We start from the raw sequence: 57,671 nt of genomic DNA, 5'->3' as shown, positions 1-57,671 counted from the left end.
CACTTCAAAAGAAACAGTGCCCCATAATCTCCATCCCAATTTAGCGGAATTTATTCGTGCCCATTTAGAATCGGGTAAAAGCGATGAATTAGATGATGAAGAAGATTATTATGATGAATTTAATGGCTATGATTCTTCTCAATCTTCAATGGTTGAAGAGCCAGTCACAACTCCTATAATGGACGTGCGTGATCATGATCATACTTCGAACTCAGGAAGGAGTCTGACGGGTTGATCAATTTACAAAACCCCTGTAAGTACAATATTTGCGCTAATTAACTCTATATTAATCAATGTGTTTAATTCAAATCTGCTATTTTCGAATTTGTTACATTTGTTTGAGCATTTATGTTTCACATTTTGCAATTTGATTGCTACAATCCGCAGCGATTTATAACCTTGGAGTATTAGTAATGACATTTAAAGAGATTATGAAAAAAGTGTTTTCTGCGCCAGCTGACGCGTTTGAATTCATCAACAGAGCATTGTTCGGTTACAGTCAAACTGGAATCAATAAAGTCTCAGGAAATAAAGAAACAGTAAACAAACCAGGTTTGATCACTTTAATTTTAGGTCTGACAAACTGGTTATTGACAGGTATTTCAAATTTTGTGTCTAATCACAAGCAAGCAATTGCTACTGCTTTCTGGGCTTCATTGGCTGTTGCAGGTGCTGCTGCTTTAACCGTTGCTCTATGGCCTGCTGCTTTAGCCGCTGTTACTGGATTCACCGTATTTGGTGTATCAATCGCTGCAGTTGTAGGTACTGGATTTGTTGCCCAAGTTGCTGCTACAGCGGGTGTTGCTGCTGCTTTAACCAGTGCTGCAGTTTATGTAGGTGATGCTATCGTTACTGGCGTGAAAGCAATTATCGGTTGTTTCTGCAAGCCAAAAGAGTCAAAAGGCGGTAAGGGTAAAGATACACGTGTTGAGCAACAGGATGACGAATATGAGACAAATGAGAGATCTACCAATACAGGATCACCACGCAAACTCTCAGCGTTAGGGTCACAGAGTGAGCTAGACACAAGATACTCTAAACCTTTTTCTTATACTCCTCCTACTCAGACAGCTCCATTATTTCAACAAGCTCAACCAAAAACTGGATCAAAACAACCAGTTGTTACTGAAGAGCAAATACATTCTTTGACAAGCTCAAACTAATTAGTCCTTTTTGTCCAAAACGCGGCTTAAGCCGCGTTTTTTATTCCCCCCAGCGTTTCACTAACTCATTTTCCAACGAAAACAAATCGAGCACTCTTCCAACGGTGTCATTGACGATGTCATCAATGCTTTGTGGTTTATTATAAAAAGCAGGGACTGGCGGGCAAATAATGCCACCCATTTGCGTGATGGTGACCATATTATTAAGATGGTTAAGATGAAGAGGGGTTTCTCGTGGAAGTAAAACCAATCGTCGGCGTTCTTTGAGCACCACATCTGCAGCTCGAGATACTAAAGAACTACTGATTCCATGCGCAATTTCACCTAATGTTTTCATGGAACAAGGCGCTATGATCATGCCCATGGTTTTAAAAGAACCGCTTGCGATGGATGCGGTTAAATCAGAGCATCGATGATACACATCGGCCAATGCTTTAAGCTCAGTCAAACTCAGATCAGTTTCGTAGGCACGGGTCAATTGTCCCGCTTTGCTAACCACCAAATGGGTTTCAATAGGCATCTTGCGTAAGGCTTCCAGAAGCCGAATTCCATAAATGATTCCAGATGAGCCACTTATTCCTATAATGATTCGTTGTTTGTTTGTCATATGCTATAGTCACTTAAGTTATAAAACGCAGGCATTTGCCTTGTCTTTGCGTTATAATCGCGCAATTTAGATCTCAATGAGTATTTTACAGCTATGACTACAGAACGCAAAATGTTGGTGACCAGTGCACTGCCCTATGCCAATGGGCATTTGCATTTAGGGCATTTGGTGGAGCACATTCAAACCGACGTCTGGGTACGTACCCACAAAATGTTAGGTGTTGAATGCATTAGTGTTTGCGGAGATGACGCGCATGGTACGCCAATCATGCTTAAAGCCGAACAATTGGGCATTACTCCAGAAGCACTCACTGCAGAGATAAAATTAAGTCACGAGAGTGACTTCAACGCATTTGCCATTGATTACGACAGTTATCACACCACCCACTCTCCTGAAAATGAAGCATTGGCTGGCTGTATTTATGAAAAGCTACAAGCCAATGGTGATATTGTTAAAAAAACAATTCGTCAGTTGTATGATCCAGAAAAGAACATGTTTTTACCAGACAGGTACGTAAAAGGAACTTGTCCAAAATGCCGTACTCCTGATCAATATGGAGATAATTGTGAATCTTGTGGCGCTACTTATTCGCCAGCGGAATTAATTGATCCGGTCTCAGTCATTTCGGGGGCTAAGCCAGTAGAAAAAGAATCTGAACATTATTTTTTTGATTTACCGCGATATGAAGACCTATTAAAGAAGTGGACCACGAATGGGCATTTGCAAACAGAGGTGACCAACAAGTTAAACGAATGGTTTGCTGCCGGATTAAAACAATGGGATATTTCCCGAGACGCACCCTATTTTGGGTTTCCAATCCCAGGATTAAAAGACAAGTATTTTTACGTATGGCTTGATGCTCCCATAGGGTACATGGCGAGCTTTAAAAAATACTGTGCTGACAAAGGCCTCTCCTTTGATGAGTTTTGGGACAAAGACTCTAAAACGGAGCTTTATCACTTTGTGGGCAAGGACATTGTGTATTTTCATGCGCTCTTTTGGCCAGCCATGTTGGCTGCCAGTGGGCATAGAACTCCAACTGCAGTCTATACCCACGGCTTTTTAACCGTAGAAGGCCAAAAAATGTCTAAATCGCGTGGTACCTTTATTGAAGCGCGTACCTATTTAGCTCATTTACATCCTGAATATCTACGTTATTACTTTGCTGCTAAATTAAATGGGCGAGTGGATGATTTGGATTTGAATTTTGAAGACTTTACCAATCGAGTGAATGCTGACTTAGTGGGGAAAGTGGTAAACATCGCCAGTCGTTGTGCAGGATTTATTAACAAGCGTTTTGACAATCGCTTGAGTCGAACTTTAAGCGAACCAAAGCTGTATGAGGAACTGCTTGCAGTTCGAGAATCAGTGATTGAGTCTTTTGTTTCGCGAGATTATGCTCGCGCAATTCGGCAAATCATGGAGTGTGCGGATAAAGTCAATCAATACATTGATGCCAATAAGCCATGGGTCTTGGCTAAAGACGACTCTCGTCTTGATGAGGTTCATGCCATTTGCACCATGGGGATTAATTTATTTCGTGTGTTGATGACTTATTTGAAGCCTGTATTACCGATGATGACAGCCTCAGTGGAGCGATTTTTAAATTGTCAGCCTTTAACCTGGTCAAGCATTGATAAGCCATTAGTGAATCATCAAATAGAAGCGTTTCAACCTCTCATGGTTCGAGTTGAAAAAGAAAAAATTGACGCAATGTTGGCTGCAAGCAAGGAGTCTTTAGTCAAAACACCAACGACAAGCAACCCTATTGAGCAACAAGAGGACTATATAAGCATTGATGATTTTGCCAAAGTGGATTTGCGAATTGCTAAAATCGTCAAAGCTGAACCAGTAGAAGGGGCAGATAAGCTATTGCGACTGACCTTGGATATAGGTGAGAAGCAAAAGCAAGTGTTTGCTGGAATCAAAAGTGCTTATGCTCCAGAAGACCTTGTAGGACGCCTAACCGTGATGGTAGCCAATTTGGCTCCAAGGACAATGCGCTTTGGAGTGTCTGAGGGAATGGTATTAGCTGCCGGTGATGGAAAAGGCCTATTTTTATTACAACCCGATGAAGGAGCATTGCCTGGCATGAAGGTGAAATAATGGCCTCAGTCAAAGACATTGATGCTTTATTACCGCAGACTCAATGTAAAGAATGTGGATTTCCAGGTTGTTTGCCTTATGCAGAAGCGTTAGCTCAGGGCACGGCTGCAATTAACAAGTGTCCTCCGGGTGGTGTTGAGACCGTCAAGGCTTTGGGGGAGCTTTTAAACATTGATTCAACCCCTTACCTTAGCGAAGCGATAGTCAATACGCGCGCCCCTTCAGTAGCCAGAATAATCGAGGAAGACTGTATCGGATGCACTAAATGCATCAAAGCTTGTCCGGTGGATGCCATTGTTGGTAGTGCGAAGTTGATGCATTCTGTTATTGCGCACGAGTGCACGGGATGTGGACTTTGTGTAGAACCCTGTCCTGTGGATTGCATTGAGATGGTGTCATTACCCTCCACTGAGTACGACAAGGATTTAGCTCGACAACGTTATAAAGCCAAGCAAATTCGCCTTTTGCGTGATGAGCATGAGCAACAACAATTGTATCGAGAAAAAAGCAAGCTTGTTGCAAGCGCTCAAGATAAAGAAGCAAAGCAGCGATACATTTTGCAAGCGTTAGAACGTGCCAAAGCGAAAAGAAAGACATGAAGAAACAAACGTATCAAGAATTATTCCAACGCTTTAAAGCACAAAACCCTCATCCAACCACAGAGTTAATCTACAGTACTCCTTTTGAACTATTGATTGCTGTGATGTTGTCTGCCCAAGCAACGGACGTCAGTGTCAACAAAGCCACTGACAAATTGTTTAAGGTAGCCAACACGGCCCAAGGAATTTTGGATTTAGGCATCGACGCTTTAAAGACTTACATCAAATCCATTGGTTTATACAATAGCAAGGCCCAAAACGTTATCAAGACCTGCGAAATCTTACTGAATCAATATCATGGAGAAGTACCTGAGCAGCGAGAAGCACTGGAAGCTCTTCCAGGGGTAGGGAGAAAAACCGCTAATGTTGTTTTAAATACAGCCTTTGGCCAACCAACCATGGCAGTCGACACGCATATTTTTAGAGTGTCTAATCGAATAGGACTTGCAAAAGGTAAAACACCATTGGAGGTTGAAAAGGGCTTATTAAAGAATATTCCTCCTGACTATTTACAAGATGCACATCATTGGTTGATTTTGCATGGTCGTTATGTTTGTACAGCTCGCAATCCACATTGTTCTGGTTGTTTAATTAGGGATCTTTGTGAGTTTGACAAAAAGAATTTATAAATCCTAAGTTGATCCCCTAGTAATTCCATATATTTACCCATACAATAAAATTCCGCTGTTGCAATGGAGAGCATAATGGGCTGGTTTTCATCGGAATCAATATCAAGTGGATTAAGTTCAGTCGGTTCGGGCTTGTATGGAGGAGCACAGTGGTTATGGAATAATGCCTCCCCTTTAAAGATAGTCTCTGGCGTATTCAACTACACTGCCAATACAGCGTTTACCATGGTAGAGCAAGTTTTAGCCTTGCGTAAAGCGATTCCTACCTTAGTCAATAATCCCCAAGCAAAAAAAATAGTCAATGGCATGGCCTATGTTGCAGTCCATGATATTTTGCCAATAGTCGCCTTAAATTATGCCAATAACTCGACCCAACAGTATTTTCGCAATGGCTATAATGAAGATGGCGCTTGGTATGCGCCTTATATGCCCTACATGTCGGCTCTCGGCTTGTTGTACTATGCCTACCTTGCTTACAATAAGGCTGAAGGAAAACGTTCAACACCAATGGAAGCTGCGCTGACTACCTTGCCGTTGATCCCCTTGGTGTATATGAATAGCAACAGCCAGCAACTTGTAGGCAATGGATATAATCAAGACATGTCTTGGTATGCCCCCTATTCGCTATTCTTGTCTGGTCTTACTGCAGTAAATTATTTAGTGCAATCCTATACTTGGCGAGAAGGTGCTCAAGCCACTGTAAGAGTTGCTATCCTTGATACAATGGGCCCTGGTGCGTTTAATTCGAATAAAACAAAATTGCCTAAATCGATTTGCGATGACATGGATTGTAATTTTAAACGCAAAATCAAAGGATGGGGGAGAGAACCTTTTATTTTGATCGGTAATGATTTCTTAACCTTCGGCATCAGCAAAATTCCTTACGTTGGAGGTGTGGCTTCAAAAGTGCTCAGTGTTTATTTTAATGGACGCTATATTCTTAGGGTTACTACGCCAGAACTGTGTGAGCGTCATAAGTTTCTAAGCATGCCCCAAGAAACGGGACTTTCTCTTGGTTTAACGTATTATTTGACCACGGAATTGATGGATAAAGTGCTAGAAGCCACTGTTGGTATGCCTCCCTATTTGTATTACAGAGCGTTAAAGCATTTTTTATTGCTCATGCACATTAATGTAGCTGCACACATGACCTTTCAGCAAATAGATCCCAAAGACGCTACGCTCACTATCGATCCACTGACTGTTTACGAGCGTGTCAATCGATTTTTGGTGGATGTTGTCTTTGATGGGATGATGAAGCGAATTCCAATTGACTTTAAACCAGATCCCAATGCTCCCCCCTTAATTCCTTTATCGCCTGCACTTCAGTTTGGAACTATGTTGTTAAATAGTGATGTAGAGCGAGAAAGAAAGACGGCTCCAGGATTTTTTACAAAAGCCAAAGAAAAAGCACTTGTACTTGTTTTACCCTCGATGATGAGGAGTGCCGATGGGTTTACGACAGATCCCATCGTTGTCATGTATTGGCCATCCATCAGCAAAGTGGCTGTTAACGTCGTCAATTTTGTGGATAAATACGGTCACGATAGACGGGTTAAAACATTAGCCTGGGCTCCTAAGACTACAGCAGAAGTGATCAATCTTAAATTTGGAATTCCAAAAAAGATAACTCGATTTATATTAATGCTAAGTCATGAGCAGGACTTTTGGAATCTGATGGTGGCTATAAAATTATGGTTTCTAAGACATAGTGGCATTAAATCCGAAGTAAAAATTGAGCCTTTAGATGATTTGGGTATACATGGAGAGCGCTCTTTAGTTCCTCTTCCTTCGGGGGATGCTGCTAAAAAACCGGTTATACCAGCTGAACAGTTGCAACTCATCAAAGGACAAGATTCTGTTCTGCCTATTGAGGCAGTGACACAATTGACTCCATTTAAAGGCAGTAAGGTGAGTATCGACCCTGACATGTTATTGGTGGAACCTGTTCCTACAGGAAGTACCAAACAAGAATTATCACTTTTCCCGATTGATCCTCATCTCATGTCTACCAAGGCAGAGCCCGAATCGAAAAATGAGATGCCAATAAAAAGGAAAGTTGGGATTATAGTGCTTAATCCAGACATGTTTTTTTATCAGAAAAAATCAACGGGTCCTATTATCGAGGAAATAACCACTAATTCCACGTCTGAGAGCCAAGTGGTCGATGTGAATAAAATGAATTAGAGGAGCCAAGGGACGGACCCCACTGGGGTCCGTCCCTTGGTTTTTCCGTCCTATGTCTTTTCCTTTAAATAGGACATTTAACCAAAGGACGGGTGCTTCGCCGAATGGCGCTGCCTTAAGCGGTGTCATTAGGTTCTTCTATACGGCCCGCATAGGTCCGCTTGCTGACGCGCGCGGCTCGGTTTCTTCTTTGCTGTCTGAATCAAATGCTAGTCACAGCAGGGAGTGAGTCGGTCCGCTTGCTTACGCGCGCGGCTCGGTTTCTTCTTTGCTGTCTGAATCAAATGCTAGTCACAGCAGGGAGTGAGTCGGTCCGCTTGCTGACGCGCGGCTCGGTTCCTTCTTTGCTGTTTGAATCAAATGCTAGTCACAGCAGGGAGTGAGTCGGTCCGCTTGCTGACGCGCGCGGCTCGGTTTCTTCTTTGCTGTCTGAAACAAATCGTAGTCATAGCAGGGAGTGAGTCGGTCCGCTTGCTGACGCGCGGCTCGGTTTCTTCTTTGCTGTCTGAATCAAATGCTAGTCATAGCAGGGAGTGAGTCAGTCCGCTTGCTGACGCGCGCGGCTCGGTTTCTTCTTTGCTGTCTGAATCAAATCCTAGTCACAGCAGGGAGTGAACAGAGCCGCGCGCGTCAGCAAGCGGATACGGAACTATCCGCTTTCACGAATGACGCTGCTTAAGGCAGTGCCATTAGGCGAAGCGCGGGACCCACGCTTACTGACCATCGGAGAAGAGATGAGTTGGGGCACTATATTATGAGTCGATTCCTCAGGGTCCGTCCTCTTGTTTTTAGAACAGTTTTTTACGTTTAAAAAAGATCAACACAACCCATGCCACCAAAAGCATGATTATCAGAACGCCTGGGTAGCTGTATTTCCAATCCAGTTCGGGCATGTATTTAAAGTTCATCCCATATAGGCTTGCTATAAAACTCAGAGGAATAAATATACTTGCAAACAATGAAAGGATTTTCATGGATTCATTCATGCGGTTATTGATGGTGGAGAGGTAAATCTCCAGCATACTTCCCGACATTTCTCGATGGACGTCAATGGATTCAACCAGTCTAATACAGTGGTCGTGTAAATCACGATAGTACAACATGTATTTCTTATTAATTAAGCCTCTATCATCTGTAAGCAATAAGTGCACAATATCTCTAAGTGGTGGAATCGTTTTTCTTAAGATTAGAGTTCTACGCTTAATCGTGTAAAGAGTTTCTAATTTGATGATTTCAGGTTTTGTAATGAGTTGATTTTCCAATGTTTCTAAGAGATTTGCTGTGGCTTCGACAAAATTAAAATAATCATCAACGATGTAATCCATGAGGAGGTAGGTGAGATAGTCAATCCCATGCTCTCTGATCAATGAACGTTCACCTTCCAATCTTTTGTAGATTGATGAAAGATCATACTCTGATGATTCTCGTACAGTGATGAGTAATTGATGTTTAATGATCAGGCTGAGCTGCTCAGAACTGTAAACAGCATTTTCTGTGGTTGATTTGAGTAATTTGAAAACGATAAAAAAATAGTCATCAAAAAAATCCAATTTAGGTCGTTGTTTTGTATTTAATAAATCTTCAATAATAAGGGGATGAATTTGCATTTGTGTACAGATGGTCGTGATGGTGTTTGCATCAGCTAGGCCAGAGATGTCTATCCATATGTGTTTCTGTTCAGCAATGGCATTATGTAGCTGTTCAAAGTTAAAGGTGTCCACCGTCATGTAACTGGCTTTGTCATAAATGTGGATTTTGATTTTAGTTGGTTGGGGTGGGTGCTCCCCTACATAAATGGCTGTTCCTGGTAATAATCCTGTTTTAGCGGAAACGTTTTTTTTATGAAGAATCATGGAGTAAGCTCGTCGTTCAATGGTCATTAGATTGAATTATAAATTATCATTTCTCGTTCGTTACGTCGACTAATACCAATTTAGCAGTTCTGTTTAACCGATCCCTGAGTTGCGGCTCGGACATCTACATAACCATGGGGACGGACCCCAAGTGGGGTCAGTTCCCAAATTCAGCCGTGGTAACCGAGCCGCGACCATCAGGGAGCGGATAAAGAACCATAACCATGGGGACGGCCCCCAAGCGGGAACCATCCCCAAATTCACTGATCCCAAATTCAGCTGTGTTAACCGAGTAGCGACCGTCAGGGCTGAGGAGTCGACTCATTTTTAAAAAAGGGGCATTTATACCAAAGGTCGGGTGTTTCGCCTAATGGCGCTGCCTTAAGCGGTGTGATTAGGTTCATCTATATTGCTCCCATCGGTCCGCTTGCTGACGCGCGCGGCTCGGTTCCTTCTTTGCTGTTTGAATCAAATGCTAGTCACAGCAGGGAGTGAGTCGGTCCGCTTGCTGACGTGCGCGGCTCGGTTTCTTCTTTGCTGTCTGAACCAACTCCCAGTCACAGCAGGGAGTGAACTGAGCCGCGCGCGTCAGCAAGCGGATACGGAACTATCCACTTTCACGAATGACGCTGCTAAGGCAGCGCCATTCGGCGAAGCGCCAGACCATCGCTTACTGACCCTCAGAGAAGAGATTCGTTGGGGCACTATAATAGGAGTCGATTCCTCAGCCGTTAGGGAGCGGATAAAGTACTTCACACAATCTTGCCTTAATAAAAGAACAAATGGTATATTTGTGCGCTTATTATTCTGAATGTATGCAGAGAAAAAGAAATGAAGGAAACCACTTGTACATGAAGCAAATCATATCCTCCAGGCAATCCCAAGGATTCTTGCCGCTTGCAGTAAGTATGATGACTTGCTTAATTGTATTAATTAATGTTTCTTTCAAAATTATCTCTTTGGGGGGCATGGTCTTTGCCGCAAATAGTTTAATAGGCCCTCTTATCGCTAGTTTATTTTTAGTTGCTTTGAATACATGCACATTTAAAGAACAACGCCACTTACTTAACCTCTGTTTAATTACTTTGTATCTGTTTTGTGTAGGAGTGTATGTACTGGTCAATTTACCTGCTTCTGAATACATGCATGACAGTCCTGTGTACCAGATTATTTTTGAGGAGATTCCGAAGAAATTTTTTGCAACTACACTCTCCTTTGCGTTGAGTTTCTACTTGCCTCATTTGTTATTTTTTTCTAAAACCAATAGTGAACGATGTACTCCCAAAAACTCTTTATTATTATTTTTATTAGGAGGGTTGAGTTTTTTCTGCGTGGATTTTTATTTTCTGTTTTCTGGGCCACACGCGCATAGTTTTAAGCAGGTCTTTATTGACTCCTTGATGATTGCATCATTGCTTGTGTTATTGATCGGTGTCATTTATTTGGCTTTTTTTCTTGAGTTCAATCAATTTTTTAAAAACAGTTCATTATCTGACCAGTCGGAGGGGTTTTTTCCGACGTATCAGTATTTTCTGTGTATTGCAGTAGCAGTCATGTTGATCAGTTTAGCTTGTGAATATCGTATCGTTTCGATCAATAAAGACCATATATTATCAGCCAGTTGCATTTTCTTTCCCATACCCATCATCATCAGCTCAATCATTGGTGAGTATTGGGGGTATCGTCCGAATATTAAATTGGCATTGACGATGGTTGTTGCACAATTAACGTTTGACCTGTTCTTGATGGGATTAGTCACGTTGCCATCACCACCGTTTTTTAATTTGAATCCCTTCTATTCATACATCATGCCTAGAAGACTAACTGCTGGGGGTCTAACTCTATTTATTACTTTTTTCAGCAATGCTTGGTTGATACAGTACCTCAAGGATCCCAAATGGGGAATAAATAGACCTCTGCGGTTGTTAATCGCTAATGTCTGTGCTAACTCATTGTTGTGTTTAGTCGATTACAGTTTGCTTTACGGGGGAATATACCCCTATGAACAAATCTTTAACTTAGTCATGAATGTTTGGCAGTACAAGTTGATCATGACAATTGTCTTGCTGCCCTTTGTCTTATGGGTATGTAAGTCTTTGGAAAGAAAAGAGGCTTTGATCTGGCAAAGTGAGTAGCTAAGATTGGGGTTACGTTTTTATGGGGACTTTATGGGGATATGGGGACGGACCCCAGTGGGGTCCGTCCCCGTTTGATGACCCCGTTTGATGGTGCCCAGTTGGGCGTTCAACCACCTCACTTTTTCTTCTCAGGCCTTTTCCAACCATACACTGTTTTCTGTCTTGACTCAGTTAATGTCAATTCATCAGGCGGTACATTTTTGCGGATGGTGCTCCCAGCCCCTATCGTTGCATTTGCTCCAATCACAACAGGGGCTATGAGTTGCGTATCCGAACCAATGAAAGCACCGTCTTCAATAATGGTTTCATACTTATTCACTCCATCGTAATTACATGTGATGGTTCCCGCCCCAACATTGACTCCCTTGCCTAATTTCACATCCCCTAAATAGCTTAAATGACTCGCTTTTGTTCCTTCATCAAAAATGGCTTTTTTAGTTTCTACGAAGTTGCCTATTTTGCAATGGGACGCCAATTGAGTGCCTGTTCGCAGTCGGGCAAATGGGCCTATATGACAGTCATCAGCAATGGTACATCCTTCCAATACGCTGTTCGCAAGAATTTCGGTGTCCTTTCCTAAAGTGACATTCGTTAACACACAATTGGGGCCTATGCAGCATCCATCGCCAATAACAACGGTGCCTATAAATAGACAATTGATGTCAATAAACACGTCTTTGCCACAACTCAAAGTCCCTCGAACATCAATGCGTGAGGCATCAGCTATCATGACTCCCTCTTCAAGCAATTGATTCGCTAGCCTCTTTTGCCAAATTCTCTCCAGCTCTTGCAGTTGCAGGCGATTATTAACTCCTTGGATTTCAAAATTCTCTTTGCAGGTGACTGAGTCGATGCAACCATTCTCTTTCCCAGCAAGGGAAATAATTTCAGTTAAATAATATTCTTTTTGAGCATTGTTATTCGACAAAGATGGAAGCCACCGCTTTAAATCAGAAGCATTAGCGCAGCAAATACCGGAGTAAATTTCCTTAATTTTCTTTTCTTGCTCACTTGCATCCTTTTCTTCTACAATGTTATAAATTTTATCGTGGTTGTTTCTGACAATGCGACCTAAACCAGTTGGGTTTGCTAGCTCAGCAACCAGTAGTGATAATGCAGAATGATGTGAATTTTGTGACTGATGAACTTGAATTAGGGACTGGAGTGTTTCTGCCTGAATTAATGGAACATCAGCATACAAAATAAGGACTAGTGCATCTTCGGGAATATTAGGCAACGCTTGCAGGACGGCATGGCCAGTTCCAAGCTGCTGAGCTTGGTGTACCCAGTGCACAGGTAAGTCAGGGAGTGATGATCTTAATAAATCGCCACCATGACCATAAATAACATGGATTGCATTAGGACTCAGTTTTAAAGCAGTCTCCACTACATGTGCCAACATGGGCTTTCCAGCTAGAGTGTGAAGCACTTTAGGTGTATTGGAGTACATTCTTTTACCTTGTCCTGCAGCTAAAATAATAATTTGTAAATTCATGAGATTTATGTTTTCCTTAGTTAAATAAAATACAAAGGTACTGAATTAAACAGTTTGCATCAAAGCTATTTATGTAGTAAATATCCCAATGATAATTAAGTTGCAGTTAAAGGAGTAGTGCAATGACAATATTTCTTACGGTTTTAAAGTTACTCATCAAGGATCAGCTCAAAAATCTAATCGACGTCCAAGAGGGAAAAATGGTTTCCGTGGTTCCTTTTTTTAATTACACCCCCTATAACAAGGACTTATCAAAAGATCAAAAGGAAGCAATTGGTGCTCTCCAAGATAAAATTATTCGCTTTGATGGAACGGGGAATGATAAGGCGGATTTACAATTAGTTCTTAAAATGATTGATGAATCTCGTAAACAAATTCAAAAGCTACGGGAAGCCCATAAAGAATCAAGAGATGGTGGAGAAACCGTTACTGGTTACAATAATTTAAGAAATCATTGCATTGCGTTTTACGACAAACTAAAAGACATCAATAACTTGAAGTCTGAAAAGAAACCGTTGATAGCAAAAGACATTGAAATTTCTGATGAGGCTCAACCTATAGAAGAAATGGAGAAATCCACCGACTTCCAATTCATGGATAGACCATTCAAATATACCCCAGAAAACATTGTTTATTATCATGCTGCTATCTATTACGGGGATGAGATATTTAATCCACAAAATATTGGAAGTAAAGATCTTAGAGTTCAAAAGGAATTGGCATTATTGGAACGGATAATTCAGTTAAGTGAGTGGATAAAGCCAACTTACAATTTGGCCGAGCAAAGAACACGTGTGCTTAAGGTCCTTAAAGATTTGGGAGGGGATAACCTACGAATTACACAAGGTCCTACAGGAAAGGGTGTCTCTCCTTCAATAAGTTTGTTAGGTGGCTTAGCCAATGTATCTGTGGAAAAACTGTTCTCACCCGGTGAAGGAAGATTCGGTCAAGAATTTAATCAAGCTGTTAGGGCGGTAAATAACATGACCTCCGAGCAATTTGGCAAACTCAATACAGATTCGGAAAAGGAATTGTTAGTCAAGCAAGAGGGAAAGTCTCAACCTAAAGCAACACCAAAATCGCAAGACAAGGTAGAACCGAAAACCAAAGCCTTCAGTTTATTTGCTAAATCTCCTCCTAAACCTAAACCGCTTACAAAAGCTGTAGAGGATGAGGAAGAAATTGCTGTTGAGGAAGAGGAGGTACTTACTAAGCGTCCCAAAGCTAAAGTACCACCTAAACCTCATTTAAAAGCTCAGGAACCAGAAGAAGAAAAAGATGCAGAAGAGGTACTTGCGAAGCAGGATGTTGGAGAAGGCAATAAATCCGACGCTGAGAACGAAGAAGAACAGCAAATCGAGAATGAAGAGGAAAGAGGTCTCGAGCATTCAATGTAACATAAGTTAAAATTTATCGAGGGGACGGACCCCACAGAGGGCCGCTCTCCTGCTTACACATTATTCGCTTAATTCCCCACACATGTTGGTTTCAATTAACGCTTTAATTTTTGGAATATCCAAGTTTTTACTCAATAAATACAATAACTTACAATGGGCTGCTTCAGGGGTCATGTCGTGTCCACTGATTAGCCCTGCTTGTTTTAAAGTATGGCCTGTTGCGTATTGGTTCATCTCAACAAAACCTTGATGGCACTGAGTGCAATTGATGATGACAATTCCTCTATCACAGGCATCTTTCAATAAATGCAAAAAGCGTTGATCGTTATTTTGTGCATTTCCTGCACCATAGGTTTCTAAAATAAGTCCACGGATAGGCTGATTTAAAATATAAGCCAACACATCACTGGCAAATCCAGGAAACAATCGAAAATTTGCAATGAAATGAGGAGTAATGGTTTGTAAGTGGAATGAGTTTTTTGGGGGTGGAAGTAAAAGCTGATCGTGCAAATGAATCTCTATCCCAATGTCCGCTAATGATGGGTAATTGGGTGAATCAAAAGCGTCAAAACGTTGAGCACTGATTTTTTGGGTACGATTACCTCTAAAAAGCTGTTGATTAAAATAAACACAAACTTCATGAATAGGTTTATGTGCACAAAGCCACAAGGAGGTGATCACATTATCCATGGCGTCATTCCGAATTTCAGATAATGGAATTTGTGATCCGGTTACAATAACGGGCTTCGCTAAATTTTCCAACATAAAAGATAGGGCTGAAGCAGTATAAGCCATGGTATCGGTTCCGTGCAGAATCACAAATCCATCATAGGCGCTGTATTCTTGGGCGATGTCCTTTGCGATGCGATTCCACTCATGAACCGTCATGTTTGAAGAATCTAAGAGCGGCTGATATTCCTTAATGGTGTATCTAGGCATGTCTTTATGTTTTAAAGCAGGTATTTCAGCCAATGCCTTATTGACAAACCCAGGAGAAGGTTCATAGCCATGGTTGGTTTTAACGCTGCTGATGGTTCCACCTGTGTTGAGTATTAAAATGTGTTTTTTCATGGGGTTTGATTGAGAGCACATTGTTAGCAATGGTTTGATTATAGCTAAAAGTAAAGTGGTAATGCGAGATGGTTGATGGAAGTCATGTGCTTGAACCATTATCCGCTCCCTGACGGCTGAGGAATCTACTCCTATTATAGTGCCCCAACGAATCTCTTCTCTGAGGGTCAGTAAGCGTTGGTCCGGCGCTTCGTCGAATGGCGCTGCCATAGCAGCGTCATTCGTGAAAGCGGATAGTTCCGTATCCGCTTGCTGACGCGCGCGGCTCGGTTCACTCCCTGCTGTGACTAGGATTTGATTCCTCAGCCCTGACGGTCTCGTATCGGTTTTGCATAGTGCTAACCGAGCCGCGACTGTGAGGGATCGGATTATTTGATTTTACCCCAATTTATGTGCAAAAAATCAGCGCATCATGATTTTAAATTTGCCAATAAATGCCCAATATAAACAGCTCCAGGCCTTCTCGAAATTATATTTTCAGATTTAATTGTAAGGACTTATACTTTGTGAAAAAATTAGTGTATTAACGGTATATTCTAAGCAGTGACATCATGGTGATTGATCGCGCCGGTTATCGATTGAATGTAGGCATAGTCCTAGTCAACGATTCCGATAGAGTGTTTTTGGGAAGACGAAGTGGGCATGACGCTTGGCAATTCCCACAGGGAGGGTTGGCTCCCGGAGAAAGTTCTTTAGATGCTATGTTTAGGGAGTTGCATGAGGAAGTAGGTTTAGAGAGAGGGGATGTTAGTGTTTTAGGTTCTACGAAAAGATGGTTGAAATATCGATTACCAAAACAATATTTACGTCATGGTAGTGAACCCCTTGTGATTGGACAAAAACAAAAGTGGTATTTGTTAAGGCTTGTGTCCAATGAGCAAAAGGTGAGATTGGATCTCAGTGACTCCCCTGAATTTGACAGTTGGCGTTGGGTTGAGTTTCATGAACCCGAACAACAAGTGATTTTTTTTAAGAGACAAGTGTATACTCAGGCATTAAAGGAATTGGAGCCTTTATTGAAGAAAACACGACGAACGCCCTATGGTATGAAACGAAAGAGAGGTAATCATAAAGGATAGATGCTAAAGGTACTTAAACGTATTGTTCAAGATGTCACCAGTGCAAGTGATCTTAAAGAAGCGCTTGGCGTGTTGGTGCAACGCATACATAAAGCCATAAGTGCCGAGGCCGTATCCGTTTACCTTATCGATAATAAAACCGCCGAATATGTTCTGATAGCGACTGAGGGTTTAAATAAAAAAGCTGAGTTTCGAGTACGAGTTGCTCTTGATAGCGGTTTAATTGGTTTAATCGGCAGAAGAGAGGAGCCAATTAACATAGAAGATGCTCCTGCCCACCCAGATTTTTATCGAAATACATTAATTGGTGAAGAACATCTGAAAGCATTTTTAGGTGTGCCAATTATTCAGCATCGTAAGCTTTATGGAGTGTTAGTTGTTCAACAGCTTGAGCAAAGATGTTTTGATGATGCTGAAGAATCCTTTTTAATCACCTTGGCTGCCCAATTAGGCGGCATTATAGCGCATGCTGAAGCAACGGGTGAGTTAACGGAGTTAACACAACCGCGACAACTGGGTGAAATTAAAGCCAAAACCAAAACCGAGGCATTACATACTGCTTTATCAGGTGTTGGCAGTGTTCCAGGAATAGGTATTGGTACGGCTATGGTGGTTTATCCACCTGCCGATATTGATGCGGTTCCACGTACTCTTATAGAAGATTTAGATGAGGAAATAGGTGCTTTCTACGAGGCTTTAGACACTGCTCGTGATGATATGCGACGTTTAAGTAAACGCATGAGAGAGACAGTTGCAGAAGACGAACATGCTTTATTTGATGTGTATTTAAAGATTCTAGATAAAGATAGTTTGGGGGCAGAAGTAGAGGAAGTCATTCGCGAAGAACAAATCAGTGCGCAAGCTGCTTTGGCCACTGTGATCAAAAAACATGTTCAGCAATTTGAAAGCATGGAAGATGAATATCTTAGTGAACGGGCTAGTGATTTTCGTGATTTAGGTCGTAGGGTGTTGGCTGAGTTACAACGATCACAAAAAGAGGAAATTGTTTATCCAAAGCGTACAATTTTAATTGGAGAGGAAGTCACTGCAGCATCACTCGCTGAAGTACCAGAGGGGCAACTGGCTGGAGTTGTCTCAGCCAATGGATCGAATAACTCTCACGTTGCTATTTTAGCTCGAGCGCTGGGTGTTCCAACTGTGATGGGTTTGCGTGGCTTAAAAGTAGAAAGCGTCGACAAACGAGCTTTGATCGTTGATGGCTATTATGGCCACGTACACGTGTCCCCTTCTCGCTCTTTATTGGCTGAATTTAAGCAATTTAGCGCAACAAGAACAAGATTTGAATCAAAGCTTAATTAGCTTAAGGGACAAGCCAGCAGAAACCCTGGATAATTATCGTGTTTCCTTGCAGGTTAATACTGGTTTGGCGATGGATGCAGGGATGTCTATGAGTGTTGGCGCTGAAGGTGTTGGGCTTTATCGTTCAGAAGTTCCTTTTATGAGCCGTGATCGATTCCCCTCTGAGGATGAGCAAACCATTATTTATCGACAAACGCTTAAAGCATTTGCTCCTCATTTAGTGACTATGCGCACCCTCGATGTGGGTGGAGACAAGGTATTGCCATACTTCCCTGTCGAAGAGGAAAACCCCTACTTAGGCTGGAGGGGCATTCGTGTAACCCTTGATCATCCTGATGTGTTTCTGATGCAGGTTCGCGCAATGATGCGCGCAAGTGAAGAGTTGGATAACCTGCGTATTATGTTGCCTATGGTCACCACTCTCAGTGAGGTAGAAGAAGCAACCTATTTGATTGAACAGGCCTATGAAGAATTGCTTGAAGAAGGCTGTGAGATAGAAAAACCAAAAATTGGCATCATGATAGAAGTGCCTGCTGCGGCCTATTTAGCACGAGAAATGGCTAAGCGAGTTGATTTTATTTCAGTAGGGAGCAACGATTTAACCCAATATTTACTTGCTGTTGATAGAAATAATGCACGGGTAGCGAATTTGTATGACCCACTGCATCCTGCCATGCTGAGGGTGTTGCTTAAAGTAGTGGAAGGAGGGCATGCAGCTGGTGTTGAGGTGAGTATATGCGGGGAAATGGCAAGTGATCCTTTGGCGGTGATTTTATTAATCGCGATGGGTTTTGATACGTTAAGTATGAACTCGGCAAGTTTACCAAGAGTTAAATGGGTCATACGTAATTTTGCCATAGCCAATGCGCGTAAAATTTTGGCTGAAGTTCTTGAGTTTGAGCATCCTGCTGAAATTCGCTTTCATCTGCAAAAGGCATTAGAAGAAGAAGGACTGGGTGGATTGATTAGGGCAGGTAAACCCTAATGACAATGATTATTTTCCAAAGCCTTATCGCTTATATGTTGATTGGTTTATTTGCTGGAGTTATGTCTGGCTCGCTAGGAATTGGCGGAGGAATCATCGTTGTTCCAGGTCTAGTCACTGTTTTTCAGCAGTTTAACATCATCCCAGAAGACTCCATTATGCACGTTGCTGCCGGTTGCTCCTTAGCTGCGATGATATTAAGTGCCATGGCTTCGTTGCGTGCACACATCAAAGTCGATGACATTCTATGGGCTGTTTTCAAACGTTTATGGCCTGGGATTTTAATCGGAACAATTTTAGGTTCGATTCTAGCCTCCTTTATAGATACGGAATGGTTGGAAATCATTTTTGGATTGTTTTTAATTTGTATCGCGATTAAATTGTTTATTGATGTTCATGCTACTCACGATGAAAGATTTCCCCGTACTTGGGTTAATCATTTCATCTGTTCAAGTATTGGTGGTTTATCTGGACTATTAGGGGTCGGTGGTGGCGTCATGATCATACCCTATTTAACGTATTGTGGTGTTGCTGTACGAAAAATATCAGCAGTTTCTAGTTTATGTGTTTTGGTAGTAGGTTTTATTGGATCCACGATGTTCATGTTGACTGGAGCCTATGAAATGAAGCACATCCCATACAGCACAGGGTTTATCTATTGGCCTGCTGTATTAGGGGTTGCAATACCCAGCAGTCTTATAGCGCCTTATGGTGCAAAATTAAATTACATCCTGCCTATTAAATACCTGCGATATGGATTTATAGTGGTATTAATAGTTACAGCAACGCACATGCTTTTATAAAAGGAATTGAATCATTTATGTTTACTTATCCCAATATTAACCCTATAGCATTCTCTTTAGGCCCCTTAAAGGTTCATTGGTATGGATTAATGTATTTAATTGGCTTTATTAGCGCTTGGTTGCTTGGTAACTGGAGAGCAAAGCATTATCAATTAGATTGGAATCCTGAGCAGATAAGCGATGTTGTATTTTATGGTGCTCTAGGAATCATATTGGGTGGGCGCATTGGATACATGCTATTTTATGATTTTCAGGGGGTCATTCATAATCCGCTTTCCTTATTTAAAATTTGGGAAGGAGGTATGTCCTTTCATGGTGGGTTAATTGGGGTTGCCATTGCAGTATGGATCTTTTGTCGAAAATATGGCAAAACTTATTTGCAAGTCGGTGATTTTATAGCGCCACTGGTTCCCGTGGGATTGGGTGCGGGGCGAATTGGGAACTTCATCAATGGAGAGTTATGGGGGCGTGTTACGGATGTTCCTTGGGGCATGGTGTATCCACAGGTGGATGATCAAGTCCGTCACCCTTCTCAACTTTATGAGTTTGGTCTTGAGGGGGTTTGCCTCTTCGTGTTGCTATGGTGTTATGCTTCGAAGCCAAGAGCAACTGGACGAGTTAGCGCACTTTTCTTGATGGGTTATGCGATTTGTCGATTAATAGCAGAGTGTTTCAGGCAACCTGATCAGCAAATGGGTTATCTTGCCTTTGGCTGGTTAACTATGGGGCAGGTTTTATCTATTCCAATGTTGCTGATTGGTCTTTGGTTATGGTGGGCTAAGAAATGAGAACGTATCTACAATTATTAGAGCATATTTTAAATCATGGGGTTCAGAAAACGGATAGAACCGGAACAGGGACTTTGTCTGTTTTTGGTTATCAAATGCGTTTTGACTTGAACAAAGGATTTCCCTTAGTAACAACTAAAAAACTTCATATGCGAAGTATCGTTCATGAATTATTATGGTTTTTACGTGGAGACACGAACATTGCTTATTTACAGGAGCATGGTGTAACGATTTGGGATGAATGGGCTGACAGTAAAGGAGACTTAGGACCTGTTTATGGCAAGCAATGGAGAAGTTGGCCAACGGCTGATGGGCGCACCATTGATCAACTGAGCGAAATAGTACAACAAATCAAAATGAACCCGGATTCTAGACGATTAATCGTCAATGCTTGGAATGTAGGCGAACTCGATAAAATGGCATTAATGCCCTGTCATGCTATGTTTCAATTCTATGTGGCAAATAATAAACTCTCATGCCAGCTTTATCAGCGCTCTGCTGATGTGTTTCTAGGAGTTCCTTTTAACATCGCTTCCTATTCGTTGTTAACGCAAATGGTTGCGCAACAATGTAACTTGGATGTCGGTGAATTTATTTGGACTGGTGGCGATTGTCATTTGTATTTAAACCATCTTGAGCAAGCACAAACGCAGCTAACTAGGGAGCCGTTCCCATTACCATCATTGCATATTCATCGAAAGCCAGCTAGTTTATTTGACTATGAATACGATGATTTTGAATTTGTAAACTATCAGTGCCATCCAGCGATTAAGGCCCCGATAGCTGTTTAACGACGTACCCTAGAGAAAACAGGACTTACGCAAACCATGAGGTCAAGGTTTCGCGTAACTCCTGGAAAAATAACAATAAAATGAGGGGTAATCATGGCTACTTTTACTGTCTTTGCTTTTGGTACTGGAGAGCATAGTGCTCGCACACAGAACATCATTTCACAATTTTCCCAAGCCTGTACAAGCCCTCATGCCATAGTAGAGGGGCCTGATTTACTTGGTCGCCAAGTCAAGCCCAATGTAAAAAATGCAACCCGCGATGTCATTAATTGGTTGATGCAACAAGACTCTATTGAGAACAACATCAATTTAACAGGGTTTAGCCGTGGCTCAGTAACCTGTATTCAAATTGCAAACCGATTAAAGCGATACGAGAGCTTTTTAGAGCGCAGGCAGGATCAGTTAACTCCTGATGGCGAAAAATTATTAAGGCAGTTAAAAGCCCTAAATCTACATCTGTTTGCCATGGATCCAGTCGCTGGGATGAGTGACAAAGGCGATATGCATGCTCGAGTTATTCCAAACAATGTCAAAAGTTATGTGGCGGTGTTACAAACGGATGAAATGCGTCGAGATTTTAAACCACAAGATCTTACACGTGCAATTATTCGATCACCCGAAATAACGCAAGTATCTATGTTACCCCTGTATGGTAATCATTCAGACACAACAAAAATAAAAAATGCAAACATGCAAAGTGGGGCAACACTAGCTTGGTATTCCTTGTATCAATTTCTGACGGAACATGGCACTACCCTTCGAGGCAATAGAGTTCCGCAAATGGTGGCGAATCATGTTCAGGGTGAGCGATTGGATTTAGCAAACAATCCAAATGCTAAACAGTTGTTGCAATTGTATTCTCTTCATCATTTAGAGAGAGAGCATTATTTAAAATCTGGGCTCAAAATGAAGTTGCATGATGGAATGCCTACAGCAAGGATACAGCGTACTCTTAATCAACATGCAAAATATTACGTCAAGAACTCCTATTTTTTTGTTAATCAAATGGAACGTGAACTGTTTAAGCTTGCTTATCCAAAAGCGTTTAACTATCTCTTTGAAAAAAACCATTTTGATTCTCGTTTTCGTGATGCCAGCGCCTCCTCTCAACAGGAGGTCATCAATGAATTAACGGTTTTAAAACAAGAGGACCCAATTTTGTTTAGGCGCTTAGGAGCAAGAGGCGTTCTTGATACCCATGAAGGAATTAGAGTAGGAATGCCGCGCGGTCATCATTACCTAGAGCCTTGTATGAGTATGCAACAACTATTTCCTGACTTAGTCCCTGAGGCTGTAAAAGATCAAGCTCCGCAAATGAATCGGTTGGCTCTGCTGGAAATGGAAGTGTATCGACTCAGTTTTAGATATCAACGTGATAAATCCGAATTAAATTTCTATGGAGAGCGCGATAAAATTGGTCGAGCCAAAGACATACGTCAGGAGGTAAATACGCTTGTAAATAATCAAGATTTAGACAGAAATACTAAATATCAAATGATCTTGGATAAAATGGAGTTGCACTATAGGGAATTGGTGCAGGCTGATAGTAATTCAGAGTTAAAACCGATGCTGCAGAGATTTTTAGCCAATCATGGACGTACTTATCGTATTCATGAACCTGCATTTCCCCGAGTGTTGCTTGCGAGTTTTGTAGATATCAGTTTGAGTTTAATCAAAGAGGCAGTTGGGTTTGCGGGTAACTTAGGTTATGTTGGTGGTGGAGTCCTTTATTTTGTAGGAACAGCGCTGCAAGATTTTGGACGTCGAACCAACGAGTTATTAGGAAATTTAGGGTATAACCCCTTCAAATACATCGTTTCAGCGATTGCTTATGTGTTTGAGGGGGTTGGTTACGCAATAAAAAACAGTTTTGGTTTAAAGCCGTTAACTCAAGCTTTAACGAGTGGAATTCAGTACATTAAAGAAGCGATAGTGCGCGCCATTCGACAAGATGTGGTGGAGCCAATCGATGAGATTCGAGTTAGGTTACCTGACCTTGCTCAACCTTTATTAGAAAATGAGCACGGGATAAATCCTGCCAGGGACTTCAAAGAACGATTGCACCATCAACAAGAAGAATTTCAACATCATCAACCAGTGGTTGGTATTGAGACTATAGAGGATAGGGAATCTGAAGCGCCCCCTTCTACTCTCTAAACATCATGAGTACAAGTCATCAAGAGGAGAGTCAAGAGGGAGAGTCAAGGGGACGGACCCCACTGGGGTCCGTCCCCGTACTCAGGTCACAGGTCCCCGTACTCCGCTCTTCCTCTGTTGACCCCTAAAAAAGCCGTCTAATGACCTCAGGTAACGGCACTGATTTGTTCAAGGTATAATCTACCCAGACAATTTTGCTCATTCCTTGTGCCATCAGTAGTTCACCTTGATATAAATCATGATCCATGATCATGCTTGAATTTCCAAGGCTATGTAAAGAGCTGTTCACTTTTACCGTTGCTGGATAGACTACTGGTTTTAAAAAAGTACAGGCTACATGAATAACAACGGGGCCGGTATTTTCAGTCATTGTGATGTTCATTTGCCGTAACCAATCAATTCGTGCTTCTTGAAAATAATCAAAATAACGGGCGTTATTGACATGACCTAAAGCATCCATGTCACCCCAAACAATGTCAAAGGTCTTTTGATGAACCAATTTTCTGTTTTCAGTCATGATAAGTCCATTGGATCGACATCCACATTCCAGCGAATGCCATTACTTATGTTATTCATTGTTAACCACTCTCGAACTTGCGTCAATGAGCTTTTAAGCGCTTTTCTGGAGGGTGATTTAATTAACAGCTGCATGCGATGTTGATTTGCTTTGCGTGGCATGGGTGCCGGTGCGGGTCCCATGATAGTTAATGGGTGCATTTGAATTTGATCTTTAGTGGTCTTTAAAAACCCCATCACGTTATTGCTGTTTTTGCCTTGGGCACGAATTACAGCTAAATAATGGTAAGGCGGAAGCTCTGCCTGTGCTCGTGTTGTCAGGAGCTCATGTGCAAATTCTTCATAGCCCTTTTGTACCAGACTGTTTAAAAGAGGATGTCCGGGTAGATGAGTTTGAATGAGAACTTCCCCTGGATGTTCTGCTCTTCCTGCACGACCGGATACTTGAATTAATAATTGCCCAAGATGCTCAATTGCCCTGAAATCCTGATTGTACAAACCTGCATCCGCATCGACAACAACAACCAGAGTAAGGCGGGGAAAATGGTGCCCTTTCGCAAGCATTTGTGTTCCAACAATGAGTTGGGCTTCACCTTTGTGTATTTTATCCAGGTGCGAATGGAGAGCATTCTTTTTTCGAACTTCGTCGCGGTCAATTCGCAGAATATTGGTTTCTGGAAAGCACTTTGATAAATAATCATAAATTCTTTGGGTACCACTTCCTATTGGGATTATCTCATGGCTTTTACACCGTAAGCACTGTGATGGCACCTTTTGAGTTAATCCACAGTGATGGCAAATCATTTGTCCTATTTGTCTGTGTAAAGTCAAGTGGCTATCACAGGCTTTACAATCAGCCATCCACCCACATTGATGACACAGTAATACCGGTGCAAATCCGCGTCGGTTGATAAACACCAACACCTGGTTCTGTCCCTCTAAATGCTCTTTAATCGTTTTTAGTGTGGTAGCTGCCAACCCTTCATGCATCGTTTGTGCGCGTATATCGATCAGTTGATAGTGTAAAGGATTTTTTGAAATCGCTTTTTGCGATAAACGTAATAATGTATGTTTTTTTTGTTGGCAATTATATAAACTCTCTAAGCTCGGCGTTGCTGAGCCTAAAATAATAGGAATATTCGTTAAATGGGCTCGCATTAATGCTGTGTCACGAGCGGAATATCTCACTCCTTCCATTTGCTTAAACGAGCTGTCATGCTCTTCATCAATAATGATTAATCCCAAACGAGGCATGGGCGTAAAGATTGCCGATCGAGTACCAATGACTATTTTTACATGATTTTCATTTGCAAGTTGCCAAGCAATCTGTCTTTCCGTTTCGTTTAAATTAGAGTGGAGTACAGCCATGGGTTGGTTAAATCGCTCTGTGAATCGAGAAAGCAGTTGTGGAGTTAAGCCGATTTCAGGCACTAAAACGAGAACTTGCTTCTCCTCCGCAAGTAATTTGGCAATAACCTGCAGATACACTTCTGTTTTACCACTTCCCGTGACGCCTTGGAGTAAAAAGCTATGATACTGTTGGAGATGTTGTCCGATCGTTTCAACAGCTTGTGCTTGTTCCGTGTTCAGTGAAAGAGGGGTTGAGGTCGTTTTTGTTGATGGTGTAGGTAACTGTAACTCTTGGGATACCGTGATAAGTTCTGCGTTTAAGAGAGCGTTTAATTGGGCGGTACTAAATCCCTCTTGTAAGATTGTTTGTTTAGTGACCGGATTATTTTGCCTCGAGAACCATTCAAGAATTTCCTGTTGTTTTCTCGCTCTTGGGGATAATCTTGATTTGGCTTCTTCATAAGGGATTAACAATTGGAAGCAGTCCATTAAAGGTAGAGTCGCTGGCAACCCTTGTCGATATTTTTGAGGCAATATTAAAGGGACAACTTCCGATAATGGGGATTGATAGTAAGCGCCTAACCAAATGGCTAGGTCGAGTTGGTCTCTACTTAGTAATGGGGTATTGTCTATAATCGCGTGAATGGATTTTAATTTGGCGGTCGTTTCTGCATTGTCAGTGCGCTGAAGCACTACTCCTAAGCGGATTTGATTTTTAAATGGGACCCAAACTCTTGCTCCAATGCAAGGGTTTAACTCATCTGAACTGTATTCAAAATAATCTCTGGAGGTGTTGGGAACGCAGATTTGATAAACACCACTCATTTGGATTTTTGCCATTCATGGCTTGCTGATTGACCTGGTGCTGAAAATACTTTGACTACGACTCGTTCAATTCGGTGTCTTTCAAGCTCTACTTCATCCTTAATCAACTCATTCACAAACCAGCGAGATAATTCTTCTACTGTAATATTAGTGACTGGCAAAATGGTTACATCCTCTTTAAGAAAAGGCATTTTCTTCTTGTTAAAGGTGAAGTAGTAATACTCTTTATCTTCATCGTACTCTAAAAAAGGTGAGAATTCTGGCATTAGAAACGTTTGATTTAAATAGCGACACAGTTTGTGGATACGTTCTTTGTAATACCGATAGTCGAATGTCATGCCATTTTCTTCTACCCATGTGCTTAGGGCGAGATAGACTGTGTACATATGGCCGTGCAAAGGCTCTCTTTCTGTGGCAGAGAAAATTGTAGTGTGCCCTGCAGAAAATTTCATTGTTTCTTTTTGCAATTCAACGGTAGTTAGGTATTTGCTCATTGTTATAAATTCACTCGTTTATCATTTAAAAGAAAGCCTTGCAAATCCATATCCAGATGTTTACTCAGTGCAATGACTTTAAATAACTCTCCCATTTCACTAGGCTGTGTGAGTTGTTTTATGGCATGGTTGGCTTGCAATAATTCCTTTTGATCTTCAATTTGATTGATAAAGCTTAGCAAACCATTGGCCAGTAAAAAAGAGGCTTGGTTGGTATAGCCTGCAACATGAAACCCAGCATCATGAGCTGCTTCAGCCACATGGGTAAAATCCACGTGGGCAGTGATGTCTTCTTCTCCTGGATGCAGTAAGGGATTTGTATGGGCTTGATGTTGGTAATGACACATCAAGGTGCCCTGATTTCTATCGGGATGATAATATTCATGCCTTGGAAACCCGTAGTCGATGATAAACATAGCTCCTTTATCCAGTATCTGACTGCAATTGGCTATCCAGTCATCCAGAAATAGATTCACCTCACTAAGATAGGGTGGGGGAACGCCGCAAAGGTTATTGCTGATATAGCTGAGTAAGCGTTGGTTATTGGAGGGGTTAAAAATTTCCTTCAGTTCGTTTGATTCATTAAGGGTTATATAACTCTCAAGAATCCCCTCATCGCTTTGTAAAAAGCGATGGACGGGCATGGCATCTAATACCTCGTTGGCAAAAATGATTCCTTGAAAAGGATTTTCAGGCCAGTGTTCAAGCCAGTGAACCCTCATAGCCAGATGAGGAATTTGCTCTTGAATGCGCTCCTGCTGCCTATGGCGCAAATTAGAGCTGACTTCTATGATGAAATAACTTATTGGTAGGCAGTTTAGTTGCTCAAGTTGCTTCAAAACATCAACACAAAGAGCGCCACTACCTGCACCGAATTCTAATACACAAGGCGATTGGAGTGTTGATAAGATTTGCTGGAATTGATTCGCGATGGTTTTCCCAAACAAAGGACTCAGCTCTGGGGCAGTGATAAAATCTCCGTGCTTTCCCAATTTTTGTAAAGCAGAGCTATAATACCCTTCATTTGGTGCATACAAGGCCATTTGCATAAACTCAACAAAAGGGATTTCCTTTTGGGTGTTTAAATGGCTTTTCAATGTTTGTATTAAACTCATAATTGCATAAACTGATTAAAAAATGGGGAACATACCTTGAATCGAGTCAACACACAAGCAAAAGTCGCTTTAGTCACAGGGGGCGCGAGGCGAATTGGAGCTGCGATATGCAAAAAGCTACATGCTGCGGGGTATCGTATTGCAGTCCATTGCAACACTTCTTTAAAAGAGGGGCAGGCGTTAGTTAATGAGCTCAATGAAATTCGCCAAAATAGCGCGATGGTTTTGGCCATGGATTTATTAAAAAGCAATGCCGCCGAATCCATTGCTAACCAAGTGGAGGCATGGTCAGCACGTATGGATTTGTTAGTAAATAATGCCTCTGTATTTAAGAAAGATGTGGGCTTTGACCAAGCAGGCGCGTTATGGGAAGAACTATTTAGGGTGAATGTACGAACACCATATCTTTTAAGTTTAGCTAGCCAAAAATTATTGGCAGCTCATCAAGGAGTAATTATTAACCTCACGGATATTCACTCAGAAAGACCATTAAAGGGGTATTCATTGTATTGTCAAACTAAAGCTGCATTAGACATGCTAACCAAATCTTTAGCCAGAGAGTTTGCTCCAGATATTCGGATCAACGCGGTTGCACCAGGAGCCATTCTTTGGCCTGAGAATGAGAATTCATTGAGCCTTGATATTCAGAACAAGATTATTGAACAAACCCCATTAAAGCGTCATGGTCATCCAGATTTCATCGCACAAGCCGTACTTGCGCTAGCAGAAAATCAATTTATAACCGGCCAGATCTTGAAGGTGGACGGAGGACGACATTTAGCGAGTTGAGTTTCCTTATTTACAGTTTGCAGTCAATCAAATCTATTCTACAGAACATTCTATTTGTTTACTCAGAGCTTACGAAAAACGCCCAATCTCTTCGTTAAAAAGTAGTTTTAATTCGGTCATTGGGTGTATCTAAACGCCTTCATTAAAAACACTTCTTGTCTTGGGGGTTTTCGTAAGGCCTGTACTTATCACTCATTGGTGAGCAAAAATGAGGCACGAAGAGCAAATATTAATAATTCCTTAATTTTTTATTGGTACAATGTACCTGCCTGGAAATTGATTCAAAGAAGTCTTTTATAAAAACACCACGAGCTTTATTATGTATATGAAATTGAAATGTTTGTTTTTTAAAAAAGCATCTGTAAAAACAATGACCTCAGGTCCCTACGATAAATTTAAATTGTTAACCAACGTCAAAGTACCCGAAAAAGAAGTGGTGTGGCACCGAATACATGGAGAAGATCCAGAATCTGTCTCAAAAAATGGCTTTAAAGGTAGAAAACATCTTCCTGTCAATAATTTGAAGAGCTATGTAGCCCTTAATACTCCATTCGGAGGATTTGGTGGAACAGTATCAGCTGATGATGCTTATGAGTTTTTCAAGAAGGGCGCGAATAATAAAAAAAATTATTGCTACTCCTCCATAAATCCTAATCCGAAGGTAAGCATCCCTGCATTTATTAGAGAAAATTCAGACGACATTACAGAGTCCTCAACAACGTCAAAAATGAATGAGATGGAGGTAATGGCTCTGGGAGACGTTGGTTCTGAGTTTATTTTGTATGCCACCGGCGAAGAGGACTTGCAACACTTTTTTAAAGGCATAGAAGTTGAGAATTTAATGAGTCGCTATAACCCTAAATTGCCGGCCACTTATAAAAAGAGCGATGTAGAATCACCGGCATCAGTACTATTGCACTTAGTCACAAAGGGTTGTACAGACATTATTACTGAAGGCATAAAGAAAAATTTGTTTTCTGTGAATGAAATGGTTGAGCTTGCAAAGCAACCTAAGTATTCAGATTTATCGAACTATTTAAAACAAGCCTACGCTGAATTAGGTATAGAACCTGAGACAATCGAATTTAAAGAGACAATTCTTGAGCCAACCTAGCGTAATCAAGGTTTTCCCTTTATTCGGAAGCAGCCCTAAAAAACCGATGTTAAAGCCCTTCTAAAAAGCGATTTATTTCTTGAAGTGAAGAGAGTTGATATGCGTTTTGCAACTGCTGTTCACTGAGTAAATGCCTAAAATAATAACGAATTAACGATCGACTTTGTAAGACTGCCTTATGTTCATTTTCAAGTTGAGCAAGGCCATCAAGATGTTTGATGAACAATTGTGTTCTTTGTACCTCTGTAATCAAAAGGCTTTGTTGTTGTAGTAATTCTTTATATATCCATGCCTTACCAGTTCCTGCTCTAGAAATCATAAATGCATCACAGTGGCTGGTATGAATTGCTTTGTTAAGGCTAGCTATGTCTTTAATGTCTCCATTTGCAATAACGGGGATTTGAATCGAACTCTTGATTGCAGCAATTTGTTGCAAGTCGCAAGCAATAGCATAGTCATCAATCCACCGTCTGCCATGAACAATAAGTGCATCAGCACCGGCTTCCTCGATTTGTTTGGCAATGATGAAATCGTGCTCATTATTTTGAATGCGAATTTTAACGGTTAAAGGAATATGAATGGCTGAGCGAACCTTGGAAACAATAAGTGCTAATTGCTGAATGTTATCGAGCAATGCACTTCCTGCGCCTTTTTTGCGGATCTTTGCTTTTGGGCAACCACAATTGATATCAATTAAGTTGGCCCCGAGAGATTCTAGTTTTAATGCCGCTTCACTGAGCATAAGGGGATCATTCCCAGAGATCTGATAGGCAAGATTCTGTTCTTTGGATGAACGATAAAGATAGCGGGAGTTGAGCGTGTGTCTATGAAGTACATCATTCGCAGAGCACATTTCTGAAACACAATAGGCTGGGGGTGAAAATTCGTAAAACAATTCGCGAAAGGGTGCGCAACTATAGCCTGCTAGAGGGCCTTGTATTAGCCGATTTGGGAGTGTTAGAGAGCCAATTTGTAATGGGCTGTTAATAAAATTGTGCATCAATACAATTAAAGGATATAATTAGTCTTTATTTTAACATGATCAGGATTTACGCAAAACCCTCGGGCAGAGGCATCAGGGTTTCGCTTAATCATTAATGACTTAGTTTAAAGCACCCAAATATTGGAGACTCAGTAGGTATGGATAAGCGTTATTTATCTCCTTTGGAATTACTCAGTATAGCCACTCAACATGCGTATACAGCGGATTACATGCTTCAGCAAATCGGCAATGGTGTATTTCGAGGGGGAGAGGAAGTTGACGTATTAGCCCCAGTCACCTCATTGATGTATTTAGCATTTCAATTGACTTTAAAAGCGTATTGTCTCCATGATCATAGGCCAATAAAAGAGTATAAAAACTTGATGGAATTGGTTGAATTAAATGGCCATTTAGGCTTATCGAGCCAAGAAATTTTTTTATTAAAAACCTTATCAAGACAACAGGTCTTCAATAAAGGCTTAGGTTATGATTTGTGGGAGAATCAACAACAGCTGCACGTATTTTGTGAGCAAATTATTTCTTTATACGAACGGTTACAAATGATGATGCCGCTGGAGCTTCAAAGCGACTATTTGGATTAAGCTTAAGCGTCAGGAGATATCCCCTTGGCATCTTCAGCTATTCAAGTTAGGATATTGTTTTTTTTAGAAGGTCATTGTCATGGAGCAAGTGGACGAAAAAGTCTTAGATACTGTGCAAAAACAAGTGCTGCAGTTAAGCCGTTTCCTGAACTCACGAATTTTGGGCCAGCAAGATTTAATATCTCGCTTATTAATTGCCCTGCTTGCAGATGGCCATTTATTGGTCGAGGGCGCTCCTGGTCTTGCAAAAACAAGAGCGGTGAAAGAGCTTTCTGATGTTGTAGAGGGAGATTTTCATCGTATTCAATTTACTCCAGATTTACTGCCGGGTGATTTAACAGGAACCGATGTCTATCATCCTCAAAATGGTTCCTTTGTATTTCAGCCTGGCCCTATTTTTCACCATTTAATTTTGGCAGATGAGATAAACCGTGCCCCTGCTAAAGTCCAATCGGCTTTGCTTGAGGCAATGGCAGAACGTCAGGTGACTATAGGAGGAAAAACGTACCCATTGCCAGAACTGTTTCTAGTTATGGCTACCCAAAATCCAATTGAGCAAGAAGGAACTTATCCTTTACCTGAAGCTCAGCTTGATCGGTTTTTGATGTACGTCAAAATTAGCTATCCTGAAGCTAAAGTAGAACATGATATTTTAGCCTTAGCTCGAAAGGAAGCTGTTGGAGCATCGGTTACCAATGAGGCAAAAACAGCTACCTTATCGCAAAAAGTATTGTTCGAGGCTCGAAAGCAAGTCCTGAAGGTGCACACAAGTGATGCTTTGGAAAATTACTTAGTCCAATTAGTGGTTGCTACTCGCAATCCTGGAATATATAGCGAAGATTTAGGTCGTTGGCTGCGTTTTGGAGCAAGTCCACGCGCAACGATTGCCTTGGACCGCTGTTCAAAAGCCCATGCATGGCTTTCAGGAAGGGATTATGTCATTCCTGAAGATATTCATGTCATAGCGCATGACGTATTACGCCATCGAATTTTACTAAGTTTTGAAGCAGAAGCCGAAGGAATTAATAGTGATGATTTTATAGACGCTCTGTTGCGTTTGGTGGCAATACCATAGAGGTAAAAAATGACTGATGGTGTGGTTGCGGAATTAAGCGAACTGATCGATCTTAGACGTTATGCCCATTCGGCCTTGTACCGGCCTGAAGGGAGAGCCGTACGTTCTGGAAGTCATATTTCTAAATTTCGTGGCAGAGGAATGGATTTTGCTGAGGTCCGTAACTATCAGGCAGGTGATGAAATCCGTCATATGGAGTGGCGAGTTACTGCTCGAACAGGAAGGCCACACGTTAAGATTTACCAGGAAGAGCGAGAAAGACCTGTCGTTATCTTAGCTGATTTTAACCCCTCTATGATTTTTGGTACTCGCATTGCCTTTAAATCCGTTGTTGCAGCTCGACTTGCAACTATTTTAGCTTGGACTGTAATCAAACAGGGCGATAGAGTCGGTGGTTTCTTTTTTTCAGCCTCAGAACATAGTGAATTCACTCCTCGAAGCCGAGATGCAGGTGTTTTACCTTTATTGGCCTCATTAAGTCATTATACCGATCAAACAGAATCTCAAAGGGAGGAAAAACCTCGATTGCTAAGCGATGCATTGACAAGATTGAGGCGTGTTGTACGACCTGGAAGCATTGTGGTAATGATCTCCGATTTTTACTCCATGGATGAAGAAAGTGAAAAGCATTTAAATAGACTTGCTGTGCATAATGATATTTTGGCCTATCATGTTTGTGATATGATTGAATTGGTCCCTCCCAAACCACAGCAATATGCCATTACAAATGGCCATCAAGAAATCCTATTAGATACTGGCATTGAGCGAGTGAACTCGGCTTATGAACGATACTGTTATCAACGTGTAGAACGGTTAAAAGAGCAATTCAAACGGTTGCAAATTCAGTATATTCAGGTGACCTCTGACATGAATTTACCCCAATTAGTTAGGTTGACCTTTCCTAGGAGGGTCCGTGGCTAATACTGAACCTTTGGCACAATTAAAAGATATTCATCTACCAGACCCTGTAGGATGGTGGCCCTTAGCTCCTGGCTGGTATGTATTAGTGGTCATTGCTTTGTTGTTTTTCTTTGGTTTATTCGTTTACTTGATGAAACGACATGTCAACTCATTGCCCAAAAAGCAAGCGCTTCGCTTGTTGCAAAATTATAAGGAACAATACGCGAAAGATAAAAATGCGCAATTGGCCAGTGCGAGAGTGTCAGAGTTATTAAAGCGTGTAGCTTTGGTTTATTATCCGCGGATGGATGTTGCTAGCATGCATGGAGATACGTGGATACAGTTCCTTAATAAAACAGCGAAAGGAGTTGATTTTAAGCCAGTGAATACAATGCTTTCTGAAACGCCATTTAAACAATCGGAGACAATTAATGTTCAGCCACTGATTGTTCGTGCAGAGAAGTGGATAAAACAAAGAGGTGTACCTTGTTCGAATTAGCTTCGCCTTGGATTTTATTGTTGATTCCTTTGCCTCTGCTGTGCTGGTTTCTGTTGCCACGAGCAAAAATTTATTTACCTGCGGCGTTAAAAGTGCCATTTTTTGAGGCGATGTTAAGTATCGTAGAACAAGAGAAGCGTTCAATATCAGCCCAATCATTATTATTAATTCCAGCGTTAATATGGTTGTTATTAGTTATTGCTCTATCTGGACCTCGTTGGGTAGGTGAGCCTAGACCTATTGAGCGTGAAGGCTATAACATCATGTTAGTTTTAGACCTTTCCGGAAGCATGGAAGTTACAGACATGTTGATGCACGGACGTCCGGTTAGCCGTTTGGCCGTGGTGAAACGAGCAGCTGAAGAATTTGTTGAAGAAAGGAGCGGGGATCGAATTGGTTTGATTCTCTTTGGAACAAGAGCCTATCTCCAAACCCCCTTGACCTATGATCGTCACAATGTCTTGATGCGAATAGAGGATGCTACTGCTGGCTTAGCAGGTAAAACCACTTCGATTGGAGACGCAGTAGGCTTAGCAGTTAAACGCCTACAAGAAGTTCCTAATCAAGGGAGAGTGATTATATTGTTAACGGATGGTGCAAATAACTCTGGAGTATTGGAACCTTTAAAGGCAGCCACTTTAGCCAAACAAGATGGAATAAAGATATATACAATTGGTTTGGGTTCAGAGGCTAACCCCGGGGCATTTGCGAATGGCATTTTTGCTCCAAATGTTGCTGCTGAATTGGATGAGCCCACTCTACAGTCGATGGCTGATCTGACCGGTGGACGATATTTCAGGGCAACGGATCCTGAGTCTTTGCAAACTATTTATAAAACAATCAGTCAATTGGAAACCGTGAAGCAGGAACAGGCAACCATAAAACCCCAGAAAGAGTATTACCCTTGGTTTTTAGGTGTCGCCATCCTGCTGAGTTTTTATTGGCTATTGGGCAGAAGTGACATTTTTAGTCGTTACCGCACTCCTTTCAAAAACAAAGAGGTGCTTCGATCATGATAGCAGACTTTCATTTTTTAAGGCCTTGGTGGTTATTGATGATCATCCCTTTATTGCTTTTAGTAAAAATCCTTTGGCAACAGAATCCGAAGCTCTATGCCTGGAGTGATGTTTGCGATAGCCATCTACTCGATCATTTAATTCAGAGCAAAGGTCATGGAAAGAGAATGTTTTCATTTTCTTTTCTGTTGTTCAGTATTTTTTTTATGATTTTAGGTATTTCTGGCCCTACTTGGCATAAAATGCCTGTGCCCCTCTTCAAGGCGGTACAACCAAGAGTGTTATTGCTGGATATGTCTGACAATATGCTGTCAGGTGATCTGTCTCCAAATCGTTTAAGCCGAGCTAAATTTAAGTTACGCGATTTATTGGCGCATAAGGATGTGGGTCAATTTGGTTTAATCGCGTTTACAAGCGAGCCATTTGTCGTATCCCCTTTAACGGATGATGGACAAACTATTTCAGCCTTGTTATCGAATTTAACACCTGATGTTATGCCTGTGGAAGGTTATAACTTAGATAGCGCGTTGAAAGAGGCGAGTAAATTAGTTAAGGAAGCGGGCTACCAACAAGGACAAATCCTGGTTCTAACAGCAGAAGTGCCTTCTAAAGAAGCAATAGAAAAGGCTAATCAATTGTCTAAATTAGGTCTAATTTCATCAATAATGCCGATAAGAGCAGACAGCAATTTGAATCCACTGTTTGGACAATTTGCCACAGCGGGTAAGGGGCAACTTTTAAAATACAGCTCAGACGATAGTGATTTGCAACAATGGCTTGCTGCAACAAAGGGCAATGAGCAGTTTGCACTCAACGAAGAAGACGATATCCCTTTATGGCGTGATGAAGGGCGCTGGTTTTTAATACCTGCGCTATTGTTGTTATTACCCTTATTTCAACGCGGTTGGTTGCAGAGAGTAAAACTATGATGCGTGGATTCTTGCGTTTAATTTTGCTGGCTACATCCCTTCAAGCATATGCGTTTAGCTGGAGTGATTTATGGTTTACGCCCGATCAACAAGGTCAACAATTAATGAATAAAGGGCAATACAAAAAAGCGAAAGAACTGTTTGAGCAAAGCGACTGGTCAGCAACGGCCGCTTATCGATCTGGAGATTATGAACAAGCCGCCAAACTCTATGGAGATTTAAAAACTCAGAAAGGCTTTTACAATCAAGGCAATGCATTAGCACATCTCGGGCAGTATGAACAAGCTTTAAATGCCTATGATAATGCATTGAAATTAGATCCAAATGACAAAGATGCATTATATAATCGAAAATTAATCAGTGAGTTACTAAAAAAAGATAACGAGAGTAAGTCGAATAAAAATCAAGACACCCAAAGTCAAAAAAATCAACAGAATCAACAGAATCAACAGAATCAACAGAATCAACAGAATCAACAGAATCAACAGAATCAACAGAATCAACAGAATCAACAGAATCAACAGAATCAGCAGAATCAGCAGAATCAGCAGAATCAGCAGAATCAGCAGAATCAGCAGAATCAGCAGAATCAGCAGAATCAGCAGAATCAACAGGCCCAACAAAAACAAAATGAAAAACAAGACAATCAAACGATAAAAGAGCAACAACAGCAGTCTAAAGATAGCGATAAAGGCAATAAGCAAGAGGGTGAGGAACAATCAACTTCGCAGCAAGAGCAAGAACTCGCAAAGGAACAATGGTTGCGTTTAATTCCAGATGATCCAGGTGGATTATTAAGGGAAAAATTTTTACGGGATCATTTACGCAGAGAACGTGGGTGGTATCAATGAAAAAACGAATAGCATGGTGTTTATTCCTGGTTACTATTAATGCATGGTCAGAGGTTCAGGTACAAATAGATCCTCCTGAAGTGACTATGGGTGAAACCTTTAGGTTATTGATAGTTCAGGAAAATAACAAAGAAGGTGGGGTTCCTGACTTAAGTGTGTTGCAAAAAGATTTTGCAATTTTAGGGACCGAGAGGCAAGTGAATTACACGGTAATCAATGGACAAACTCAGTATCAGAGTCAGTGGACAGTGCTTTTGAGGGCTTTAAAAAATGGAGCTATTACAATACCTTCAATTAAAGTAGGCGTTGAGCAAAGCGCTCCTCTGACAATTAATGTCCAGGGAGCAGGAGATACATCAACTGCAAAGGATACAGCAGTCCAGCAACAAGATGTGATGTTGATCACTGAGGTTGATCAAAAAAAACCATACGTCAATCAACAGATCATTTACAAGGTTAAACTGTACATCAGCAAACGATTCTTAGATACGGACTATCAAGGTCCGAAAGTGGATGATGCCTTATTAATACCTTTAGGGGAGGCTAGACGCTATCATGAGGTGCAAAACAACATTAACTATGTAGTGGAAGAGCAAATCTACGCAATATATCCTCAAAAAAGTGGAGTCCTGCGTATCGTTTCTCCAACTTTCAATGCCATCGTTTATGATTATAATCCCCAAAAGGTTAAAGCGCAGGATAAGACAATAGAACTTACTGTTCAGCCAGCCCCAAAGGAATATCAAGGAAAAGAATGGTTGCCCGCTACCCAAGTTCATTTGACCGAGCACTACGAAAATACAAGTCAAAGCATCGCCCAAGGAAGTACGTTGACCCGCACAATCACTTTGGAAGCAGTGGCTATTCCAGCCCAGTTATTACCGACATTGAACTTTGCTGAAACTGACGCATTTAATGTCTATCCAGAAAAAGGCGCTGAAAAAAATGAAATAAAGCAGGGAAAATTAGTTGGTAGCGTTGAGCTTAAAGTCACTTATTTATTCAATAAAGCAGGAAAAACAACTATTCCTGAATTACGTTTACCTTGGTTTAATACTGAAACAGGAAAACAGGAAATTGCAGTATTGCCTCCTCGTAGTATTGATATCACCCCTTCTGCAACTGCAACTATTTCCAAATCGAACATGCAGGAAAAGAGCAGTTCTGTTGTAGCGCCAACGATTGAAGATAAAGGAGCCAGTCACGATCAAGAGCAATCTTGGAATTGGTCATGGGCTTTAGCCCTCTTCTTCGCATCAGCGTGGGTAGCTACTCTTGGATTGTTTTTCTTTCATAAACATCTTGGTTTTTCAAACAGACGCTCCTATAAAAAAGCATTGCATGAATTAAATAAAGCGTGTCAAAAAGGTGAGCCAGAAAAAGCAAGAGATGCGGTTCTCAAATGGGCTGCGTTGCAGTGGCCTGATGCACCATTATTGAACCTTAGTGATCTTGCCAGGATAGTACGGGATATTCATTTGAAAAAACAATTGAACTTATTGACCCAAGTCATCTACAAAAGTCATGATAAAACACTCTGGCGAGGAGATGAGTTATGGAGGGCAGTGAAAGCGGTGCAAAAAAGTGATGTAGGGAGCCGGCGAAAGAATAATAGTTTACCGCCAATAAACCCAACATAAACAAGTCTACCGATTTGCTTAAAATTGACTATAGTTATGAGCATAAGTATTAATTCCGAGGCTTAGAATGTTAGTCGATGAGTATATCCGTTATGATGCCCATGATCTTGCACATCTGATAAAAAGCGGCAAAACGAGTCCACAAGCTCTTCTAGACTGTGCTAAGGCAAGGATAGAGCAGGTTAATCCCTTATTAAATGCCGTTGTATTGGATTGCACTGATTTTGCATACGACTGTTTAACAAGACTTACTGGAAAGGAACCTTATTATGGTGTTCCTATGGTAGTCAAAGATTTAGGACATGGCTTAAAAGGATTAACAACAACCGACGGGTCTCATTTTTTCTCCAGTCATTTAGCAACGGATACGAGTGATTTTATTGAAAAACTAATGAATCTTGGTTTTATACCCTTTGCGAAAACCAATACCCCCGAATTGGGGTTGTCCTATGTCACTGAATCTACATTACTTGGCCCATGCAGAAATCCTTATGATGCAAATCGAACTGCGGGCGGTTCTTCAGGGGGATCTGCAGCGGCAATTGCTGCTGGCATCGCACCCATTGCAACAGCGAGTGATGGCGGTGGTTCAATTCGTATACCTGCTTCATGTTGTGGTTTATTTGGCTTTAAACCAACGACTGGGTTAATTCCCTCTGGGCCATTGGTTGATGAGTTGTGGTCAGGCTTAGCAACTAATTTTCTATTGTCACGATCAATTCGAGATTCTGTTGAGATTTATAAGAGAGTTGTGCCGGATCTACCTATTCACCCTAACACCCAAAAAAAGCTGATGATTACCGAAATTGAGGGTGCATTTTCAGACGTCCCTGTAGCTCAAGAATACATTGAGGCAGTCAACTCTGTAAAAGAGTTACTCAAGTCTTTAGGGCATAAGCTGACGAGATCACGTTTAGACCTAGATCTTGATGCAATTGGACAATCAGCAATGACTTTAATCGCAGCCAATACCTTTGCTAAGGTAAGAGGTCAAGAATTAGAAATAGGACGAAAGCCTGATCAAGATGAACTTGAACCTGTGACTTGGGAGTTTTATTACAGGGGCAAATCCATTAGCGCCTATGAGTTAATTAAGGCTAAGAATACACTGTATCAATCATTAAGACCACTTCATCAACTGCTTGAGAAAATCGATTTAATTGTGACGCCGTCCTTAGCTCAAAAACCCTTGCTGATAGGAGAATTAAGGACAGACATGGAGTTTAACCACTATTTAAAACAAAATGTGCAGTTTTCTCCATTCACGTCTTTATTCAATCAAGCGGGCTTACCTGCAATGACAATTCCTGTGTTATTGCATGAGAATCTACCCATCTCGATTCAACTAGGATCTGGGAAGAATAAAGATTTGCTTTTACTGTCCCTTGCTGAGCAATTACAAGAAAAACTACCCAGCTTTCATTCCCCATTACTCGCGCAAGGTTAATCCAAAGGTAAGCAAAACGATCTTAATTAAAACAAGACTTCTAAATAACTCCCTTCAATTTCCCCTTCGCACCAGGAATGAGGAGAAGGTGCACGAAGGGCGGATGGGGGTGATTGTTCGAACTTATCTATTTTATTTGGAGCACTTGGTGCTTGAAATGCTTACGAAAAATCCCACTCTCTTCGTTAAAAGACATTGTTAATTCGGGCATTTAGTCCATCTAAACTCGCTCATTAAAAAGTTCGATTGGCGGGACTTTGGGGTTTCCATTCGTCTTGTAAAAGAGAGTCCAGTGTTGCTTCAGGAGAACGAAATACGGGTTATAAATTAAAAAAATTGTACAGAATCCTAGCTATTTGTAGGGTTGTGTAATATAATAGGATGGCTTGTTTAATAATGATTTTTGATATAAAAACTGTATTTGGTAAAATTCTCTTAAGTATTTCCGTGTTTTTTATTGAGAATTTGGAACAGGTGTTTGTTTAATTTAATTTGGAAATGTGAAATGTCAGCAAAAGAAACAGGCCACGTAAAGTGGTTTAATGATGATAAAGGTTATGGTTTTATTAGTCGTGATAATGGTCAAGATGATGTATTTGTCCACTTCCGATCAATTATTAGTACTGCAGGACGTAAAACTCTGGTAGAAGGCCAAAAAGTAGAGTTTATCGTAACCAAAGGTGCTAAAGGATTGCAGGCCGAAGAAGTTACAGCTATCTAACAAGCCAACATTGCTTTTGCAATGACGAAATCCAAAGCATAATTCATTATCCGCGACCATCAGGGAGCGGATAACATGAATCTAATCAAATCCACCTAAAAATTCCCGCTACGAATCTCAAAAAGGATCAGAATTTTCCATCATGGATTATCCGAAATCAATCCGATTTTATTTAATAAAAATAAGCACTTATTTGATCGAATTAAGTTGAAATAGGTACTAGAAATCACTTCTGAATCAGGTATACTTGACTTACCAAATAATGGTCAGGATGCATATATGATAAAACTAATCAGCCTGCTCATATTGAGCTTTTCTTTTAGTATTAATGCATCAACCTCTGTCAGTGGCTCCCTTCTGGCGACCAAATCGTGCCCGGCATACCTTTCTAAGAATCAAAAAACAAATCCTGGTGATTTAAAGACTGAACCAGGGCAGCAATATCCCCTGAAAGAAATTAATAAAACACCACCAGATTGGTTACGAATTCAATATTCAGAAGACCCAAAATCATTACGCTGGGTAAAAATTGATTGTGGAACTGTTGAGTACACGGAGCACGGAAAAAGTCACTGTGAGCTCTCGCCTGGAATGGCGGATGCTCACGTACTAGCGTTAAGTTCCCAGCCGGGATTTTGTGAAACTTACGGTGTGGAAGTTGGTAAACCAGAGTGCCTGAAATTATCTAAAAAATCGTATCAAGTAAACCACTTAAGCTTGCATGGATTATGGCCTAATCAAGATGCTTGTGGTCATAACTATGGGTATTGTGGAGTAATGCCTAAGTCAAGTCATTGTGATTATTCACCAGTAGATCTATCCACAGCAGTGTCCAATGATTTAAAAAAGACAATGCCAAGTTACAATTATGGAAGCTGTTTAGAGCGTCATGAATGGAATAAACATGGTACTTGTCAGAGTTATACCAGCGATGAGTATTTCAGCCTTGCGATTCGATTAACCAAAGAAATGAATGAAACTATCTTCGGAAAATATTTGACCGATCATAGTGGCGAAATCGTTAAATTAAGTGATTTGCGAGAAGCCATTAAGCAGTCTTTTGGCAAAGACAATTCCGATAAAATCACTCTAAGTTGCAAAAATGGAATTTTGGTTGATATCTATATTCAGTTACCTGCTGTTATTTCTTATCAAGCATCGATACAATCTTTAGTCGATAAAGCAACGGTAGATCACCAACACCAGGATTATTGCAACAGTAGCATAACTATATCGAATTTTAGTAGAGAAAATTTACTACCAACGAACTAGATCTGTTAGGTTCAAGCTAGGTTAGGCCTAGCTATGCCTTGCACATTGTCAAAACTTCCTCTAATGTAGAGAGATAATTGGAATAGGGATTATCAACATGTTAAAGCGGTGCTATTTATTGATTATATGTTTATTATTTTCAGTAAGCTGTTCACATCATACTTCTACTAAAGAAGCACCCCCAGTCTTGAAAAAATCAAGCAGCAGCTCAAAGCAATTTAGACAGGTTTCTTCTTTTAATCAGGTTGAAGTCCAAGGAAATATAAACGTCAGTCTCCATACTGGGTATAAAAAGCCTCAGGCTATTCTGACTGGTGATCCAGTCGATCTGGCGCAAGTGCGAACTGTTGTAAACAACAATACTCTGTACGTTTCCATCGGCAAGGGTTATCCGGATCACGGGGCGGTACATATCGACATTCAAACCCGAGCTTTAAATCGATTCCGTTTTAATGGTGCGGGAGTGATTACTGGGACACAACTTAATACCAATTACTTGGATTTGTATTTATCCAATCAAGGAACTACAACCCTTGGTGGAAGCATTGGTTTACATCAACTAGTGGCCAAAGGTGGGGGTTTAATTAAAATCAGCGGGGTTAATGGTCAGAACCTGCAGATTACAATGGAAGATGATCCTAAAATTCAAATGGCTGGAATCATCAATATAAGTACCTTAAATGTTGCTGGGAAGGGAATATTAACGATGTATTGGGTGCGTAGCCCTAACTTAACCATTCATGCGGAAAACGCTGCCAAAATATATTTAGCAGGGGTAGTTAGCCGATTAAGTGTTGAATTATGGGATTTTGCTTTGTTCAAAGGCCGATACCTAAGAGCAGATCGAAGTTTTGTTAAAACACATGATAAGTCGGTTGCAGAGATCTCAGCAGTGAACCATCAAAGTAGCTTGGCATCGGATGCTAGTGATATTTACTATTACAACCTATCCAAAACCAGAGCGGACTTTATGGCTTACAACGGCTCGGTTCTGGATATGCGTGAGTGGGATCAATTAGAGCTTAAAGATTTTACCCGCTACAACAAGCAAATGCCTTAGAGACTATCGGGAGGCCGGCTATTTCTCAACATATGCCCAGTTGGTGGACCAACTGGGTGTCCCAATTAGAATTGAAATTGGAAGGGAGTTTCGTCTTCATCATCGCTTTGAATGTCATAATCATCATTGGACGGATAAAAGTCTAAAGTGCCATTCAATATTAAATAAGGTTCGAATTTGACTTCTTCTGAAGACATTGCTTTCAGTAATAAAACGGTGGCTAGGGCCGCAACACAACTGACAACACCAACTACAGCGGAAGTGTCGGGGCGTGGAGTATTGTATTTACTAAACATCATTGTTTCCTATACTGCATATTGAGCGCATAATATGCAGTATATTTTTAGAGTAATCAAGAAAAGACGCAGGAATTTAGAAGATCTTATCCAGTTGTTTATTTTACTGCATTAATGCAATCAATAATTTGTTCAAGATCGTTATCTAATGGTAAAACATGGGCTGACTCTTGTAGCCAGTGAATCGTTACATTAGGCAAGTTCATAAACAGCTGTTCCACTTCCTTAGAGGCAACAACTTGATCATGGGCACCAAGAAATAAATCCACCGGGCATGACGGAGGAACCCACTCATAACTCTGAGCCAATAACAGCATTTCGATGATGGTTGATATAGGTAATTTTTTATAGGCAATTTCGGCATTAACGTTTGTCTTTAAATTGCCGGCAGCGTTTCTTAAATGACGAAACCCAAAGAATCTGAGAATCTGTGCTAATTTGAGCATGGTATTAATGTGCAAATTGAGTCGCAAAGCAGGAGCAAGCAAAAACAAGTGATTTAGTTTGAATTCTTGGCTTAATTTACACGCTAGAAGGCCTCCTAGTGATAAACCGAGCACATCGACTTTTTTGTATTGACTCACCAGTGATGCGCAGGCTTGATGAGCAGAGTGCAGCCAATCTGCAGCTTTAGAATGAGAGAAGGCTTCTATGCTTTCTGCATGTCCTGCTAATACAGGGCAAATAATCGCATCGTAGTGATTTATTTTAGGAATAACATAACGGTAAACCGCCGGGGAGGATGAAAATCCATGCAAAACAAGCAGGGCTCTTTTTTTAGTCTTACTCTCTTGATGGATAGGTGATAGTAATTGCAACTCATCTTGTGCAAGTCCTGAAAGGTGCCTCCCTCGTCGCATGTAACGGAAATCGTCCTTTTTCATATAAATAAATCCAATGAATGGAATTGGGTTGGGCGGTGGCCCAACATGACAAGACTTAGATAAACTTCGATCTAGAGTACTATAAAATCATTATAGAGGAAGATAAATAGTAATAACAAGATGACAGTTATTCGCGACATTGAGAAGGGAATGGGGACAAAAGAGCAGGGACTAAAAGATCGGGCAAACAAAAAACAAAATGGCAAAAGAGCGGGGACGGACCCCACTGGGGTCCGTCCCCAGACCAATCCGACCAATCCCAGACCAATCTATCCACTCCTTCACTTAGTACTCTGCTAATCTGAGCCGCGACCGTGAGGGAGCGGATAAGAGGTTGAATCAACACCCGATCGACAACCATCAAACAATTATTTAGTAAAGAAACCGTTAAAACCAGTAAATAGGCTAAAAAATTAACAATAATCAAGGTATATTATTAACTAATTACATTGCATTAGTCATTTAAAAAGGCATAATTGAATTTATAATGTCAGAATGAATAAGTGCAAATATACTACTATAATTTAAATAGACCTTTTGTGGAAAATTATTATGGGCGAGATGACACCAGATGTTCCAACACCAGATACCCCGGCACCAGATACCCCGGCACCAGATGCCCCGGCAACTGAAGGACCTGCAGCGAAAGGAATAAAGCCATCCTGGATAAAGAATAAAATTAAAAACTGGGCAAAGGATGCCATAGCTAATTCCGATAGTGAAAAGAAACAGAAAGAATTAGAAAATGAAAAAGATCCCAATATGTATTTTGCCAAATGCATGATGCAATTGATGGAGCTTGCTTATGCATCGGCGCTAGATAAAATGCTCTCAGGCAAAAAAGACGATAAAAAGAAAGAGAAAGAAGAAAAAAAGGAAGAGGAACAAACTGCTAAGCAAAAAAAAGATGACCAAGAGACTGTAAAAGATGACCAAGCTAAAAAAACACAAGATCAACAGAAACAAGCTATTCAGGCAGAGAAGCCGGTAGTAGAGGGAACAGTCGACGCCGTTCAAGAGGGCCCTGAAAATCCGCAGAAGGACGCAACTCCAACAGACACCACTCAACAAGTGTATTCACCGGCTACACAAATGGATCAAGTGCCTAATACCAAGGTATCTGCAACCGATCAACAAGCGGTACAAGAATCAGTTGGACCTGATCAAGGTTCAGTTTCTACGCAACCAACACCCCAATCAACTCCAGATCTAGGGGTTAGAGCCCCTACTATTTCTAATCCCTAAAGTTTATTGACTAAGAGCTAATATTGGCTCTTAGTTTAAATCTACATACGTTCCATCAGCTTATGAGGTAAACTCTCAATCCTACCAGCCTGTGTGACAATCACGTAATTCAATTTTCTTTGCAGCTCACTGATCGAATCTGCGCCTGCATAGGTCAATCCGGATCGCAAACCACCTACAATATCAGCTATGATTGCATCAGGATCGTCTTTATAGGGGACGTCCGTGGCTACTCCTTCGGCTGTTTTCCATTCATGCATCTGCCCCAAAAATTCTTCCTGAGCTTCTTTTGATGCCATACCACGATATCGTTTAACTTTGGTCCCATCTGATTTTTTAATCACTTCTCCGGGAGTAGGCGCTGTTCCTGCTAAAATGCCCCCTATCATCACAAAGTCAGCGCCAAAAGCTAATGCCTTAACGATGTCTCCTGAGGTTTTGATTCCACCATCAGCAACAATGGATCTATCGGAACGTGAACAATCTTGAATACAAGTCAGCATAGGGACACCAAAGCCCGTTTTTATACGCGTACTGCAAACAGAGCCTCCACCGATACCCGCTTTGATAATGTCTGCTCCACAAGAGGCTAGGTAATCAGCTCCTGCATAGGTGGCCACATTTCCTGCCATAATGCAGCGGCTGCCTAGCATTTGGCGCAGACTTTTCAGTGTTTTGCCAACGTACTTTGCATGGGCATGAGCAACGTCGACGCAATAATAATCTGCTCCTGCATCACGTAGAGCTTCTGCGCGTTGTAGTTCATTTTCAGTACAGCCGACAGAAACAAACGCTGGTCCCTTGCATTTTTTAAATTCAGCAATGTTTTCCTCAATCGTCATAAAACGATGCAAGGCGCCCATAGCACCTTTGCTGGACATAAAGTTAGCCATGTTGCTTTCAGTAATTGTGTCCATGTTCGCGCTGATGATGGGGAGGCTAAGCGTGAGCTTAGCCAAGCGATCCGTGCTGCTGGTATCCACTACACGTCTAGACTCATGGTGGTTATAAGAAGGCACCAGTAAAACGTCGTCAAAAGTAATGGCTTGTTCAGTCATTATGATACATCCTCAATAGAGTTTCGCAGACTACAAATGCTCAGCGGCATAAAATGCCAATCTTGAGCGTTCACCGCGGGTTAAAGTCATGTGGGCACTGTGCTCCCAGCTCTTGAATCGATCCACTGCATAAGTTAATCCAGAAGTCGTTTCGGTCAAATAAGGGGTGTCAATTTGTTTGATATCACCCAAGCAAATGATTTTACTACCAGGACCAGCCCTTGTAACTAATGTTTTAATTTGTTTTGAAGTTAAATTTTGTGCTTCATCAATAATGATATAGCGGTTTAAGAAAGTTCTTCCTCGCATAAAGTTGAGGGAGCGGATTTTAATTTTATGTTGCAATAAATCTTGGGTGGCTCCTCGACCAAAGCTACCTCCTACTTGTGACCCATGGAGTACTTCTAGGTTATCCATCAAAGCACCCATCCAAGGAGTCATTTTTTCTTCCTCAGTACCGGGTAAGAATCCAATGTCTTCACCAACTGGAATAGTAACGCGCGTCATTAGAATTTCTGTATAACGATTTTGATCCATGACTTGGGTAAGACCTGCAGCAATCGTAAGAAGTGTCTTCCCGGTTCCCGCTGATCCCTGTAAACTAACAAAATCAATTTCAGGATCAAGAAGAAGGTTTAAGGAAAAATTCTGCTCTCTATTGCGGGCATTAATACCCCAGACAGAATGTTTGGATTGAGAGTAATCTCGTACCAATTGAACAATGGCATTGTCTCCATCGATCTTTTTGACGATGGCTTGGAATTGGTTGTCTTCAGTGCTGATGCAATCGTTATGATTCCACTGAGTGACTAATGGACCAGCAACCTTGTAAAAAGTTTTCCCACTTTCTTGCCATGATCCCATGTCTTTTGCATGCGTGTCCCAAAAATTATTGTCGAGGATGTGCAAGCCACGATGCAGCAGGTTTACATCATCAAGTACCTGGTCATTGTAATAGTCTTCGGCATGTATTCCTAATATACCAGCTTTAATACGGAGATTAATGTCTTTAGAGATAATAATGACCTGCTTTTGTCCTTGATATTTTTTTTGGAGACCCAAGGCAGTAGCCAGAATAGTATTATCTACTTTATGGCCAGGCAAGGTGGATGGAATGACTTGACCAAATTCATCCGTTTGGAAAAAAAGTCTACCACTGCTCTTTTCACTACGGTTGTTGCTGTAAGAAGGAATAATTAAGCCAGAGACGATTTGATCGTGGCTTGCATTACTCATTAGTTCCACCAACATGCGGTTAGTTTGCCTAACGTTCCGAGCCAATTCAGAAGTCCCTGTTTTATGACGATCTAATTCTTCAAGAACAACCATGGGTAGATAGATGTCGTGTTCTTCAAAATGGTATATGGCAGTAGGATCATGCATGAGTATGTTGGTATCAAGCACGAACAGTTTGCGATTGGTATTGTCCATAAATTCACCTTTTTAACTAAATAATTCATATCTGCCTAAGAAGTAGATCGGTTTGATTCATTCTAGGGTCTGTTGACTTTGATCAAAATGCCTTGATTTTATTTAACTCCTTGAACTTTAAGTCCTATTCCCATTGTGCTGAGCTGGCAAGCTTACGTCAAGAACTATATTGCATGGGAAGGACAACAATAAACAAACGAAAAATAGGGAGGGAGACGGACCCTGAGGGGTCGACTCATTTTTTAAAATGGGGCATTTATACCAAAGGTCGGGTGCTTCGCCGAATGGCGCTGCCTTAAGCGGTGTGATTAGGTTCATCTATACGGCTCACATCGCTCCGCTTGCTGGCGCGCGGCTCTGTTCTTTCTTTGCTGTCTGAATCAAATCCTAGTCACAGCAGGGAGTGAACCGAGCCGCGCGCGTCAGCAAGCGGATACGGAACTATCCGTTTTCACGAATGATGCTGCTAAGGCAGCGCCATTCGGCGAAGCGCCGGACCTACGCTTACTGACCCTCAGAGAAGAGATTCGTTGGGGCACTATAATAGGTGTCGATCCCTCAGAGACGGCCTCCACTGGGGTCCGTCTCCTTTGTTGGTTGTATCCATCATTCTCTCAAGAAGCAGATTCGTCAACTAAACGCAGACTTTTTAGCTCTTTATTATTAAAAACCCACCAAGTTGCTAACGCCATGATTAGCAAGAAGATCCCAACAGAATAAAGGTTTCGGTGATCGATTAAGCGTCCAATATAAGTGCCGAATGAGGCGAAGCAAAGCAATATAAGGCTTCTAACAGCGGATGCCGAACCACGACAATCATCAAAACATTGCAAGGCTCGTGATGTCGTTGCTCCCCAAAGCACGGCTGAACTCATGATGTAAACAGCCATGTCGAGGGCATTATAAAGTTGGTAATTACTCCAATGGAAATAAACGCCAAGCAACAGCATAAGGCTACTTAAGATAGCCAGCTGAATACCTAGTGCTATCGTTTTGTCTATGCCGAAGCGATTAAATAATTTGGTAGCAAGCAATGATCCAAGGACAAATCCCATTGATGTAGACATAAGGAGTAAACCCATTTGGTCTGGTGAAATTTGAACATTGGAATAGTAAAAGGGCGCTACGGTAAGGAAGCACCATTCTCCACAGTTGAGTAAGCCGAACAAAGAGATATAAGAAATAAAGGTTTTGTTCTTAATGATGGAATAGTAGTTCACCAATTGATTTTTTATCCTTGGGGTTTCGCTTTTGGCGATAGAGGCTTGTTTTGGCAAGCACAGCATCATGAAGGTTAGAATCAATGAATAGACTGCAATGCAATAAAGATTAGAGTGCCAACCATAAAGGACATCAAGCTTGCCACCTAAAGCGGGAGCAAATAAAGGGATTACTGCCGTGAGCGTCCCAACCCAAGTCAAGATTCGGGCTCCAGCATCTTTGGGAAACAGATCTTGAATTAATGCCCAGCCTGCAACAGGGACTACAACGCCACCTGCTCCTTGAATAAACCGGCTAATCAGAAATAATTGAATGGAATCAGTCATGAGGTTTAACAAAGATCCCACTAAAAAAATGAGCATGCCTAGAAAAAGGGTTTTTCTGCGTCCTATTTGATCGGCAACTATACCCCAGATTAATACAGTGGCGAACTGTCCAATCATGAACATGGAAATGATTAATTTGGCATCGTTGGCTGAAACTTCTAAATCGTAGGCAATATGAGGAAGGCTAGGCAATAGAATATCTGTTCCAATGAGAATTAGAACGCATGCTGCAATAACAATGAATAGTTGCATATTGCGAATAAACATATTTTAGCCTTTGCTTCATGGTTATAAGGCCTAATTTTAGGCCATAGACTTCACTGCATTAAGCACTTCATCCACATGCCCAGGTACACTTACTTTACGCCACTCGTGTTTGAGAATACCCTTTTGGTCTATAATAAATGTACTCCGTTCAATTCCTCTTACTTGTTTGCCGTACATTGATTTCATTTTAATCACATCGAAGAGTTTACACAACTGCTCATCTTTATCACTGATTAATTCAAACGGAAATTCCTGTTTGCACTTGAAATTATCATGAGATTTTAGGCTGTCTCTTGATATTCCAAAAATGACTGAATTTAAGGATTGAAATTGAGAGTATGCGTCACGGAAATTTTGTCCCTCGGTGGTGCAGCCAGGGGTAGAGTCCTTAGGATAAAAGTAGAGAACGACAATTTTTCCCTTATAATCACTGAGTCGTGCATGGAGATCATTGGTTCCTTCAAAGGTAAAATCTGATACATATTCACCTACATTCATTCTCTATCTCCTCAACTGTGCTTTTTCATTAAACGAGAGCGATCTCTATTCCAATCTCTGTCTTTGATGGCATCCCGTTTGTCATGTTCTTTTTTGCCCTTCGCTAAAGCGATTTTAATTTTAATTTTGTTTTTTTTCCAATACAAAGAAATTGGAACTATGGTATAACCTTGACGTTCTACGCTACCGATTAGATGGCTTAATTCTTTCCGATTAAGAAGTAACTTACGCGTTCTGATTGGATCGGGGATAAAGTGCGTCGAAACGGTTGGAAGAGGATTAATTTGGGCACCCAATAAAAAGGCTTCTCCGTTTTTAATGATAATATGAGAGTCTGAAATATTAATTTTTCCAGCTCGTAAGCTTTTAACCTCCCAACCCTCAAGCGCAATACCGGCCTCATATTGATCTTCAATGAAATACTCAAAGCCTGCTTTACGGTTAAATACAATGGTGGAGTCGGATTGCTTTTTGGTCGTCATGATTCTTTGATATTAAAGTCAGTAGCGTTCTCTGTCATGTTTATAATCCAATGGCAGCTGGGGTAAAACACGCTCTAACTGATGGTTAACGGCAACTCGGTTATCAAATACAAAACACTCCCCTTCCCAAAGGGATTGATCTTTCGGGATGGATTCCATGTACTTTAGAATTCCATCATGAAGCTGATAAACGTGATTAAAACCTTGTTCTTTCATAAAAGCGGTTGTTTTTTCGCAACGAATGCCTCCAGTACAGAACATGGCGATTTTTTTATCTTTCTTATCACTTAAATGTTTTTCAACGTATTCAGGAAATTCCCTAAAGTTTTCAATATTAGGGTTTATTGCATTTTTGAACGTACCCAGGTCAAATTCATAATCATTGCGAGTATCAATCAAGATAACCTCAGGATCTTGAATAAGAGCATGCCACTCTTCAGGGCTTAGGTAGGTTCCTTCATTTATCGAAGGATCGATATTCGAAATACCCATGGTAACAATTTCGTTGCGAAGTTTTACCTTCGCTTTTTCAAAGGGATTCTCAACATCATAGGTTTCTTTAAAGTGAAGATCGCTAAAATAGGGATCTGAATGCAAGAAAGAATAAAATTGCTCCATTTGTTCCCTATTACCAGCAAAACCACCATTAACACCTTCTTTTGCCAGTATAATAGTCCCCTTAATGCCAATTTCATGCATTTTAGCAAGAATCGGTTCTCTTTTTGACTCATAATCATCAATTGGAACAAATTTATAAAAAGAAGTAATAACGATGTCTTTCATGGGAAAACTCAAAAAACAAAAGTGATCCGAGAAAGTTACCATTTACGCACTATTTTATCAATAGGATTGTTTAAATTAATAACCAATTAATAATTCGTTAATCAATATAATTTACAATTATACATTATGGTTGTTTTGTGATGTATAACTGTCATGCGCTGGGTAGATTATTTTAGAAAATCACCTGTAGCGGTTAGATTAGAAACCGCTCTGGCAGGAAGATTTAAATTGGTTGAGCACAGTGATGGCTTACCCAGTACTGCCAATACTGATGTTGAGGAAGCGATGGTTATTATCAACCTAGATGTTACTCAAGATCCAATAAAATGTGCATTAAGTTACGCTTATGAACTTAAAAATTTAGAAAATGCGGCCAAATATAAAACACTGATCGATGCGGCAAAAAATCGACAAATATCAAAACTTCAATTTATCAACAACGCCATTGATCTTGAGGCAGAAGCTGCCTACTTTAGATGTCAAGTGTACATCGAATTGTCTATGGATGATGGTCTTTGCCCTTTCAACAGAGCGTATTTACGTATGTTTGTAGAAACCAGTGATTTAACCCATGGACAAAGAGTAGGGGTATTTGCTCAGTACATCAAAGAAAATGCTTTAGTAAGAAGGCAGTTTAGTGCCAAAAAGTATTATGCTGATAGTTTTGACTGTTACTCCGGTAAATGCTCATTTCCTGGTTTTTATGATAAAAAGCCTGGACATGTTATGATGGTTAATCATGCTGAGGAGAGCTATTTTGATGAGCTCGAAAAACCAAGCTCGATCCCAAAAACATGATTACAATGGGGACGGACCCCACTGGGGGTCCGTCCCCATACTCCCTGATCCTCTCAGAGCCATTTTTTATCAGGCATAAAGTGAATATTCAACGAGGCGTTGACAAGAACTTAGTTCCAAGCATACTCTAAGGGTTGAGCTAAAGCTTCTGTTTTTGCTGGCTTTTAAATAAGGAGGTTTATATGGTTGGAAACAATAGGATATGTCGCTGGCTTTTTATTGCGTTACTTGCAATTCCCTTTGTAGGTTTTACCGCTGCTCCAGTCAAATCAATGGTGGTCTTTGGAGATAGTTTATCCGATGTGGGTAATACAACTCACCTGCTTAAAAGCCTCCGTCAAGAAGAAGATCCCGCTTTTCTAGTTGCTCCCTTTAAAATATTCGTCATTAATAAAATGATAGAGTTTGCAGATGATTACTACGTTCCTCAGATTGTGTTGGATGCTGGTATCGCTGCAGTAACTGATTTTTTTGATCATGAATTAGCACCCTATATTGCTAATTTGGTTGCCAAAGTTAAGTTAGTACCAGTTCTACCTGGACAGCCTTATTGGAAATATCGATTCTCCAATGGAAAGATCTGGGCTGAGTACTTAGCAGAAATGATGTCTATTCAAAAAAGCGATGATGATGTGTACTTAAACAGGGCTTTTGGTGGTAGTTGGGCATCAACTTATGACTACCAATTAACTGTTTGGAATCTTATTCGTCATCCATTAGGAACAATCAAGAACTTGATCGTGGGAAAACTTGTTCCTCCAAGTCTTGGTTTGACAGTTCAAGCTTACCTTCTTGAACATCAAACATTGAATGATCAATCCGTGTATTTTATCTATTCAGGTGGTAATGATTACATTAATGTGTTGTTCTTTGAAGACAACTACAACACCGATGTAATGAGTACTTACATTGATAACGTGTTGGATAGCATTACCTCTGCAATGCAAAAATTAGTTAAAGCAGGTGCAAAACGTTTTGTGGTGATGGGAGTTCCAAATATTGGTGAAACGCCAAAATTTGTGAAAACCACTGACCGCGAAGTACTCAATGCTGCTGTTGAACAACATAACCAACGTTTAGCTAAACGCATAGAAGCGATGAAGGAGCAAAATCCGGACCTTGATATCTTATTCGTTGATACACAAAACTATTTACAAAGAGCATTAGTCGATCCAGAAAAATATGGATTTTATAATGTGAAAGATGCGTGTATCGATGTGAAGTTTCCTATGTTACACAAGATAATGAATCGTACACCGTTCCCAAATAACTACGTGTTACAATACATGCAGGTTCTACAGTATCGTGACAGTAGCTTTGCACCAGGTGAAACAAACTATCATGTGTGTGATGCACCAGAAGATTATTTATTCTGGGATGAAATTCATCCAAGCACGAAAGCGCATCAGTTGATGGCGTATGAAGTTTGCCAAGAAATGCTAAAACATGGTTACGATGTAACTTGTAAACAACCTGAAGTCGGCTAGACAGTTAGGTTTTACTGATTGCTTACCAAAACAAGCCATGGTGCTTGTTTTGGTAAATTCAACTTTGCTTTAGAGATTTGCTATTCTTTATGTCATAATTCCCCTTTAATGCGAATACCGAAACGAGGAGTTGTTTATGTGCGGGATTATGGGTGCCGTATCAGAACGAGATATTAGTAAGGTTTTACTAGAGGGCCTTCGTCGCCTAGAATACAGAGGATATGATTCTGCAGGTATAGCAGTTATTGATCATCAATCGCACTTAAAGCGAGTAAGAATACAAGGTAAGGTTCAGAATCTTGCTGACGCCATGCAAGAAACATCAATCGCAGGAAACATTGGGATTGCTCATACGCGTTGGGCAACTCATGGTAAACCCTCAGAACAAAATGCTCATCCCCATCTTTCTCATGGTCAAATTGCTTTAGTTCATAATGGAATTATTGAAAATCATGATCATTTACGACAAAGATTGTTAACACATGGTTACCAATTTACTTCAGAAACAGACACAGAAGTAGCTGCCCACTTGATTCATTATTATTATCAACAAAACGAGAATTTACTGTTGGCAGTACAAACTGCTGCATCGGAAATGCATGGTGCTTTTGCACTAGGAGTTATACATCAACAAAGACCCGAGGAATTAGTCGCTATTCGTAAAGGTAGTCCGTTGGTTTTAGGATTCGGTATTGGGGAAAACTTTATCGCTTCTGATTCATTAGCCTTACGATCGTTTGCTCAAACAGTGATCTACATGGAAGAAGGGGATAGTGCCCTTGTCACGGCGCATCAAATAAAAGTTTACAACCTAAGTAAAGCACAAGTTCAACGGACAACACATCCATTAACGAGTGACTCTGAAATAGCCAGTAAGGGGCCGTATCGTCATTTTATGATGAAGGAGATATTTGAGCAGTCAAAAGTTCTTGCTGACACCATTGAAGGTCGAATCAGTAGTTTAGAAGTTTTAAAGGCCAGCTTCGGAGAACGTGCTAGCCATGTGTTTCCAAAAGTGAAACAAATTCACATAGTGGCCTGTGGGACTAGTTATCACGCAGGGTTGGTTGCTAAATATTGGCTAGAATCCTTGGCAAAAATACCTACTCAAGTTGAAATCGCCAGTGAATACCGTTATAGAGAGATTGTTGTACCACCAAATACCTTATTTATTACTGTCTCTCAATCCGGTGAGACGGCCGATACATTAGCCGCTTTGAATAAAGCGAAACAGCTTGACTATTTGGCAAGTTTAGCCATATGTAATGTGGCTACCAGCACTTTGGTGAGAGAAGCCGATTGTGTTTTTCTAACCAGGGCGGGAATTGAAATTGGGGTAGCATCCACGAAGGCATTTACAACGCAATTGGCTGCTTTTTTAATGCTAGCTACCGCACTTTGCCATGATGAGAGATCCCAAGAGGTATTAAAACAACTGATGGAATTGCCTTTCTGTTGTGAAAAAGTGTTGCAAATGAATGCAGAAATTGAAGGACTTGCATCTGGATTTGTCAACAAAGCCCACACTTTGTTTTTGGGGCGGGGTGTACAATTCCCGGTAGCTTTGGAAGGGGCATTAAAACTAAAAGAAATTTCGTATATTCACGCAGAAGCCTATCCAGCAGGGGAATTAAAACACGGACCTCTGGCTCTGGTCGATAAAGACATGCCTGTTATTGCAGTGGCCCCCAACGACGAACTTTTGGATAAATTAAAATCCAATTTGCATGAAGTGAGTGCTAGGGGTGGGCAGTTATTCGTTTTTGTTGATGACTCTCAACAATGGAATGCAAATGGAGCTCGATTGATTCGAGTGCCTTCTTGTGGCGTATGGACCGCGCCAATCATTTATACCCTGCCCTTACAATTGCTTGCTTATCATGTTGCTGTAGCGAAAGGTACTGACGTCGATCAACCAAGAAATTTAGCAAAATCGGTGACTGTGGAGTGAGTAAAGGTCAACAATTTTGGCGTACTCTTTGGAATGAGGGACGCCTTCCCTTCCATAAAGACGAAGTGAATGAAGACTTGGTGCGCTTCTTTCCACTCCTCAATATGCCCCCCAATTCGAGAGTACTGGTTCCACTGTGTGGTAAAAGTGTAGATATGCTCTGGTTGGTTCAACAAGGGTATCAAGTGATTGGAATAGAACTTGTAGAAAAGGCAGTCCATGAATTTGCTGCAGAACATAGTATTGATTTTAAGCAAGAGCGTTTAGGCCATACAACTCGTTATTTCACAGACAATCTAGACGTTTTAGTTGCAGATATTTTTACAATGGATAAGTCGCTTATTGCTCCTGTAGATGGAATCTATGATCGTGGGGCCTTAGTAGCTCTTCCAGGACAATTACGACCTAATTATGCGGACATTTGCATGAGTTGGCTTAAACCCAATGCGTCTATTTTGCTGAAAACCCTTGAATATGATCAACGCCTAATGGAAGGTCCCCCATACAGCGTATCTTCAGAGGAAGTGAAGCAACTTTATAGAGGCTCTACACACATTGGCTTATTAAAAAATCAAGTGCGAGATCCGCTTAGCACTGATCATTTATTTCAACGAGGTGTACAAAACGTAAGGGATTTTGTTTGGTTGATTGGTCAATTTAATATCGCATTATAGAATAGTATGAGTATATAATGTGTCGTTTTTTTAAGTAATACGGGGAAGTGAATGGCTCAAGAGATGTTGGCGTCAGCTGCGATTATAGCAAAAGAACTTAAGATTAAAATATCGCAGGCAGAGACTGCTATCCAGTTGCTGGACGATGGTTCGACAGTGCCTTTTATTGCGCGCTATCGTAAGGAAGCGACTGAAGGATTGGACGATACGCAATTACGCTATTTGGCGGAGAGATTAGTCTATTTGCGCGAGCTGGATGAACGACGTGCAGTGGTTTTACAGTCTATTAAAGAGCAAGAAAAATTAACTGCTGAATTAGAGCAAAGCATCCTTGCAGCTGAAACAAAGACAAGACTCGAAGATTTGTATTTACCTTATCGTCCCAAAAGACGTACTAAAGCGCAAATTGCGATTGAAGCAGGCCTCGAGCCACTTGCTGATGGGTTATGCAGCGACCCTTCCCAAGATCCAGAAGAAATTGCAGAAAAATACATTAATGCTGAATTTGGTATAGAAGATACAAAGATGGCACTTGAAGGGGCAAAGCAAATATTAATGGATCGCTTTGCTGAAAATGCAGATTTGCTGAATGAATTGCGAGAGTACTTATGGAACAACGCTATTGTTAAGTCGCAAGGAAGCAGTAAGAAAAAAGAAGAAGTAAGCAAGTTTTCAGATTATTTTGAATACTCCGAAGCCATTAAGAAAATTCCATCGCATCGTGCTTTGGCTTTATTTCGTGGCCGCCGGGAGAACGTATTACAGATTAGCTTAGAACTTCCTGAGTCAGATGCCCAATATGGAGAATCCAAAGTAGCTGCCTATTTTAAAATTGACGATAAACAGAGAAAGGCTGATGCATGGTTAATGGATACCGTACGAATGGCTTGGAAAGTTAAATTATTCACTAAGTTAGAGCTTGAGTTATTGACAAGACTTCGTGAACTAGCCGATGAAGAAGCCATTAAAGTGTTTTCCCGTAACTTAAGGGATTTATTGTTGGCAGCACCTGCCGGTCCTAAAATTACTATTGGGCTTGATCCAGGAATTAGAACTGGAGTTAAAGTGGTCGTTGTAGATACCACTGGAAAATTGTTGGATTACACGGTTATTTTCCCATTTGCTCCACAAAATGAATGGCATCAATCTTTAGCTGATTTGGCCAAATTAGCGGCAAAGTATCAGGTGAATTTAATCAGTATTGGGAATGGGACTGGTTCACGAGAAACTGAGCGTTTGGTAGGGGATTTAATTAAAATGTATCCGGATTTACAACTCACCAAAATGCTGGTTAGTGAAGCGGGTGCATCTGTGTATTCAGCCTCTGAGTTAGCAGCAAAGGAATTCCCTGATCTGGATGTCTCATTAAGGGGTGCTGTATCCATCGCACGAAGAATACAAGATCCTTTAGCGGAGTTGGTGAAAATTGAGGCCAAATCCATTGGCGTAGGTCAATATCAACATGATGTGAATCAGACAAAGCTCGCTCGCTGTTTGGATGGAGTGGTTGAAGATTGTGTGAATGCCGTTGGAGTTGATGTGAATACAGCCTCTGTTGCACTCTTATCACATATCTCAGGGCTTAATGAAACCTTGGCAAAGAATATTGTTCAGTATCGAGATGAGAATGGTGTATTCCAGAATAGAGATCAGCTAAAGAATATTCAACGAATGGGGGAAAAGGCATTCCAGCAGTCTGCAGGGTTTTTACGAATTATGAATGGTGATAATGCCTTAGACGCCTCTTGTGTACACCCAGAAGCATATTCTCTGGTTGAGAAAATTTTAGCGGATAAAAAAGTAACAATTCAGGAAATTATTGGGAATAAAGAGCTCCTGCAGAGCATTAATGCAGAGCAGTACGTTGATGAACAGTTTGGTTTACCAACTGTGCGTGATGTATTG

50 protein-coding genes and 1 pseudogene (2 of these 51 running past the window's edge) are annotated in these 57,671 nt (G+C 41.0%); 34 read left to right on the top strand and 17 right to left on the bottom strand.

All coding sequences use genetic code 11. From position 1 onward, the window contains the following. Positions 1–235: the 3' end of a hypothetical protein gene (locus Lwal_RS10510; RefSeq protein WP_058480752.1), read on the top strand. It extends 308 nt beyond the left edge of the window; 235 of the gene's 543 nt are visible here — the last part of the coding sequence; its start codon lies beyond the left edge, outside the window; it ends in the stop codon at positions 233–235. A 178-nt stretch (positions 236–413) separates the two neighbouring features. Beyond that, positions 414–1,163: a hypothetical protein gene (locus Lwal_RS18045; RefSeq protein WP_058480751.1), complete on the top strand. Its 750-nt coding sequence runs from the start codon at positions 414–416 to the stop codon at positions 1,161–1,163. A 40-nt stretch (positions 1,164–1,203) separates the two neighbouring features. On the opposite strand, the gene Lwal_RS10500 is transcribed toward Lwal_RS18045, so the two are convergent. Then, the gene (locus tag Lwal_RS10500; RefSeq protein WP_058480750.1) at positions 1,204–1,770 is read right to left on the bottom strand and encodes a UbiX family flavin prenyltransferase; all 567 of its coding nucleotides are present in this window, start codon (positions 1,768–1,770) and stop codon (positions 1,204–1,206) included. A 93-nt stretch (positions 1,771–1,863) separates the two neighbouring features. On the opposite strand from Lwal_RS10500, the gene metG reads away from it, so the two are divergent. From metG to Lwal_RS18040, 4 genes are all read left to right on the top strand, one after another. Next, the gene (gene metG, locus Lwal_RS10495) at positions 1,864–3,876 is read left to right on the top strand and encodes a methionine--tRNA ligase (protein WP_058480749.1); all 2,013 of its coding nucleotides are present in this window, start codon (positions 1,864–1,866) and stop codon (positions 3,874–3,876) included. Further along, positions 3,876–4,475: an RnfABCDGE type electron transport complex subunit B gene (locus tag Lwal_RS10490; protein ID WP_058480748.1), complete on the top strand. Its 600-nt coding sequence runs from the start codon at positions 3,876–3,878 to the stop codon at positions 4,473–4,475. The genes metG and Lwal_RS10490 overlap by 1 nt, the downstream gene beginning before the upstream one ends. Beyond that, entirely contained in the window at positions 4,472–5,104 is a 633-nt protein-coding gene (nth, locus tag Lwal_RS10485; protein ID WP_058480747.1) for an endonuclease III, read from the top strand. Before Lwal_RS10490 ends, nth begins: the two co-directional genes overlap by 4 nt. Positions 5,105–5,179: 75 nt before the next feature. Beyond that, positions 5,180–7,291, top strand: coding sequence for a hypothetical protein (locus Lwal_RS18040; RefSeq protein ID WP_058480746.1), 2,112 nt, complete (start codon positions 5,180–5,182; stop codon positions 7,289–7,291). A 788-nt stretch (positions 7,292–8,079) separates the two neighbouring features. On the opposite strand, the gene corA is transcribed toward Lwal_RS18040, so the two are convergent. Further along, positions 8,080–9,171 (bottom strand): magnesium/cobalt transporter CorA, encoded by a 1,092-nt coding sequence (gene corA / locus Lwal_RS10475; protein ID WP_231950986.1) that lies wholly within the window; start codon positions 9,169–9,171, stop codon positions 8,080–8,082. An 824-nt stretch (positions 9,172–9,995) separates the two neighbouring features. Here corA and Lwal_RS10465 point away from each other — a divergent pair. Further along, positions 9,996–11,279, top strand: coding sequence for a VUT family protein (locus tag Lwal_RS10465; protein WP_058480744.1), 1,284 nt, complete (start codon positions 9,996–9,998; stop codon positions 11,277–11,279). Between the two features lie 118 nt (positions 11,280–11,397). Here the strand turns inward: Lwal_RS10465 and glmU are convergent, their stop codons facing one another. Then, on the bottom strand, positions 11,398–12,777 hold the full coding sequence (gene glmU, locus Lwal_RS10460) for a bifunctional UDP-N-acetylglucosamine diphosphorylase/glucosamine-1-phosphate N-acetyltransferase GlmU (protein ID WP_058480743.1): 1,380 nt from the start codon (positions 12,775–12,777) through the stop codon (positions 11,398–11,400). Between the two features lie 122 nt (positions 12,778–12,899). Here glmU and Lwal_RS10455 point away from each other — a divergent pair, with 122 nt between their 5' ends. After that, positions 12,900–14,174: a hypothetical protein gene (locus Lwal_RS10455; RefSeq protein WP_058480742.1), complete on the top strand. Its 1,275-nt coding sequence runs from the start codon at positions 12,900–12,902 to the stop codon at positions 14,172–14,174. A gap of 60 nt (positions 14,175–14,234) precedes the next feature. On the opposite strand, the gene ansA is transcribed toward Lwal_RS10455, so the two are convergent. After that, positions 14,235–15,245, bottom strand: a complete 1,011-nt coding sequence (ansA, locus tag Lwal_RS10450) for an asparaginase (RefSeq protein ID WP_058480999.1) — start codon at positions 15,243–15,245, stop codon at positions 14,235–14,237. A 551-nt stretch (positions 15,246–15,796) separates the two neighbouring features. Between ansA and Lwal_RS10445 the strand changes: the two genes are divergently transcribed. The 6 genes and pseudogenes from Lwal_RS10445 (at position 15,797) to Lwal_RS10420 (ending at position 23,168) form a co-directional block, all read left to right on the top strand. Further along, a complete protein-coding gene (locus Lwal_RS10445) occupies positions 15,797–16,324 on the top strand; it encodes an RNA pyrophosphohydrolase (protein WP_058480741.1) in 528 nt (175 codons plus the stop codon). Beyond that, a pseudogene (ptsP, locus tag Lwal_RS10440) lies at positions 16,325–18,629 on the top strand (phosphoenolpyruvate--protein phosphotransferase). After that, complete coding sequence (locus Lwal_RS10435; protein WP_231950985.1) at positions 18,629–19,432, top strand: sulfite exporter TauE/SafE family protein; 804 nt, start codon at positions 18,629–18,631, stop codon at positions 19,430–19,432. The pseudogene ptsP and the gene Lwal_RS10435 overlap by 1 nt, the downstream one beginning before the upstream one ends. A gap of 17 nt (positions 19,433–19,449) precedes the next feature. Continuing rightward, positions 19,450–20,220: a prolipoprotein diacylglyceryl transferase gene (gene lgt, locus Lwal_RS10430; RefSeq protein WP_058480740.1), complete on the top strand. Its 771-nt coding sequence runs from the start codon at positions 19,450–19,452 to the stop codon at positions 20,218–20,220. Further along, entirely contained in the window at positions 20,217–21,011 is a 795-nt protein-coding gene (gene thyA, locus Lwal_RS10425) for a thymidylate synthase (RefSeq protein WP_058480739.1), read from the top strand. The genes lgt and thyA overlap by 4 nt, the downstream gene beginning before the upstream one ends. Before the next feature lie 93 nt (positions 21,012–21,104). After that, positions 21,105–23,168: a DUF5621 domain-containing protein gene (locus Lwal_RS10420; RefSeq protein WP_058480738.1), complete on the top strand. Its 2,064-nt coding sequence runs from the start codon at positions 21,105–21,107 to the stop codon at positions 23,166–23,168. A 124-nt stretch (positions 23,169–23,292) separates the two neighbouring features. Here the strand turns inward: Lwal_RS10420 and Lwal_RS10415 are convergent, their stop codons facing one another. The 4 genes from Lwal_RS10415 to Lwal_RS10400 are packed head-to-tail and all read right to left on the bottom strand — an operon-like array spanning position 23,293 to position 27,468. After that, positions 23,293–23,685, bottom strand: a complete 393-nt coding sequence (locus Lwal_RS10415) for an acyl-CoA thioesterase (protein ID WP_058480737.1) — start codon at positions 23,683–23,685, stop codon at positions 23,293–23,295. Next, a complete protein-coding gene (locus Lwal_RS10410; protein WP_058480997.1) occupies positions 23,682–25,859 on the bottom strand; it encodes a primosomal protein N' in 2,178 nt (725 codons plus the stop codon). Before Lwal_RS10410 ends, Lwal_RS10415 begins: the two co-directional genes overlap by 4 nt. After that, the gene (locus tag Lwal_RS10405) at positions 25,856–26,353 is read right to left on the bottom strand and encodes a 6-pyruvoyl trahydropterin synthase family protein (protein ID WP_058480736.1); all 498 of its coding nucleotides are present in this window, start codon (positions 26,351–26,353) and stop codon (positions 25,856–25,858) included. The genes Lwal_RS10410 and Lwal_RS10405 overlap by 4 nt, the downstream gene beginning before the upstream one ends. A 2-nt stretch (positions 26,354–26,355) precedes the next feature. Then, on the bottom strand, positions 26,356–27,468 hold the full coding sequence (locus Lwal_RS10400) for a class I SAM-dependent methyltransferase (RefSeq protein WP_058480735.1): 1,113 nt from the start codon (positions 27,466–27,468) through the stop codon (positions 26,356–26,358). Between the two features lie 36 nt (positions 27,469–27,504). Here Lwal_RS10400 and Lwal_RS10395 point away from each other — a divergent pair, with 36 nt between their 5' ends. Together Lwal_RS10395 and Lwal_RS10390 are read left to right on the top strand one after the other, a co-directional pair. Further along, positions 27,505–28,257: a pteridine reductase gene (locus tag Lwal_RS10395; protein ID WP_058480734.1), complete on the top strand. Its 753-nt coding sequence runs from the start codon at positions 27,505–27,507 to the stop codon at positions 28,255–28,257. Between the two features lie 319 nt (positions 28,258–28,576). Then, on the top strand, positions 28,577–29,371 hold the full coding sequence (locus Lwal_RS10390; protein WP_058480733.1) for a hypothetical protein: 795 nt from the start codon (positions 28,577–28,579) through the stop codon (positions 29,369–29,371). Between the two features lie 49 nt (positions 29,372–29,420). Here Lwal_RS10390 and Lwal_RS10385 read toward each other — a convergent pair whose 3' ends face one another. Then, on the bottom strand, positions 29,421–30,371 hold the full coding sequence (locus tag Lwal_RS10385) for a tRNA dihydrouridine synthase (protein ID WP_058480732.1): 951 nt from the start codon (positions 30,369–30,371) through the stop codon (positions 29,421–29,423). A 140-nt stretch (positions 30,372–30,511) separates the two neighbouring features. On the opposite strand from Lwal_RS10385, the gene Lwal_RS10380 reads away from it, so the two are divergent. The 12 genes from Lwal_RS10380 (at position 30,512) to Lwal_RS10325 (ending at position 42,365) form a co-directional block, all read left to right on the top strand. Then, positions 30,512–30,955, top strand: coding sequence for a hypothetical protein (locus Lwal_RS10380; RefSeq protein WP_058480731.1), 444 nt, complete (start codon positions 30,512–30,514; stop codon positions 30,953–30,955). Between the two features lie 79 nt (positions 30,956–31,034). Further along, on the top strand, positions 31,035–32,030 hold the full coding sequence (locus tag Lwal_RS10375) for an AAA family ATPase (protein WP_058480730.1): 996 nt from the start codon (positions 31,035–31,037) through the stop codon (positions 32,028–32,030). A 9-nt stretch (positions 32,031–32,039) separates the two neighbouring features. After that, the gene (locus Lwal_RS10370) at positions 32,040–32,951 is read left to right on the top strand and encodes a DUF58 domain-containing protein (protein ID WP_058480729.1); all 912 of its coding nucleotides are present in this window, start codon (positions 32,040–32,042) and stop codon (positions 32,949–32,951) included. Beyond that, entirely contained in the window at positions 32,944–33,429 is a 486-nt protein-coding gene (locus tag Lwal_RS10365) for a DUF4381 domain-containing protein (protein ID WP_058480728.1), read from the top strand. The genes Lwal_RS10370 and Lwal_RS10365 overlap by 8 nt, the downstream gene beginning before the upstream one ends. Next, positions 33,417–34,445 carry a vWA domain-containing protein gene (locus tag Lwal_RS10360; protein WP_058480727.1) on the top strand — a complete coding sequence of 343 codons (1,029 nt, stop codon included), beginning with the start codon at positions 33,417–33,419 and terminating at the stop codon, positions 34,443–34,445. The genes Lwal_RS10365 and Lwal_RS10360 overlap by 13 nt, the downstream gene beginning before the upstream one ends. Beyond that, positions 34,442–35,374: a vWA domain-containing protein gene (locus Lwal_RS10355; RefSeq protein ID WP_058480726.1), complete on the top strand. Its 933-nt coding sequence runs from the start codon at positions 34,442–34,444 to the stop codon at positions 35,372–35,374. Before Lwal_RS10360 ends, Lwal_RS10355 begins: the two co-directional genes overlap by 4 nt. Beyond that, a complete protein-coding gene (locus Lwal_RS10350; RefSeq protein ID WP_058480725.1) occupies positions 35,371–36,225 on the top strand; it encodes a tetratricopeptide repeat protein in 855 nt (284 codons plus the stop codon). Before Lwal_RS10355 ends, Lwal_RS10350 begins: the two co-directional genes overlap by 4 nt. Further along, on the top strand, positions 36,222–37,865 hold the full coding sequence (locus Lwal_RS10345; protein ID WP_058480724.1) for a BatD family protein: 1,644 nt from the start codon (positions 36,222–36,224) through the stop codon (positions 37,863–37,865). The genes Lwal_RS10350 and Lwal_RS10345 overlap by 4 nt, the downstream gene beginning before the upstream one ends. 67 nt (positions 37,866–37,932) lie before the next feature. Beyond that, positions 37,933–39,312 carry an amidase gene (locus Lwal_RS10340; protein ID WP_058480723.1) on the top strand — a complete coding sequence of 460 codons (1,380 nt, stop codon included), beginning with the start codon at positions 37,933–37,935 and terminating at the stop codon, positions 39,310–39,312. Between the two features lie 505 nt (positions 39,313–39,817). Then, complete coding sequence (locus Lwal_RS10335; RefSeq protein WP_058480722.1) at positions 39,818–40,033, top strand: cold-shock protein; 216 nt, start codon at positions 39,818–39,820, stop codon at positions 40,031–40,033. A gap of 279 nt (positions 40,034–40,312) precedes the next feature. After that, complete coding sequence (locus Lwal_RS10330; RefSeq protein WP_058480721.1) at positions 40,313–41,305, top strand: ribonuclease T2 family protein; 993 nt, start codon at positions 40,313–40,315, stop codon at positions 41,303–41,305. 97 nt (positions 41,306–41,402) lie between these two features. Continuing rightward, positions 41,403–42,365 carry a GIN domain-containing protein gene (locus tag Lwal_RS10325; protein ID WP_058480720.1) on the top strand — a complete coding sequence of 321 codons (963 nt, stop codon included), beginning with the start codon at positions 41,403–41,405 and terminating at the stop codon, positions 42,363–42,365. Between the two features lie 65 nt (positions 42,366–42,430). Here the strand turns inward: Lwal_RS10325 and Lwal_RS10320 are convergent, their stop codons facing one another. Both Lwal_RS10320 and Lwal_RS10315 read right to left on the bottom strand, forming a co-directional pair. Beyond that, positions 42,431–42,661: a hypothetical protein gene (locus tag Lwal_RS10320; protein ID WP_058480719.1), complete on the bottom strand. Its 231-nt coding sequence runs from the start codon at positions 42,659–42,661 to the stop codon at positions 42,431–42,433. Between the two features lie 98 nt (positions 42,662–42,759). After that, entirely contained in the window at positions 42,760–43,545 is a 786-nt protein-coding gene (locus Lwal_RS10315) for an alpha/beta hydrolase (protein WP_058480718.1), read from the bottom strand. A gap of 552 nt (positions 43,546–44,097) precedes the next feature. On the opposite strand from Lwal_RS10315, the gene Lwal_RS10305 reads away from it, so the two are divergent. After that, on the top strand, positions 44,098–44,790 hold the full coding sequence (locus Lwal_RS10305) for a hypothetical protein (protein ID WP_058480716.1): 693 nt from the start codon (positions 44,098–44,100) through the stop codon (positions 44,788–44,790). A gap of 41 nt (positions 44,791–44,831) precedes the next feature. Here the strand turns inward: Lwal_RS10305 and Lwal_RS10300 are convergent, their stop codons facing one another. The 6 genes from Lwal_RS10300 to trhO form a co-directional block, all read right to left on the bottom strand. Then, positions 44,832–45,848, bottom strand: coding sequence for a guanosine monophosphate reductase (locus Lwal_RS10300; protein WP_058480715.1), 1,017 nt, complete (start codon positions 45,846–45,848; stop codon positions 44,832–44,834). Between the two features lie 30 nt (positions 45,849–45,878). After that, entirely contained in the window at positions 45,879–47,279 is a 1,401-nt protein-coding gene (locus tag Lwal_RS10295) for a PhoH family protein (RefSeq protein ID WP_058480714.1), read from the bottom strand. Between the two features lie 614 nt (positions 47,280–47,893). Next, complete coding sequence (locus Lwal_RS10290; protein ID WP_058480713.1) at positions 47,894–49,093, bottom strand: MFS transporter; 1,200 nt, start codon at positions 49,091–49,093, stop codon at positions 47,894–47,896. A gap of 36 nt (positions 49,094–49,129) precedes the next feature. Then, a complete protein-coding gene (locus Lwal_RS10285; RefSeq protein WP_058480712.1) occupies positions 49,130–49,591 on the bottom strand; it encodes a peroxiredoxin in 462 nt (153 codons plus the stop codon). 11 nt (positions 49,592–49,602) lie between these two features. Beyond that, positions 49,603–50,073: an SsrA-binding protein SmpB gene (gene smpB / locus Lwal_RS10280; RefSeq protein WP_058480711.1), complete on the bottom strand. Its 471-nt coding sequence runs from the start codon at positions 50,071–50,073 to the stop codon at positions 49,603–49,605. 18 nt (positions 50,074–50,091) lie between these two features. Then, the gene (trhO, locus tag Lwal_RS10275) at positions 50,092–50,856 is read right to left on the bottom strand and encodes an oxygen-dependent tRNA uridine(34) hydroxylase TrhO (protein ID WP_058480710.1); all 765 of its coding nucleotides are present in this window, start codon (positions 50,854–50,856) and stop codon (positions 50,092–50,094) included. 153 nt (positions 50,857–51,009) lie between these two features. On the opposite strand from trhO, the gene Lwal_RS10270 reads away from it, so the two are divergent. The 5 genes from Lwal_RS10270 to Lwal_RS10250 all read left to right on the top strand — a co-directional run. Next, positions 51,010–51,654, top strand: coding sequence for a hypothetical protein (locus Lwal_RS10270; protein ID WP_058480709.1), 645 nt, complete (start codon positions 51,010–51,012; stop codon positions 51,652–51,654). A gap of 182 nt (positions 51,655–51,836) precedes the next feature. Then, positions 51,837–53,141, top strand: a complete 1,305-nt coding sequence (gene plaC / locus Lwal_RS10265) for a lysophospholipase/glycerophospholipid:cholesterol acyltransferase PlaC (protein ID WP_058480708.1) — start codon at positions 51,837–51,839, stop codon at positions 53,139–53,141. Positions 53,142–53,277: 136 nt separating this feature from the next. Next, positions 53,278–55,092 (top strand): glutamine--fructose-6-phosphate transaminase (isomerizing), encoded by a 1,815-nt coding sequence (glmS, locus tag Lwal_RS10260; protein ID WP_058480707.1) that lies wholly within the window; start codon positions 53,278–53,280, stop codon positions 55,090–55,092. Then, the gene (locus Lwal_RS10255) at positions 55,089–55,766 is read left to right on the top strand and encodes a thiopurine S-methyltransferase (protein ID WP_058480706.1); all 678 of its coding nucleotides are present in this window, start codon (positions 55,089–55,091) and stop codon (positions 55,764–55,766) included. The genes glmS and Lwal_RS10255 overlap by 4 nt, the downstream gene beginning before the upstream one ends. 51 nt (positions 55,767–55,817) lie before the next feature. Further along, positions 55,818–57,671: the 5' portion of a Tex family protein gene (locus Lwal_RS10250; protein WP_058480705.1), read on the top strand. 516 nt of this gene lie beyond the right edge of the window; only the first 1,854 of its 2,370 coding nucleotides appear in the window; its start codon is at positions 55,818–55,820; its stop codon lies off the right edge, out of view.

Source organism: Legionella waltersii, from assembly GCF_001468085.1.
Taxonomy (GTDB): domain Bacteria; phylum Pseudomonadota; class Gammaproteobacteria; order Legionellales; family Legionellaceae; genus Legionella; species Legionella waltersii.
This window is presented reverse-complemented; position numbering and strand designations above follow the sequence as displayed.

Excerpts from the sequence above, each read along its gene's own strand:
- Lwal_RS18045 (WP_058480751.1), top strand. The coding sequence starts at position 414 with ATGACATTTAAAGAGATTATGAAAAAAGTGTTTTCTGCGCCAGCTGAC.
- Lwal_RS10500 (WP_058480750.1), bottom strand. The coding sequence starts at position 1,770 with ATGACAAACAAACAACGAATCATTATAGGAATAAGTGGCTCATCTGGA.
- metG (WP_058480749.1), top strand. The coding sequence starts at position 1,864 with ATGACTACAGAACGCAAAATGTTGGTGACCAGTGCACTGCCCTATGCC.
- Lwal_RS10490 (WP_058480748.1), top strand. The coding sequence starts at position 3,876 with ATGGCCTCAGTCAAAGACATTGATGCTTTATTACCGCAGACTCAATGT.
- nth (WP_058480747.1), top strand. The coding sequence starts at position 4,472 with ATGAAGAAACAAACGTATCAAGAATTATTCCAACGCTTTAAAGCACAA.
- Lwal_RS18040 (WP_058480746.1), top strand. The coding sequence starts at position 5,180 with ATGGGCTGGTTTTCATCGGAATCAATATCAAGTGGATTAAGTTCAGTC.
- corA (WP_231950986.1), bottom strand. The coding sequence starts at position 9,171 with ATGACCATTGAACGACGAGCTTACTCCATGATTCTTCATAAAAAAAAC.
- Lwal_RS10465 (WP_058480744.1), top strand. The coding sequence starts at position 9,996 with ATGAAGCAAATCATATCCTCCAGGCAATCCCAAGGATTCTTGCCGCTT.
- glmU (WP_058480743.1), bottom strand. The coding sequence starts at position 12,777 with ATGAATTTACAAATTATTATTTTAGCTGCAGGACAAGGTAAAAGAATG.
- Lwal_RS10455 (WP_058480742.1), top strand. The coding sequence starts at position 12,900 with ATGACAATATTTCTTACGGTTTTAAAGTTACTCATCAAGGATCAGCTC.
- ansA (WP_058480999.1), bottom strand. The coding sequence starts at position 15,245 with ATGAAAAAACACATTTTAATACTCAACACAGGTGGAACCATCAGCAGC.
- Lwal_RS10445 (WP_058480741.1), top strand. The coding sequence starts at position 15,797 with ATGGTGATTGATCGCGCCGGTTATCGATTGAATGTAGGCATAGTCCTA.
- Lwal_RS10435 (WP_231950985.1), top strand. The coding sequence starts at position 18,629 with ATGACAATGATTATTTTCCAAAGCCTTATCGCTTATATGTTGATTGGT.
- lgt (WP_058480740.1), top strand. The coding sequence starts at position 19,450 with ATGTTTACTTATCCCAATATTAACCCTATAGCATTCTCTTTAGGCCCC.
- thyA (WP_058480739.1), top strand. The coding sequence starts at position 20,217 with ATGAGAACGTATCTACAATTATTAGAGCATATTTTAAATCATGGGGTT.
- Lwal_RS10420 (WP_058480738.1), top strand. The coding sequence starts at position 21,105 with ATGGCTACTTTTACTGTCTTTGCTTTTGGTACTGGAGAGCATAGTGCT.
- Lwal_RS10415 (WP_058480737.1), bottom strand. The coding sequence starts at position 23,685 with ATGACTGAAAACAGAAAATTGGTTCATCAAAAGACCTTTGACATTGTT.
- Lwal_RS10410 (WP_058480997.1), bottom strand. The coding sequence starts at position 25,859 with ATGAGTGGTGTTTATCAAATCTGCGTTCCCAACACCTCCAGAGATTAT.
- Lwal_RS10405 (WP_058480736.1), bottom strand. The coding sequence starts at position 26,353 with ATGAGCAAATACCTAACTACCGTTGAATTGCAAAAAGAAACAATGAAA.
- Lwal_RS10400 (WP_058480735.1), bottom strand. The coding sequence starts at position 27,468 with ATGAGTTTAATACAAACATTGAAAAGCCATTTAAACACCCAAAAGGAA.
- Lwal_RS10390 (WP_058480733.1), top strand. The coding sequence starts at position 28,577 with ATGTATATGAAATTGAAATGTTTGTTTTTTAAAAAAGCATCTGTAAAA.
- Lwal_RS10385 (WP_058480732.1), bottom strand. The coding sequence starts at position 30,371 with ATGCACAATTTTATTAACAGCCCATTACAAATTGGCTCTCTAACACTC.
- Lwal_RS10380 (WP_058480731.1), top strand. The coding sequence starts at position 30,512 with ATGGATAAGCGTTATTTATCTCCTTTGGAATTACTCAGTATAGCCACT.
- Lwal_RS10375 (WP_058480730.1), top strand. The coding sequence starts at position 31,035 with ATGGAGCAAGTGGACGAAAAAGTCTTAGATACTGTGCAAAAACAAGTG.
- Lwal_RS10370 (WP_058480729.1), top strand. The coding sequence starts at position 32,040 with ATGACTGATGGTGTGGTTGCGGAATTAAGCGAACTGATCGATCTTAGA.
- Lwal_RS10355 (WP_058480726.1), top strand. The coding sequence starts at position 34,442 with ATGATAGCAGACTTTCATTTTTTAAGGCCTTGGTGGTTATTGATGATC.
- Lwal_RS10350 (WP_058480725.1), top strand. The coding sequence starts at position 35,371 with ATGATGCGTGGATTCTTGCGTTTAATTTTGCTGGCTACATCCCTTCAA.
- Lwal_RS10345 (WP_058480724.1), top strand. The coding sequence starts at position 36,222 with ATGAAAAAACGAATAGCATGGTGTTTATTCCTGGTTACTATTAATGCA.
- Lwal_RS10340 (WP_058480723.1), top strand. The coding sequence starts at position 37,933 with ATGTTAGTCGATGAGTATATCCGTTATGATGCCCATGATCTTGCACAT.
- Lwal_RS10335 (WP_058480722.1), top strand. The coding sequence starts at position 39,818 with ATGTCAGCAAAAGAAACAGGCCACGTAAAGTGGTTTAATGATGATAAA.
- Lwal_RS10330 (WP_058480721.1), top strand. The coding sequence starts at position 40,313 with ATGATAAAACTAATCAGCCTGCTCATATTGAGCTTTTCTTTTAGTATT.
- Lwal_RS10325 (WP_058480720.1), top strand. The coding sequence starts at position 41,403 with ATGTTAAAGCGGTGCTATTTATTGATTATATGTTTATTATTTTCAGTA.
- Lwal_RS10320 (WP_058480719.1), bottom strand. The coding sequence starts at position 42,661 with ATGTTTAGTAAATACAATACTCCACGCCCCGACACTTCCGCTGTAGTT.
- Lwal_RS10315 (WP_058480718.1), bottom strand. The coding sequence starts at position 43,545 with ATGAAAAAGGACGATTTCCGTTACATGCGACGAGGGAGGCACCTTTCA.
- Lwal_RS10305 (WP_058480716.1), top strand. The coding sequence starts at position 44,098 with ATGGGCGAGATGACACCAGATGTTCCAACACCAGATACCCCGGCACCA.
- Lwal_RS10300 (WP_058480715.1), bottom strand. The coding sequence starts at position 45,848 with ATGACTGAACAAGCCATTACTTTTGACGACGTTTTACTGGTGCCTTCT.
- Lwal_RS10295 (WP_058480714.1), bottom strand. The coding sequence starts at position 47,279 with ATGGACAATACCAATCGCAAACTGTTCGTGCTTGATACCAACATACTC.
- Lwal_RS10290 (WP_058480713.1), bottom strand. The coding sequence starts at position 49,093 with ATGTTTATTCGCAATATGCAACTATTCATTGTTATTGCAGCATGCGTT.
- Lwal_RS10285 (WP_058480712.1), bottom strand. The coding sequence starts at position 49,591 with ATGAATGTAGGTGAATATGTATCAGATTTTACCTTTGAAGGAACCAAT.
- smpB (WP_058480711.1), bottom strand. The coding sequence starts at position 50,073 with ATGACGACCAAAAAGCAATCCGACTCCACCATTGTATTTAACCGTAAA.
- trhO (WP_058480710.1), bottom strand. The coding sequence starts at position 50,856 with ATGAAAGACATCGTTATTACTTCTTTTTATAAATTTGTTCCAATTGAT.
- Lwal_RS10270 (WP_058480709.1), top strand. The coding sequence starts at position 51,010 with ATGCGCTGGGTAGATTATTTTAGAAAATCACCTGTAGCGGTTAGATTA.
- plaC (WP_058480708.1), top strand. The coding sequence starts at position 51,837 with ATGGTTGGAAACAATAGGATATGTCGCTGGCTTTTTATTGCGTTACTT.
- glmS (WP_058480707.1), top strand. The coding sequence starts at position 53,278 with ATGTGCGGGATTATGGGTGCCGTATCAGAACGAGATATTAGTAAGGTT.